42 protein-coding genes and 1 pseudogene are annotated in these 45,731 nt (G+C 71.3%); 22 read left to right on the forward strand and 21 right to left on the reverse strand.

All coding sequences use genetic code 11. From position 1 onward, the window contains the following. The coding region (locus tag KDM41_04475; protein ID MCB1182666.1) for an agmatine deiminase family protein at positions 1 to 579 on the forward strand (579 nt) is incomplete at its 5' end. A 75-nt stretch (positions 580 to 654) separates the two neighbouring features. Here the strand turns inward: KDM41_04475 and KDM41_04480 are convergent. The 3 genes from KDM41_04480 to KDM41_04490 all read right to left on the reverse strand — a co-directional run bounded on the left by KDM41_04480 (position 655) and on the right by KDM41_04490 (position 4,892). Next, the gene (locus tag KDM41_04480; GenBank protein ID MCB1182667.1) at positions 655 to 2,328 is read right to left on the reverse strand and encodes an Ig-like domain-containing protein; all 1,674 of its coding nucleotides are present in this window, start codon (positions 2,326 to 2,328) and stop codon (positions 655 to 657) included. 118 nt (positions 2,329 to 2,446) lie between these two features. Continuing rightward, complete coding sequence (locus tag KDM41_04485) at positions 2,447 to 3,442, reverse strand: isoaspartyl peptidase/L-asparaginase (GenBank protein ID MCB1182668.1); 996 nt, start codon at positions 3,440 to 3,442, stop codon at positions 2,447 to 2,449. A 4-nt stretch (positions 3,443 to 3,446) separates the two neighbouring features. After that, positions 3,447 to 4,892, reverse strand: a complete 1,446-nt coding sequence (locus KDM41_04490; GenBank protein ID MCB1182669.1) for a trypsin-like peptidase domain-containing protein — start codon at positions 4,890 to 4,892, stop codon at positions 3,447 to 3,449. 311 nt (positions 4,893 to 5,203) lie between these two features. On the opposite strand from KDM41_04490, the gene KDM41_04495 reads away from it, so the two are divergent. Together KDM41_04495 and KDM41_04500 are read left to right on the forward strand one after the other, a co-directional pair. Then, a complete protein-coding gene (locus tag KDM41_04495) occupies positions 5,204 to 6,505 on the forward strand; it encodes a hypothetical protein (protein ID MCB1182670.1) in 1,302 nt (433 codons plus the stop codon). Between the two features lie 32 nt (positions 6,506 to 6,537). Beyond that, positions 6,538 to 8,628, forward strand: a complete 2,091-nt coding sequence (locus KDM41_04500; GenBank protein MCB1182671.1) for a hypothetical protein — start codon at positions 6,538 to 6,540, stop codon at positions 8,626 to 8,628. A gap of 71 nt (positions 8,629 to 8,699) precedes the next feature. Here the strand turns inward: KDM41_04500 and KDM41_04505 are convergent, their stop codons facing one another. From KDM41_04505 to KDM41_04525, 5 genes are all read right to left on the reverse strand, one after another. After that, on the reverse strand, positions 8,700 to 10,961 hold the full coding sequence (locus KDM41_04505) for a VCBS repeat-containing protein (protein MCB1182672.1): 2,262 nt from the start codon (positions 10,959 to 10,961) through the stop codon (positions 8,700 to 8,702). A gap of 207 nt (positions 10,962 to 11,168) precedes the next feature. Continuing rightward, a complete protein-coding gene (locus KDM41_04510; GenBank protein MCB1182673.1) occupies positions 11,169 to 11,309 on the reverse strand; it encodes a hypothetical protein in 141 nt (46 codons plus the stop codon). 147 nt (positions 11,310 to 11,456) lie between these two features. Continuing rightward, positions 11,457 to 11,738 carry a PqqD family protein gene (locus KDM41_04515; protein ID MCB1182674.1) on the reverse strand — a complete coding sequence of 94 codons (282 nt, stop codon included), beginning with the start codon at positions 11,736 to 11,738 and terminating at the stop codon, positions 11,457 to 11,459. Between the two features lie 36 nt (positions 11,739 to 11,774). Then, positions 11,775 to 12,650 (reverse strand): hypothetical protein, encoded by an 876-nt coding sequence (locus KDM41_04520; GenBank protein MCB1182675.1) that lies wholly within the window; start codon positions 12,648 to 12,650, stop codon positions 11,775 to 11,777. Next, complete coding sequence (locus KDM41_04525; protein MCB1182676.1) at positions 12,647 to 13,120, reverse strand: hypothetical protein; 474 nt, start codon at positions 13,118 to 13,120, stop codon at positions 12,647 to 12,649. Before KDM41_04525 ends, KDM41_04520 begins: the two co-directional genes overlap by 4 nt. Before the next feature lie 156 nt (positions 13,121 to 13,276). Here KDM41_04525 and KDM41_04530 point away from each other — a divergent pair, with 156 nt between their 5' ends. The 13 genes from KDM41_04530 to KDM41_04590 all read left to right on the forward strand — a co-directional run bounded on the left by KDM41_04530 (position 13,277) and on the right by KDM41_04590 (position 26,089). After that, complete coding sequence (locus KDM41_04530; protein ID MCB1182677.1) at positions 13,277 to 14,425, forward strand: nucleotidyltransferase family protein; 1,149 nt, start codon at positions 13,277 to 13,279, stop codon at positions 14,423 to 14,425. Positions 14,426 to 14,680: 255 nt separating this feature from the next. Beyond that, complete coding sequence (locus KDM41_04535; protein ID MCB1182678.1) at positions 14,681 to 15,058, forward strand: transcriptional regulator; 378 nt, start codon at positions 14,681 to 14,683, stop codon at positions 15,056 to 15,058. A gap of 23 nt (positions 15,059 to 15,081) precedes the next feature. Continuing rightward, positions 15,082 to 16,449, forward strand: coding sequence for a deoxyribose-phosphate aldolase (gene deoC / locus KDM41_04540; protein MCB1182679.1), 1,368 nt, complete (start codon positions 15,082 to 15,084; stop codon positions 16,447 to 16,449). A gap of 15 nt (positions 16,450 to 16,464) precedes the next feature. Continuing rightward, positions 16,465 to 17,088, forward strand: a complete 624-nt coding sequence (locus KDM41_04545) for a hypothetical protein (protein ID MCB1182680.1) — start codon at positions 16,465 to 16,467, stop codon at positions 17,086 to 17,088. A gap of 57 nt (positions 17,089 to 17,145) precedes the next feature. Continuing rightward, a complete protein-coding gene (locus KDM41_04550) occupies positions 17,146 to 17,433 on the forward strand; it encodes a BMC domain-containing protein (GenBank protein ID MCB1182681.1) in 288 nt (95 codons plus the stop codon). 3 nt (positions 17,434 to 17,436) lie between these two features. Further along, positions 17,437 to 17,733 carry a EutN/CcmL family microcompartment protein gene (locus tag KDM41_04555; GenBank protein ID MCB1182682.1) on the forward strand — a complete coding sequence of 99 codons (297 nt, stop codon included), beginning with the start codon at positions 17,437 to 17,439 and terminating at the stop codon, positions 17,731 to 17,733. Next, positions 17,733 to 19,235 (forward strand): aldehyde dehydrogenase EutE, encoded by a 1,503-nt coding sequence (locus tag KDM41_04560; protein MCB1182683.1) that lies wholly within the window; start codon positions 17,733 to 17,735, stop codon positions 19,233 to 19,235. The genes KDM41_04555 and KDM41_04560 overlap by 1 nt, the downstream gene beginning before the upstream one ends. Next, on the forward strand, positions 19,235 to 19,885 hold the full coding sequence (locus KDM41_04565) for a BMC domain-containing protein (GenBank protein MCB1182684.1): 651 nt from the start codon (positions 19,235 to 19,237) through the stop codon (positions 19,883 to 19,885). The genes KDM41_04560 and KDM41_04565 overlap by 1 nt, the downstream gene beginning before the upstream one ends. 2 nt (positions 19,886 to 19,887) lie before the next feature. After that, entirely contained in the window at positions 19,888 to 20,184 is a 297-nt protein-coding gene (locus tag KDM41_04570) for a EutN/CcmL family microcompartment protein (GenBank protein MCB1182685.1), read from the forward strand. Further along, the gene (locus KDM41_04575) at positions 20,181 to 20,471 is read left to right on the forward strand and encodes a EutN/CcmL family microcompartment protein (GenBank protein ID MCB1182686.1); all 291 of its coding nucleotides are present in this window, start codon (positions 20,181 to 20,183) and stop codon (positions 20,469 to 20,471) included. The genes KDM41_04570 and KDM41_04575 overlap by 4 nt, the downstream gene beginning before the upstream one ends. A gap of 95 nt (positions 20,472 to 20,566) precedes the next feature. Continuing rightward, on the forward strand, positions 20,567 to 22,822 hold the full coding sequence (locus KDM41_04580; protein MCB1182687.1) for a PocR ligand-binding domain-containing protein: 2,256 nt from the start codon (positions 20,567 to 20,569) through the stop codon (positions 22,820 to 22,822). A 221-nt stretch (positions 22,823 to 23,043) separates the two neighbouring features. Further along, on the forward strand, positions 23,044 to 23,520 hold the full coding sequence (locus KDM41_04585; protein ID MCB1182688.1) for an OsmC family protein: 477 nt from the start codon (positions 23,044 to 23,046) through the stop codon (positions 23,518 to 23,520). Positions 23,521 to 23,635: 115 nt separating this feature from the next. Then, on the forward strand, positions 23,636 to 26,089 hold the full coding sequence (locus KDM41_04590) for a hypothetical protein (protein ID MCB1182689.1): 2,454 nt from the start codon (positions 23,636 to 23,638) through the stop codon (positions 26,087 to 26,089). 26 nt (positions 26,090 to 26,115) lie between these two features. Here KDM41_04590 and KDM41_04595 read toward each other — a convergent pair whose 3' ends face one another. The 5 genes from KDM41_04595 to KDM41_04615 are packed head-to-tail and all read right to left on the reverse strand — an operon-like array spanning position 26,116 to position 31,415. Next, positions 26,116 to 26,625, reverse strand: coding sequence for a GNAT family N-acetyltransferase (locus KDM41_04595; protein MCB1182690.1), 510 nt, complete (start codon positions 26,623 to 26,625; stop codon positions 26,116 to 26,118). Then, a complete protein-coding gene (locus KDM41_04600) occupies positions 26,622 to 28,361 on the reverse strand; it encodes a histone deacetylase family protein (GenBank protein ID MCB1182691.1) in 1,740 nt (579 codons plus the stop codon). The genes KDM41_04595 and KDM41_04600 overlap by 4 nt, the downstream gene beginning before the upstream one ends. 3 nt (positions 28,362 to 28,364) lie before the next feature. Continuing rightward, on the reverse strand, positions 28,365 to 29,348 hold the full coding sequence (locus tag KDM41_04605; protein MCB1182692.1) for a D-alanine--D-alanine ligase: 984 nt from the start codon (positions 29,346 to 29,348) through the stop codon (positions 28,365 to 28,367). Then, positions 29,299 to 30,357, reverse strand: a complete 1,059-nt coding sequence (locus KDM41_04610) for a D-alanine--D-alanine ligase (GenBank protein ID MCB1182693.1) — start codon at positions 30,355 to 30,357, stop codon at positions 29,299 to 29,301. Before KDM41_04610 ends, KDM41_04605 begins: the two co-directional genes overlap by 50 nt. Beyond that, positions 30,354 to 31,415 (reverse strand): KamA family radical SAM protein, encoded by a 1,062-nt coding sequence (locus tag KDM41_04615; GenBank protein ID MCB1182694.1) that lies wholly within the window; start codon positions 31,413 to 31,415, stop codon positions 30,354 to 30,356. Before KDM41_04615 ends, KDM41_04610 begins: the two co-directional genes overlap by 4 nt. Positions 31,416 to 31,964: 549 nt before the next feature. Here KDM41_04615 and KDM41_04620 point away from each other — a divergent pair. Next, positions 31,965 to 33,494 (forward strand): AbgT family transporter, encoded by a 1,530-nt coding sequence (locus KDM41_04620; protein ID MCB1182695.1) that lies wholly within the window; start codon positions 31,965 to 31,967, stop codon positions 33,492 to 33,494. A 15-nt stretch (positions 33,495 to 33,509) separates the two neighbouring features. Here KDM41_04620 and KDM41_04625 read toward each other — a convergent pair whose 3' ends face one another. Beyond that, positions 33,510 to 33,902: a hypothetical protein gene (locus tag KDM41_04625; protein ID MCB1182696.1), complete on the reverse strand. Its 393-nt coding sequence runs from the start codon at positions 33,900 to 33,902 to the stop codon at positions 33,510 to 33,512. 187 nt (positions 33,903 to 34,089) lie between these two features. Here KDM41_04625 and KDM41_04630 point away from each other — a divergent pair. The 4 genes and pseudogenes from KDM41_04630 (at position 34,090) to aqpZ (ending at position 37,638) form a co-directional block, all read left to right on the forward strand. Next, positions 34,090 to 34,317, forward strand: a pseudogene (locus KDM41_04630) (GntR family transcriptional regulator). A gap of 167 nt (positions 34,318 to 34,484) precedes the next feature. Then, entirely contained in the window at positions 34,485 to 35,375 is an 891-nt protein-coding gene (locus tag KDM41_04635) for an ABC transporter ATP-binding protein (GenBank protein MCB1182697.1), read from the forward strand. Positions 35,376 to 35,383: 8 nt separating this feature from the next. Next, positions 35,384 to 36,835, forward strand: a complete 1,452-nt coding sequence (locus KDM41_04640) for a hypothetical protein (GenBank protein ID MCB1182698.1) — start codon at positions 35,384 to 35,386, stop codon at positions 36,833 to 36,835. Positions 36,836 to 36,942: 107 nt separating this feature from the next. Beyond that, a complete protein-coding gene (gene aqpZ, locus KDM41_04645) occupies positions 36,943 to 37,638 on the forward strand; it encodes an aquaporin Z (protein MCB1182699.1) in 696 nt (231 codons plus the stop codon). Here the strand turns inward: aqpZ and KDM41_04650 are convergent. From KDM41_04650 to KDM41_04670, 5 genes are all read right to left on the reverse strand, one after another. After that, positions 37,635 to 38,687, reverse strand: coding sequence for a N(4)-(beta-N-acetylglucosaminyl)-L-asparaginase (locus KDM41_04650; GenBank protein MCB1182700.1), 1,053 nt, complete (start codon positions 38,685 to 38,687; stop codon positions 37,635 to 37,637). The genes aqpZ and KDM41_04650 overlap by 4 nt on opposite strands. Continuing rightward, positions 38,684 to 39,379, reverse strand: a complete 696-nt coding sequence (locus KDM41_04655; protein ID MCB1182701.1) for a hypothetical protein — start codon at positions 39,377 to 39,379, stop codon at positions 38,684 to 38,686. The genes KDM41_04650 and KDM41_04655 overlap by 4 nt, the downstream gene beginning before the upstream one ends. 36 nt (positions 39,380 to 39,415) lie before the next feature. Continuing rightward, positions 39,416 to 41,500, reverse strand: a complete 2,085-nt coding sequence (locus tag KDM41_04660; GenBank protein MCB1182702.1) for a hypothetical protein — start codon at positions 41,498 to 41,500, stop codon at positions 39,416 to 39,418. Positions 41,501 to 41,508: 8 nt separating this feature from the next. After that, complete coding sequence (locus KDM41_04665; GenBank protein MCB1182703.1) at positions 41,509 to 42,513, reverse strand: hypothetical protein; 1,005 nt, start codon at positions 42,511 to 42,513, stop codon at positions 41,509 to 41,511. Positions 42,514 to 42,607: 94 nt separating this feature from the next. Next, on the reverse strand, positions 42,608 to 43,870 hold the full coding sequence (locus tag KDM41_04670; protein ID MCB1182704.1) for a carbohydrate-binding family 9-like protein: 1,263 nt from the start codon (positions 43,868 to 43,870) through the stop codon (positions 42,608 to 42,610). A 168-nt stretch (positions 43,871 to 44,038) separates the two neighbouring features. On the opposite strand from KDM41_04670, the gene KDM41_04675 reads away from it, so the two are divergent. Next, positions 44,039 to 44,650, forward strand: a complete 612-nt coding sequence (locus tag KDM41_04675; GenBank protein ID MCB1182705.1) for a hypothetical protein — start codon at positions 44,039 to 44,041, stop codon at positions 44,648 to 44,650. 107 nt (positions 44,651 to 44,757) lie between these two features. On the opposite strand, the gene KDM41_04680 is transcribed toward KDM41_04675, so the two are convergent. Beyond that, on the reverse strand, positions 44,758 to 45,000 hold the full coding sequence (locus KDM41_04680) for a hypothetical protein (GenBank protein ID MCB1182706.1): 243 nt from the start codon (positions 44,998 to 45,000) through the stop codon (positions 44,758 to 44,760). Between the two features lie 80 nt (positions 45,001 to 45,080). Then, positions 45,081 to 45,731, reverse strand: a 651-nt coding sequence (locus KDM41_04685; protein MCB1182707.1) for a discoidin domain-containing protein, incomplete at its 5' end; no start/stop codon positions are given.

The following is a 45,731-nucleotide window of genomic DNA, read 5'->3' on the forward strand; positions in this document are numbered from 1 at the left end:
CTGCTCAACAACGGGCGGGGGCTGGGCCTGCTCTCGGCGCGGGTCCTCGAGCGCAACGCCGCCGAGCCCGGCTTCGCACCCCGCGAGACCCTGCAGAACGTCGCCTCGCTGCTGGGCCTGGAGAACGTCGTCGCCCTGCACCCGCCCGCGGACGAGCCCACCGGCCACCTCTCCGTCGTCGCCTGCTTCCTGGCTCCCGACCTGATCGTCGTCGGCCGCGACGGGGCCCGCGCCGACGCCGCCACCGCCGACCATCTCGACGGTCTGGCCCGCGAACTGGCCGGCGCGCCGACCCTCGTCGGGCCCCTGCGCGTCGCGCGGATTCCCCAGCCCGACCACCGCGACGGCGTGTGGCGCTCGTACACGGAGATCGTCTTCGCCAACGGCGTCGTGCTCGTGCCCGTCTACCCCGACCACTGCCCCGACCTCGACGCCGAGGCGCTGGCCGTCTACCGCCGCCTGCTGCCCGACCGCCGCATCGAGCCGATCGACGCCTCGGCCCTGGCCCGCCGCGGCGGCGGCCTGCACCGCGTCACGGTGAACGTGCCGGCGAGCCGCGGCCTGGGCGACGGGCCCTGACGTCGAGGGGTCGCGCCACCAAGGACGAAGGCCCCGGCGGATGCCGGGGCCTTCCCGTCCAGCAGCGGATACCGACTAGAATTCGAAGTACCGCCAGAACATCTCGGTGGTCCACTCGTTCGCGTTGGTGTCCTCCTCGCGGTTCGACATGTGCACGGGACCCAGGGTGGGCGAGACCCACATGGTGTCCCGCTGCACGAACGCGGGCGAACCGCCGACCGCCACGTCCAGCACGTGGATCACGCGGAAGACGTTCTTGTAGTACAGGTTCTCCGAACCGAAGGAATCGATGGGCATGTCTTCCGGCCCGGATACCGAACCGTTCAGGGTGGCGGAGAAGGTGCCTTCGCCCGGAACGGTCACGGTCGTGCTGCCGGACCAGGTTCCGGCCGAGACGGGCAGGGGCAGCACGTTCAGCGGTGAATCGAAGAGGTTCTCCGTCCCGCCGTCGGCGAACCCGATCCACTCCAGCCGGTTCGACTGGCGCCGGTAGAGTTCGTAGCTGCCGGTCGGAGTCGTGAAGCCCTCGTCGGCGTACTCCGCGAGGCGGATCGAGCCGTTGCCCTGCACGTCGACCTGCCGGAACTCGCCGCCGAAGTCCGACCATTCGGGCACGTCGTTGCCCAGGGTGCCGCCGGCGTAGGCCGCCTCGTAGATGTAGCGGTAGCCGTCGCTGGTCGGGTAGTAGTCCGGCGTGCCGGACACCGTCGCCGACCAGGTCCACGGCGTGGTCTGCACGTTGCCGTTGGCGTCGGTGAAGGAGGCGAAGGTCACCTCGCAGGGCAGGCCGGCCGGCAGCGGCGAGGGCAGGGCCACCGTGACGGTGGTCATGTCCGCCGACCAGGTCGGACTGACGTTCGACGCGACCATGACCAGGGCGAACTCCACGTTCCAGGCGCTCGGCTCGAAGTCGTTCGGATCCATGGGTTCGCTGAACACGATGGTGAACGAGCCGGCGTCGGCGGCGAACGTCGACCCGCTCGCGGGCGTGGTCGAGACGACCGTCGGCGGCGTGGTGTCCACCTCGTTGCTCGTGGTGAAGCTGAAGCTCGCCGGTGTCCCGAGGGTCGTCTCATTGGTCGACATCACGTTCGCCCCGAAGGTGACGGTGATCTCGGTGTCGGCCGGCAGGTCCGACTCGGGCATGAGCGTGACCGTCGAGCCGTCGACCGTCACGCCGAACGGGTAGTTCGCCTTGGTGACGTCGCTGATGGTGGTGTTGGCCGCCACCGATCCGGCCGAGATGTTCTGGGAGAAGAGGGCCTGGATGTTGGCGGAGCGGTTCACGCCCGTGGCGCCGTTTGCCGGATTGGTGTCCAGGACCGACAGGACGCTCGAGAACACCCAGAAGTCGAAGGTGTAGGCGGCCAGGGCGTTGCCGGCCGCGTCCTGCAGGCCGGTGCCGAGGGTCACCGTCACGTGGGCGCCGTCGGCCCAGGGATCGTGGTTCACGGCCAGGGTGCGGTCGTTGGTCCAGGTCATGTCGGTGATCGCGCCGCTCGACAGGGTGACCTGCCCGCTCTCCGAGCCGGCCGACATGGCCTCGTTGAAGTTGATGGTGATCGTGGCGGTGGGGGAGACGCCCGTGTCGGCGTCCTGGGGCTGGGTGCCCGAAACCTGGGGAGCGGTGGTGTCGCTGCCGCCGCCGCCGCCGGGATTGGCGGGGTCGTCGCTGCTGCTGCAGGCGGAAAGCCCGCAGCTCAGGGCGAGCAGGATCATCATGGACAGGATCGTGGTTTTGCGAAGCATGCCGGCCTCCTGTGGGTGGGGTCACGGGCCAATTCCGCACACCGTAACCCCGAAGCCCGCGGCCCCGCAACAGATGATCGGGCGCGCCGGGTACCAGAATGAGTTTTTCAACAGCCTGCTAGTCCCCGTAGATGGCCACGCCGCCGCTGCCGTCGGCCTTGCGCCAGCCCCGGTACATGCCGGGCGTGTTGAAGACCATGGCGATGTTGCCCGCGGCGTCGAGGGCGACGACGCCGCCGGTGGCCCGCTGCGCCACCAGATCCCGCATGATCACCTGCTCCGCCGCCTCCTGCAGGCCGAGTCCGCCGTAGGCCATGCGCGCGGCGATGTCGTGGGCCACCGCGTTGCGGATGAAGTATTCGCCGTGCCCCGTGGCGGAGACCCCGCAGGTGGCGTTGTCGGCCCAGGTGCCCGCGCCGATCACCGGCGAGTCGCCGATGCGGCCCCACAGCTTGTAGGTCATGCCCCCGGTCGAGGTGCCGGCGGCGATGTTGCCGTCGCGGTCGAGGGCCACGCAGCCCACGGTGCCGTGCTTGCGGTCGGGGTCGGCGGTGGCCTCCGCAGCGGCCTTCTCGCGCGCCTTCAGGAACGACTCCCAGCGCCGCTCGGTGCGGAAATACGCCGGATCGACGATCTCGAGCCCGACCTCCGCCGCGAAGGCCTCGGCACCCTCGCGGGCCATCATCACGTGGGGCGACTTCTCCATCACCGCCCGCGCCGCGCTGATGGGGTTGCGCACCGTCGTCACCCCCGCCACGGCGCCGGCGTCGCGGTCGCGGCCGTCCATGACCGAGGCGTCCATCTCGTTGGCCCCGTTGGCCGCGAAGACCGCACCCTTGCCCGCGTTGAACAGGGGCGAGTCCTCCATGAAGCGGATCGCCGCCTCCACCGCGTCGAGGCTCGAACCGCCGGCCTCGAGCACGGCCGCGCCCGCGTCGAGGGCCTTGCCGAGCTTGTCCCGGTAGGCCAGCTCCGCGCCCGTGTCCATGGTCTCGCGCGTGATGACGCCGGCGCCGCCGTGGATCACGAGGGCCCAGGGGGTCTCGGCCGCCGCCGGAACGCAGGCGGCGGCCACGAGGGCCGCCGCCAGGAGCATGCGCTGCAGGTGCCGCATCGCCCTACTCCACTTCCAGCACGAGGTACCGCAGCATGCCGCCGCGCTCGAGATGGAACACCGCCGGCTCGCCGTAGGGGGCGTCTTTGACCAGCTGCTTCAGCGAGCGCAGGCCCTTCACCGGCTGGCCGTTCATGGTGTAGATCACGTCGCCGGGCTCGAAGTGGTCGCCCAGCAGGGACACGTCGGCGGCCAGGGCGGCCACGATCACGCCCTCGGCCTGCCGCGGCTTGAAGGGCAGCATGCGGGTCGTCTCCTTGTCCAGGTCGAGGGAGAGCACCCCGATGCGCTGCACCAGGTTCCGCTCGGCCGAGATCATGTCGAAGAAGCGGTAGTCCGGATCGATGCGCTCGATCACCTCGACGTCCTTGGCGAAGGTGCGCCCGCCGCGCGCGATCTCCAGGGTGACCTTGCCGCCGATCTTCTTGTTGTAGAGGTTCACCTCGAACTGCCGCGCATTCTCCATCTTCTTGCCGTCGAGGGTGAGCACGATGTCGCCCACCTGCAGCCCGGCTTCGTGGGCCGGACCGTTGGGGAACACGTCGCCCAGGATGACGCCCCACTGCACGTCCAGGCCGAGGGAGCGCGCCATCCACGGGTTCACCGTCTGGGGGTTCACGCCGATGATGCCGCGCTTGACCCGCCCGGTGGCCCGGATCTGGTTGAACACGTTCCGGGCGATGTTGCTCGGCGCGCTGAAGCTGAGTCCCTCGCTGCCGCCGCTCTGGGTGAAGATCAGGGTGTTGATGCCGATGACCTGGCCCTGCGCGTTCACCAGCGGGCCGCCGCTGTTGCCCGGGTTGATGGCCACGTCGGTCTGGATGTAGATCATCGGGTTGTCCTGCTCGAGCTGCCGCGCCACCGTGCTGACGACGCCGAAGCTGACCGAGTTCGTCAGGCCCATGGGGCTGCCGAAGGCGAAGACGAGTTGCCCCTGGTGGATCTGGTCCGAGTCGCCGAGCTCGAGGAAGGGCAGACCCTGGCGCTCGATCTTCAGCACGGCCAGGTCGGTCTCCTTGTCGGTGCCGATCACCTGGGCGCCCACGAGCAGGCCGCCGGCCGCGAGGATCGAGTTGCCGGCGTCGGCGCCGAGCGCCTGGGGCGACAGCCGCACCTGCACCCGCTTGGCCCCCTGCACCACGTGGTTGTTGGTGATGATGTAGCCGGCGGGATCGAGGATGACGCCCGAGCCCGTGGCCTGCTGCTGACCGAACAGGGCCGCGCCCTGGGGCACCGAGCCGACGAGGGCCCCGAAGCTGGAGGTGTAGATCTGGACCACGGCCGGTCCCACCGCGCGGGTCAGGTCGCGGATCTCGCCGCTCAGCTGGGTCAGGCTCCATTCACGGTCGGCCTCGGCGGCCGCGGCGCCGGAAGCGGGCAGGGCCAGGCACGAGAGCAGGGACAGGGCGAGCAGGGCGCGGACCGCGGTCCGGACGGGGAAATGGCGCACGACAGCCTCCAGGGATCGGGTCGAACGAGGGGGGTGAGCGCGGCCCATACTACGGAAACCGGTGGCCCGGGGCAAGCGGCGGGGCGAGGCCATTGATCCGGTCCTGTCGATTCCGTAGTATCATGCAGGCCGCGCCGGCGGCCGCCCAGGGGGACCTCCCATTCGCCCATGACCTCGCGCCCCGGATCGGCTGTTGCGGTACGGCACCTTCGCCTGCCGGCGCATCGCGGCGATCCCGGCGCCGCGATGGCGAGGGCCACCGCACCCCACATGACCGGAACGACCTTGGATCCGAACAAGGAGCTGTCGTCATGTCCCATCCCGCCAACCTGTTCCGCACGGTGGTCGGGACTGTCCTCGTCCTGCTCGGGGCGGCGACCGGTGCCTCCGCGGGCCTGATTCCCGTTGCCGATGTGGGGCAGCTCACGGCCGCCCTGGCCGGAGCCGCCGCCGGCGACACCGTTGCGGTCGCCTGCGGCAGCTACGCCGTGCAGGGGCTCGTCCTGCCCGCCGGGGTGGTCCTGCGCGGCGCGACCGGCGATCCCGCCTGCGTCGAACTCGTCTCCGACGGCTCGGCGCCCATCCTGTCCTGCGCGGACGTGCTCGCGCCGACCGTGATCGAGGGCCTCACGTTCACCCTGGATGACGGCGTGACGGCGCCGACCGTCGTCCGGGGGGGCGGCCTCCTCCTGGCGAGCGCGACCGTCCTCGTCAGCCACTGCGACTTCCGGGGCCTGGGCGCCGACTACGGCGGAGCCGTGTACGTCGCGGGCGGCGGCTGGCCCAGCTTCATCTTCTGCCGCTTCGCCGACAACCAGGCCGACGGCGTGGGGGGAGCCATGGCGGTGGTCGGTTCGGCCCCGCAGATCGTCTCGTGCCTGATGACCGGCAACACGGCCGGCGTCTCGGGCGCCGCGCTGAACGTGGCCGGGGGCGGCCGCGCGACCCTGTCGTACTGCACCATCGACCAGGCCGCGGCCGCGGTCTCGGCCCTGCAGGGCTGGGACGACGGGGACATCACCCTCGAGCACGTCATCGTCGCCGGCGGCACCTGGCTCGGCGACGTCAGCGCCGTGCCGGCCATCAACTGCTCCGACTTCCACCTCGGCGGCGACGACCCCTGGGTGGGGCTGCTCGCGCCGTTCGGTGCCGCGGGCGGCAACATCGCGGCCGACCCGCTCTTCTGCGACCCGACCGGCCTCGACGGCTCCTTCGGGCTCGCGGAGAACTCGCCGTGCGCGGCGGCCCAGTCCGGCTGCGGGCGCATCGGAGCCTACGACGTGGCCTGCGGCGTGTCCGGCGTGCCGGGCGAGGAACCCGGCGTCGCGCGGCCCCGCTTCGCCCGCATCGAGGGCAACCATCCGAATCCCTTCAATCCCCGAACGGAAATCCGCTTCTCCCTGCCGGAGGCGGGCCATGTGCTCCTGGACGTCTACGACGTGCGGGGGCGGCACGTGCGGCGACTGGCGGACGGCGCCTTCGCGGCCGGACCGCAGAGCGTCCCCTGGGACGGCCGCACCGACGACGGTCGCGCCTGCGCGGCCGGCGTGTACTTCGCCCGCCTGCGGGCCGACGACCGCGCCGACACGCACCGCATGTCCCTGATCAAGTAGCGGGCCCCGGACCTTCGGCAAGGAGACAAGCCATGCAAGCCAAGAACCCGACTCCGATCGCGCTGGCCGCGGCCCTGCTGCTGGCCGTCGCCGGTGCCCCGGTCGTGCGGGCCGGCGATCCCGGCCTGCTGCGCCCGACCGTGCAGTACACCAACCCGTCCGGCATTTCGGCGACGGGCGTCAAGCTCGTCCCGCCGACCATCACCATCGAGGCCTCGGCCTCCGACCCCGACGCGCCGGGCAGCGTCCCGGCCCGCTACCGCTACCTCGTGAAGGAGGCGATCGACGCCCAGGGCCAGCCCATCCGCACGCCGACCGAGTACCAGCTGCATCACCAGGAGGTGCTCGCCCTCGACGACCCGGGCTGGACCGCCTGGCAGGACTACCCCCATCCCTACAACCGCGTCGAGATCCCGCTGGTGGGCCTGACCGACGGCGCCTACTATCTCGTGTCGCTGCAGATCCTCGACTTCGACGGGCTCTCCAACGACCCCTGGCTCTACCAGGACTCGGCCCTGCACCTGAAGGTCATCGACGGCTTCTTCCGCCCGCTCGTCGTGCTGAGCGAGCCGTTCCTCGGCACCTCCAGCGCCACCGAGACGGTCACCATCGAGATCGCGGGCGGCCAGCCCCTGAACTTCTCCTGGACCGCCTCGGCCGACCTGTACGGTGCCGACATCGCGTCCATGCGCCACGGCTGGGATCTCGTCGACCCCGACGATCCGGGCGATCCCGGCTGGGCCGTGCCTCCCGGCCTCGCCGCCGTCAACGGCTATGCGGCCGAGCGGATCTTCCAGGAAGGCATCCACACCTTCACGGTGCGGGTGGTGGACACCGCCGGCGCGGTCACCCTCACGCGTCGGACCCTGCGGGTCGTGCCCTACGTCGATCCCGCCTTCCAGTTCGACCTGCTGGTGCTCGACCAGGTCGTCGACGAGAACGTCCAGACCTGGCCCGACCGCAACGGTGTCCCGCGCGATGACGAGAGCTTCCGCAACTCGTTCTGGCAGTTCCTGGACGCGGTGGCGGGCGGTGCCGTCGGCTTCGACTGGAATCGCGACTGGCGCGACCATGCCGACCTGGTCGAGTTCTCCGACGTCGTGGCCTACAAGGCCGTGCTCTGCTACGCCCGCTTCCACGACACGTCCCAGCGCCTGTTCACCGACCCGTTGGCCGGGCTGCGTCCGGTCAACGACCAGGACCGTTTCCTCTGGTTGTCCTCCTACCAGGCGCGCGGCGGCAACGTCATGCTCGTGGGCGACCGCAGCCTCGACTCCTTCCACGAGGGCAAACCGAACTACATGATCCCCTTCGTGTACGACACGGCCGAGGAGACCTACGTGGTGAACGGCCAGCCCTACGTCGTCGGTTTCGGCTCCGTGCAGCTGCCCGACGGCTCGACCGTGCTGCGCGGACCCCGCCAGTACGCCTACGCGACCGCCGGCATCGCGGCTCTCGACTGGACGGCGCCGGCGACCAAGTTCATCTACGGCCGCCCGACGCCGGCCCGCTTCGACCGCACCGCCGACTGCGTGGGCCTGAAGGGCCTGGTCCTCGACGGGGTCTTCGCGGCGAACCACCTCGTGGGCGGAGCCATCCCCGACACCATCTGGACCGACCCCGAGATCGACTGGCGCGACGCCGACGCCGCGGCGGGCGACTCGTTGTCCCTGGCGAGCGGGTTCTTCCCCTTCCGGGACGACGAGTTCATCGACGCCAACATCAGCTCGCGCCCGACCCCGATCGTGGCCCAGGACTGCCTCGACGGGCCCGGCGGCCTGTGCGTCGAGCCCATGTTCCGGGGCGTGTCGCGGTTCGACTACGTGCGGGAGATCAAGCGGGCCGGGGGCGACGCCGACTGGCCCCAGTCGGAGTACGCGGCCGTGGAGCTCGAGAGCGTGTGCGGTCCGCTGGCGCTGACGGCGTACGAGGGCGAGCCCGATCGTTCCGCGCGCACCAACGGCCAGGTGTATGGCTTCCTCTCGTACAAGTCGGTCGCCGACAAGCCGAGCGGGAAGGCCGACGTGTACTGGGGCTTCGATCCGTACCGCTTCGACCACGAGAGCGCGCGCCAGGCCGTGCGGTGGGCGCTCGACTACTTCGGCCTGCAGATCGGCCAGTAGAACGGCCCGCGTCCGAGCAAAGAGGCTCCGGGGTCATCCCGGAGCCTCTTCGCGCGTGGTCGGGGGCGCGGCTACTTGACCAGCGTCATGCGCCCCGTGGCGGTGAATCCCGCGTCGGTCACGAGCCGATACAGGTAGGTGCCCGAGGCCACCGGGCGCCCGCCCGCGTCGGTGCCCTGCCACGTCACCGCATGGTGGCCGGCAGGGTAGTCCGCGGCGGCCAGCGTCCGCACCGGACGGCCGTCGACGGCGTACACCGTCACCGTGGCGTGAGCCGGCCGGTCGAGGCTGAAGCGGATCGTCGTCGACGGGTTGAACGGGTTGGGCACGGCCTGACCGAGACTCGTCAGGCGGGGCAGCCCACCCTCGTCGGGCGCGGGGGAGGGCTCGAGCCCCTCGACCACCGACAGCACGCGGTCGACCGGCACCGGCCCGAAGGTCTGGTGCAGGCCGCTGGGCCAGTGGATGTCGACCTGATCGACGACCGTGGCGCTCCCCAGACCGAAGTGGGGCTCCGGCGCGCTGCAGGCCAGGTAGGCCGATCCCGGGCTCACCAGCCGCGTGCGGCTGACGCCGCCGGCCGTGACCACGACCCGCGCCCCGATGGCGTCGGTGTTCGTGCCGGAGCCGGCCAGGTCGAAGCGCACCCAGTGGTTGCCCGTCGTGAACTCGTTCCGCAGCAGCAGGTTCGCCGCACCCTCGCGGCTGATGGCGAGGTCGAGGCGGCCGTCGTTGTCGACGTCGCCCACGGCGACGGCGTTGCCGGCGGTGGTGGCCTCGTCCGGTCCCACCGGCACGCGAACGAAGCCGCCCGCCCCATCGCCCATCAGCACCAGGTCCGGCTGGTCGCGACGCACCACGTAGAGGTCGAGGTTGCCGTCGTTGTCCAGATCGAGCCAGGCGACGCCGCGCCCCCGGCCGCGGTCGCCGAGGTTCGTGCCGCCGATGGTGTTGTACTGGAACGGACCCGTGCAGGCGTACAGCACGTCGGCCTGGCCGTCGTTGGCGAGGTAGAGGTCGAGGTCGCCGTCGTTGTCGTAGTCGCCCCAGGCGGCGCCGCGGCTGTCGCCGAGGTTGTTCATGCCCTGGCTGGCGGCGACGTCCGAGAACCCGAGCGCCGTGCTCTCGAACATGAGATTGGCCGCGAAGCTGTTGGCGACGAAGGGATCGAGGCGGCCGTCGAGGTTGCCGTCGCCCCAGGCGATGCAGGTGGTCGCCGCGGTGCTGGCGAAGTTGCCCGCCACGGTGCTGAAGAGCACGAGCCCGGGCGCGATCTCGCCCTGGCTGTCCAGCAGCACGTTGGCCGTCCCCATGTTGCCGAAGGCCACGTCGAGCAGGCCGTCGTTGTCGAAGTCGACGAAGGCGGCGCCGCCGCTCTGTCCGGTGTCGGTGTCGCCGAACGCGCTGACGGCCGTGAAGACGCCGGTGCCGTCGTTGAGGAAGAGCTGGTTCGACTGGCCCGCGCGGGTCACGTACACGTCGCTCGCCCCGTCGCCGTTGAAGTCGGCCCAGGCCGCACCGCGCACCGCACCGGCCGCGGCCAGGGCCGAGCCGGCGACTTCGGTGAAGGCCAGGGCGCCGTCGCCCCGCAGGAGGCGATCGGTGGCCCCGTCGCTGGTCATGTGCACGTCGAGATTACCGTCGCCGTCGATGTCGACGAGGCTGATGGCCGCGCCGGCGCCCGTGTCGCCGAACGGCGCCGAGGTGATGGCGACGAAGGGACCGTCGGAGTAGGTGCCGGTGAAGGTCGCCGTCCCGTCCTGGATCAGCGTCTGCTGCTGCAGGCCGGCCGGCGAGTTCCAGTAGGCCACGTCCTCCCAGCTCAACTCGTACAGGCCGGTCGCGAAGACGTTCAGCACGGCGTCGCCGCGGCCCGAGCGGGCCAGCCCCGGCCCGGTGATGTCCCAGGCGGCGTCGATGCCGTCGGGGTCGCAGTCGATCACGATCTGGCCGGCGTAGTCGGGAATGGCCTGGGCGGCCTGGAACACCTCGCCGGTCAGGCTGCTCTGCACCATGACGACGACGTTCAGGTTGGTCTCTTCCCAGCCGGCGGCCATGGGAACGCTGCGCGTGACCGTGACCGACTGCCCGGGCGTCGTCAGGGTGAAGGGCTCGGGCGTGAGGACCGCCCGCACCATGTTCAGGTGCCCGTGCTCGTCCTCCGAGGCGACGAAGAACCGCACCGTCCGGCCGGCCCCCGACGTGGCCGCGTCGACCGCGACGTCGACGCTGATGTCGAGCATCCCGTCCAGGATGGTGTAGGACGCGTCGACGGCCAGCGGGCTGGTCGTGGCCAGGCGCGAGGCCACCGAAGGGGCGTAGGTGTTGAACATGGAACCGGAGGCGGCGCCGCCCGAGTGGTGGATCTGGCCGTCGAAGACGACGTAGGGCGTGCCGCCGATGCCGTAGTCGCCGGCCCGCGCATTGCCCTCGGCCGTGTTGTAGGGCGCCGAGAAGTAGAAGGTCAGCCCGATGAAATCGGTCTGGTCGTAGACGTTGTAGAGATCGTAGAACCCCGCGACCGCGGAGGGGCAGTAGGGTCAGCCGTCCTGGGACCAGAGCTCCCCGACCACCGTCCGGTCGGCGGGATACACGAAGCCGGCCGTCCCGAGGGCGGCGAGGGTCGCGACGAGGATCATCAGTCGGGTCGGCGGCGAGGCGAATCGGCGCAAGGTCGTCATCGAGAAATCTCCCGGTCAGAGGGTCGGGGTTCCGTTCTCAATCGACAATTCTAACGCAATTGCTCAAGGGATTCAGGCAAAAACTGGCCCAGATGTCCGGATGGCCAAATATCCCGGCGCCGTGAGGGATGGCGTCGAGGCGGGAGCTCAGTCGACGGCCTGCACGAGGCCCGATGCGAGCAGATCCGCGAGGAAGGCCTTCAGATCGGACTCGGCCGTGGCGCGGTCGACGTCGTACGCGGCGGTGACGGCGTCGGCCAGGGCCTCGAGGTCGTGCTGCCCGTCCAGATGGCTCCAGACGAAGGCGCCGATGTCCTCGAGGCTGTGGGTCATGTCGCCTGCGGGCGCCATGATGACCAGCCCTTCGCCGATCTCGCGCACCGGACAGGCCGGATTGGGGATGAAGATGCTCGTGCTGGTGATCGTCATGGTCGTCCTCCTCGGTCACAGCGGGTCCGGGCGGCGTCACGCATCGGGGAATCCGTAGACTTCGCCGATCCGCCGCCAGAAACCTTCATCGGGCAGGAAGTCCAGAAACTTGAGCGACGTCTGCCCCACCAGTTCCGCGGCCATGTCGAGCATGGCGGGCAGGGTCCCGGCGTCGGGCGCCTCGGCCAGCCCCACGGGGGGCGCGATCTCGGCGGCGATCGTCGTCGCGGCGGCCAGGGGCGGCGCCTCGGCCAGGGCGTGCCGCGGGGCCTGCCGCAGGAGGAAGACCGCCGCCAGGGGCGCTTCGCCCGGCCGCTTGGCGCGGAACAGCCCGTTGAACGGCGTGCCCACGACCTGCCAGCCGTCGGGGCGCCGGCGCAGCAGGTTCATCTCGTCGCCCAGCACGTGGTGGCCGGCGCTGAGCCGCGCCACCGTCGACTTGCCCGCTCCCGACGGACCCACGAACACGAACCCCTTCCCGTGGGCGATCACCGCCGACGAGTGGAGCAGGAAGCCGTCCCAGCCCGCGAGCCGGCGGGCGTCCCGGAATGCCTGGTAGAGCAGCTGTTCGAAGATGCGCACCAGGTTCCCGTGGGCCAGGACCTGCTTGACCCGCAGCTGCCCCCGACCGGTCGCGGCGTCGAAGCGGCCCCGCACGAGGCCATCGGCGATGTCGAAGCTCCCGTCGGCGGCCACCCGCTTGGTGGTCACCAGCGACGTCGGCAGCCGTGGGTCGTCGGCGTGGGGCACCAGTTCGATGTCGAGCCGCACGTGGGGCGCCGCCGCGGCGGACGGCCGGTCGAACCAGCGCGCCAGGCCCTCGGCGAATCCCGCCGGCGTGCAGTGCAGGGCGATGACGGCGCCGCCGACGTCGAGCCGGTATTCGCCGGGGGCGAGCGGGGTGGTGCTCACAGCGTGTCCTCCGGCAGCGTGTCCGGCGGCGGCGGGCGACGCCAGAGGTGACGCAGGTGGCGCCGCAGGCCGTTGCTGGCGGCCACCGCGTCGTGGGGGTCGCCGCCGGCCGCGCCGTCCGGCGTGCGGAATCCGGTCACGCGCCCGCACACGGTCCGGCCCCGGCGCCAGCGCCCGCGCCGGTTCGCGTCGCCCTTCTCGAGCACGAGGTCCACGGGGCCGGCCCGCAGCACGAGCAGCACGCGGTGAGCGACGAGACGATCGCCTTCCCGGAACACGGCCACGTCGCCGCCGCGCACCGCCGCGCCCGACGTCGCGGCGATCAGCAGCGTCGCGCCGGCCGGAATGGCGGGCGCCATGGAACCCGTCAGCAGCGGGAGCTCCAGCGGACCCGACGGCGCCGGCACCTGACCGGTCAGGGCGAGCCAGGCGTCGAAGCGGTCGGCGGGCGGACTCTCGGGGCGGAACATGACGACTCCGGGTCTGGGGTTGCCGCGAGTATCGCCACCGCGGGCGCCCATGGCAAGGGGTGCATCGGCCCGCGACACCGGTCGAAAACCATAGTATTCTGCTCCCATCGCCGCCGCCCGCCGCGGGCGGGCGGGACCCTCGCCCCGGAAGTGACCATGGCCCGTGAAGCCGACTACCTGATCGAACTCGTCCACGCCTGGGCCGCCGGCCGCCAGGTCGGGCCGACCCTGCCGCGCGGGGTCGCCCCCGAAACCCTCTGGGAGCTGCTGCGGGCCCACAACGTCGAGACCTCCCTCGGTCCGCTCCTGCCGGGCGAATCCCGTCCGGCGGACGCGGCCCGCACCATGGCCGAGTCGCGCCACCGCACCGAGATCCTGCTGCTCGAGTGCGAACGCATCCTGCCGACGATCACCGCCGCGGCGGGCCGGGCCGTGCTGCTGAAGGGGGCCGCCCTGGCCCTGGGGGCCTATCCCCGCCCGGCCGACCGCTGGTTCCTCGACCTGGACGTGCTGGTGCCCCGCGACCGGGTGGCGCCGGTCTGCGCCGCCCTCGAGGCCGTCGGCTACCGCTCCCTGCAGGGAGCCCGCAATCCGCTCTACTACGAGAAGCATCACCTGCACCGGATCCTGCTCGGACCCCAGGGCAGCGTCGTCGAGGTGCACTGGGACCTGACCCTGCCCCATTCGGTGTACCGCTGCGACCTGGATGGTGTCTTCGCCCGGGCCGAGGAGCGCCCTCTCGGCCGCCTGCACGCGGCCTGCGCCGCCCCGGTCGACCAGATCATCCACGGCGTCTACCAGAACATCGCCGACGGCTTCGTCGATCTGCGGCGGGTCATGGACATGGCCCTCCTGGTGCGGGACCACCCGGACCTGGACTGGGGCCGGCTCGTCGGTCTGGCCGTCAACTCAGGCATGGACAAGGCGTTGTGGATTTCACTTCATAATATGAAGTTGATTTCCGGCATCGGCGCGCCCCAATCGGCCCTGAACGTCCTGGCACCGGCCGGAGCCACCCGGCGCACCCTGCTCGGCCTCGATACCGCCGCTGGCTGCCTGCGCCGCCGCGCCTCCCGTTCCGAGGGCTACACTCCCCTGCTGCACCTCCTGCTGACGCCCACCCCGAGCCGCCAGTTCCGGGAACTGCTCCGGGCGGCGTGGGTGGGGGAAGAGCTGCTGCTCGACCGCGGCTACGATCCGGCCCGCCTGCCCGGGTTCGGCCGGCGCACGCTCATTGGTCTGACGCGGTTGCGGATGCTGGCCAGGGCGGGGATGCTGGCGTCCTGGGCCTGGGTCACCGGGTGACCCCTAGCTTGTGCCTCTGAAATTGTGTTCGCCCCAGGACAACTGCCCGTTTCCGCTGAAATTACCCGATTCGACCCCCCAAATGGCATTTCCGCTCCAACCGCACCGTCCCGAGGGACTTGGCCCGATCCGGACACAATTTCAGCGGCACAACCCTTGACCCACGGATGTTTTGGGAGTAGACTTCACATTATGAAGTAGAATTCTGTATACACCCCGATTTCCCTGGACACATCCCCGAGGATGCTTCATAGTATGAAGTGCGAAGACCTGGACGATCTGCTCGGCACCCCGGCCCGTCTGGCCATCCTGGCCACCACGGCCACGCTGCCGTCGGTGCGCGACGGACGCCGCTGGACCTTCTCGGCCCTCGGGCGCGAGACCGGCCTGGCCGACGGCAACCTGCACGTCCAGACCCGCAAGCTCGACGACGCCGGGTACCTGCGGCGGCAGCGGATCCGGCAGGGCAATCGCGAGGTGACCTGCTTCGAACTGACCGAGACCGGTCGCCGGGCCCTGCGCCGCTTCACCGGGCTCCTGCAGGACGCCCTGGAAGGCGGCTCCGGGTTCGCGGATCTCAGCTTCGACACGCCGCCGCCGCGGCGGACGGACGACGACTCGCGGGTCTGGTGACCCGCCATGAAAGGCGACAGCGCATGAGGATCGCGATCGGCGCCGACCACGGGGGCTTCGCGCTCAAGCAGGAACTGGCGGGCCATCTGCAGAAGCAGGGCCACCAGGTGCTGGACATGGGCACCGGATCCACCGCCGCGGTCGACTACCCGACATTCGCCCGCAAGGTGGCCGAGGCGGTGGCCTCGGGCCAGGCCGAGCGCGGCGTCATGATCGACGGCGCCGGCATCGGCTCGTCCATGGTGGCCAACAAGGTGCCCGGCGTGCGCGCGGCCATGGCCTACGACCTGAGCAGCGCCCGCAACGGCCGCGAGCACAACGACGCCAACCTGCTCACCCTCGGGGCCGGTCTCATCGGCGGGGCCCTGGCGCGGCAGATCGTCGACGTCTTCCTCACCACCGACTGCACCGAGCCCCGCCACCAGCGTCGCGTGGCCATGATCAACGAGACCCAGGGCGCCCCGGTCGTGGCGGCGGCCGCGCCGGTGATCGCCGCCGAGGGCCTGGCCGGGCTCTCCGAGGCCGACATGGCCCGCATCGTCGAGCGCCTGCAGACCCTGCTGGGCGCCGCGCCCGGCGGCACGTACCACGCCGGCCCCTGCGTCGGCACGTGTCCCGACACTGCGCGCGCCTTCATCGCCATGGGCGCCGGGCGCCTCACCAGCGGACCGGCGGCTCCGGGGCGGATCCCGGAGGAACTGGCCCGCTACATCGACCACACCATCCTCAAGCCCGACGCCACGCGCGACATGATCGCCAAGGTGGTGGCCGAGGCGCGCGAGCACGGTTTCCGCAGCGTGTGCGTGAATCCCGGCTGGGTGAAGACCGTCGCCGACGGCCTGCGCGGCACCGACGTCCTGACCTGCTCGGTGGTGGGCTTCCCCCTCGGCGCCAACACGCCGGACATCAAGGGCATGGAGGCCCGCAAGGCCATCCGCGACGGGGCGAAGGAGATCGACATGGTCATCAACGTCGGTCGGCTCAAGGGCGGCGACGACGACTACGTCTTCCGCGACATCCTGGCCGTGACCGACGCCTGCCGCGACGGCAGCGCCGTCAGCAAGGTCATCATCGAGACGGCCCTGCTCAGCGACGACGAGAAGGTGCGGGCGTGCGAACTCTCGAAGCGGGCGCGGGCCAACTTCGTCAAGACCTCCACCGGCTTCGCCTCGGGCGGGGCCACCGCCGAGGACGTCGCCCTGATGGCCTCGGTCGTCCACGGCGCCGGCATGGAAGTGAAGGCCAGCGGCGGCATCCGCAATTTCAGCGACGCGCGGCGCATGATCGACGCGGGGGCCACCCGCATCGGGGCCAGCGCCAGCATCGCCATCGTGCAGGAGGCGGTCGGCGCGGCGCCGACGGCCGGGGCCACCGCCGGCGGCGGCTACTAGAAGGGGCAGGGGAGAATCATGGTCGACCTGAGAACCTACTGCGTGATCGACAGCCTGCAGCCCCAGTTCGCCTCGTTCCAGGCGACCATCGCGCAGGGCTTCCTGCCGAAGGTGGGGCAGGCGAGCCTCTTCGTCGAGATCGCGCCGGGCATCGAGATCAACCGGGTCATGGACATCGCGCTCAAGAGCACCGACGTCACGCCGGGCATGCAGATCGTCGAGCGCCACTTCGGCATGCTCGAGGTGCACTCCGACAGCCAGGCCGACGTGCGTCAGGCCGGCGCCGCCATTCTCGAGACCCTCGAGCTGCGCGAGGACCAGCGGCTGAAGCCGCGCATCATCTCGAACCAGGTGGTGCGCCATCTCGACGACCACCAGTGCATGCTCATCAACCGCATGCGGCACGGGAACCTGATCCTCGCGGGCCAGACCCTCTTCGTGCTCGAGTGCGAACCCGCCGGCTACGCGGCGCTCGCGGCCAACGAGGCCGAGAAGGCCGCCGGCATCAACATCCTCGAGGTGCGCGCCTTCGGCAGCTTCGGGCGCGTGTACATCGGCGGCGAGGAGAAGGACGTGGAGGTGGCCCGGCCCGCGGCGATCGCGGCGCTCGAGGCCATCGACGGACGGCAGACCAAGTAGAAGTCGGACACTGGAAGCGACGACCACCGGGCGCGAGCCCACACAGGAGGAAAGACAATGGCGGATGCCCTGGGAATGATCGAGTGCCGGAGTTTCGCCGCGACCGTCGAGGCCGCGGACGCGATGGTCAAGGCCGCGCGGGTCGACCTCGTGGGATACGAGAAGACGGGCGGCGGCTACACCACCGCCATCGTGCGCGGCGACGTAGCCGCGGTGAAGGCGGCGGTCGACGCCGGCCAGACCGCCGCCACCCGCGTGGGCGAGATCGTGGCCATCCACGTGATCGCGCGGCCGCACGCCAACGTCGACGTGGTGATGCCGCTGGGTCGCCAGGCCGAGGGCTAGGCCATGAATCTGGCGCGCGTGCTGGGAGCGGTGGTGGCCACACGGAAGGAGGCCACCCTCGAGGGGCTGAAGCTGCTGATGCTGGGCGTGGCCGGTCCCGACGGCAAGCCCACCGGCGGGACGGTCGTGGCCGTCGACGCGGTGGGGGCCGGCGAGGGCGAGTACGTCCTGTACGCCAGCGGCTCCTCGGCCCGTCAGACGGTGGCCACGGAAGGCAAGCCGGTCGACGCGGTCGTCATGGCCATCGTCGACAGCTGGGACATCGATGGCGAGGAGCGCTATCGGAAGGGCGATGAGTGATGCGCCGGCTGACGGATCAGCAGGTGGATCGCATCGCCCGCGAGCTGGCCGGCCGGCTGGGGGCAGGGACGCCCTCGGCATCCGGTCCCGCGGCCGGCGCCGGACGGATCGACGGACCGATCCGCCCGGTGCCGGGCGTCCGGCTCGACCCCGCCCTGACCACGCGGCACGGCGAGGGCGAGGGCGTCTTCAACACGGTCGACCTGTGCATCGAGGCGGCCCGGGCGGCGTTCCGGGCGCTCGACCGCATGACCCTGGCCAAGCGCACCGAGATCATCGCCGCCGTCCGCGCGGCGATGCTGGCCCAGGGCGACGAACTGGCGCGGCTGGCCCACCGGGAGACCGGGCTCGGCCGCTACGAGCACAAGTGCATCAAGAACCGGCTCGTCACCGAGAAGACGCCGGGCTGCGAGATCCTCGCGCCCGGCACCGTCACCGGCGACCACGGCCTGACCCTGACCGAGTGGGCCCCCTTCGGCGTCATCGGCGCCATCACGCCCACGACGAATCCCACCAGCACGATCATCTGCAACACCATCGGCATGCTCGCGGCGGGCAACAGCGTGGTGTTCAACGTCCATCCCGGCGCCCGGGACTGCTCGATGGCCACGGTGCGCGCCCTGAACCGCGCCATCACCGGGGTCGGCGGTCCGGCCAACCTGGTGACGGCGGTGGCGCAGCCCACGATCGAATCAGCGACCGAACTCATGCACCACAGGGGCATCAACCTGCTGGTGGTCACGGGCGGTCCCGGCGTCGTCAAGGCGGCCATGAAATCCGGCAAGCGGGCGGTGAGCGCCGGTCCGGGCAACCCGCCCGTGGTGGTCGACGCCACGGCCGACCTCGCCAAGGCGGCCCGCGACATCGTCCACGGCGCGAGCTTCGACAACAACATCATCTGCGTCGACGAGAAGCAGGTCTTCGTGGTGGAGGCCGCGGCGGACGCGCTCATCAGGGGCATGCGCGCCGCGGGCGCCTACCTGGTCGACCAGGCCGAGCTGCGCCGCCTCGAGAAGGTGATCTTCGACGAGATCCGCGGTCCGCGCACCCACGGCGTGATCAACAAGAAGTGGGTGGGGAAGAACGCGGGCGCGATCCTGGCCGAGATCGGCGTGCGCGCGGGGGACGAGACGAAGCTCGTCATCTGCGACGTGCCGGAAGATCATCCGCTCGTCTGGTCCGAGCAGCTCATGCCCGTGCTGCCGATCGTGCGGGTGCCCGACGTCGATCGGGCCATCGCCCTGGCCAAGGAGTCCGAGCACGGCTTCGGCCACTCGGCCAGCATGCACTCGCGGGACATCGACGCCCTGAGCCGCATGGCGCGCACCATCAACACCAGCATCTTCGTCAAGAACGGCCCCATCGTGGCCGGCCTCGGAGCCGGCGGCGAGGGTTATACCAGCTTCACCATCGCCAGCCCCACCGGCGAGGGCCTCACCACGGCGCTGAGCTTCTCGCGGCAGCGGCGGTGCGTGATGGTCGACCACTTCAGGATCGTGTGATGGCGCAGAAGGCGACCGCCCCGCAGACCCCGGCACCGCAGGCCCTGGCCCTGCTCGAGTACGCCTCGGTGAGCGCCGGCGTGGCGGCGGTCGACCGCATGCTGAAGGAGTCGCCCGTGGCGCTGCTGCGCTGCGGGTCGGTGCATCCCGGGCGTTATCTGGCCCTGGTGGGGGGCACCGTGGCCGCGACCGCGGTGGCCCACGGGGCCGGCGCCGCGGTCGGGTGCGAACGGAACCGCCTGGCCGACGAGGTCCTGCTGCCGGATCCGCATCCGGCGCTGGCCGCCGCAGTCATGGGGGCGCGCGCCGCTCCCACGGGGGACGCCCTGGGGGTCGTCGAGATGGGTTCGTCCCCCGGACTGCTGCGGGCGCTCGACGCCGTGCTGAAGGCGGTGCCGGTGGGCCTGGTCGAGGTGCGCCTGGCCGACGACCTCGGCGGCCACGCCCTGGCCCAGATCGACGGCCTGATCCAGGACGTGCAGGAGGCGCTGGAGATGATGACGGCCGCGGCGGGGCCGCGCCTGGTGGACACGGCCCTGCTGCCGCGGCTCGACGACACCCTGCGCGACGTGCTCGGCGCCGGCACCCGCTTCGCCGCCTGCGCGCACCGCACCCCGGCCGGCGCAGAGATCCTCGGCGGGGAGGTCTAGCGATGTTCCTCGGACGCGTCATCGGCCGCATGGTGTGCGGCGTCGTCTACCCGGGCCTGGAGGGCGTGCCCCTGCTCTGGGTGCAGCCCCTGGACAAGCGGCAGCGGCCCGAGGGCAAGGCATTCGTCTGCGCCGACGGCACGCGCATGGCCGGTCCCGGCGAGACGGTGTACTGGGAAGCCAGCCGCGAGGCGGCCCTCACCCTCGAGCGGACCTTCGTCCCGGTCGATCACGCGGTGGTCGGGCTGGTCGACGACATCCAGCTCGACGACGAACCGGACGGGGAGGCCTCCCGATGATCCTCGCCCGCGTGGCCGGCCGCCTCGTCTCCACCATCCACGACCGCCACATGGATGGGCAGCGCCTGCTCGTGCTCGACAAGCTCGACGCCCGCGGCGAGCCCACCGGCGGCTACGTCATCGCCCTGGACAGCGTGGGGGCGGGCCACGGCGAAACCGTGGTCATGCTCGACGAGGGGAACGGCGCCCGCCAGATCCTCGGCAGCCGCACCGCCCCGGTGCGGTCGATCGTCGTGGGGATCGTCGATCGGGTGGACGTGGCGCCGGACGGGGAGTCCGGGGCCTGACCGGATCGCGCGTGCGCGGAGCCCGGAAATGCGGTACACTGGGCGGTGGGGTTGGCGTTTGCGCCCCCTGGGCGCCCGCTGCATCGGGAGGAGCCATGGCTCGCGATCCACGACGTGACGACCGCTCGCCCACCGCAGACTTCGAGATCATCCCCGACCCGCGGCTTCACATCCGCTCGCTGCCGTCCGTCGGCTCCGCTGCGACCGCCACGGACGCGGAGGCGCCGGCCATCGACCTGCGCGCCATCCTCGACGAACAGCGGATCCAGTCCATCATGGACGACTTCCACGCCCTGACCGGCATGGTCACGGCCATCCTCGACCTCGATGGCAACGTGCTCGAGGCCACGGGCTGGCAGGATCTCTGCACGAAGTTCCACCGCGTGCATCCGGTCACCTCGCGCAACTGCACCGAGAGCGACCTGGCCCTGGCCGGCGGCCTCGCGCCCGGCCAGTTCGCCGACTACCACTGCAGGAACGGCCTGCGCGACGTCGTCACGCCGCTGTACATCCGTGGCCGGCACGTGGGCAACATCTTCACGGGCCAGTTCTTCTACGACGACGACGAGGTCGACGAGGCGGACTTCGCGGCCCGGGCCCGGGAGCACGGCTTCGACGTCGACGCCTACATGGAGGCGTTCCGGCGCATCCCCCGCTACAGCCGCGAGACCATCGCCCACCTCATGGGCTTCCTCGTGCGCATGACCGAGCACATCTCCCAGATCGGGCTGGCGAACCAGGAACTCGCCCGGGAGATCCGCGTGCGGCAGGAGGCCGAGGCGGGGGTGCGCGAAGGGCGGGCGCAGTTGCAGGCGGTGGTCCACGCGATCCCGGACCTGGTCTGGATGAAGGATCCCGACGGGGTCTACCTGCTGTGCAACGAACGCTTCGAGCAGTTCTTCGGGGCTCCGGCCAGTGCGATCCTGGGCCGGACGGACGCCGACTTCCTGACGCCCGCGGAAGTGGAGTTCTTCCGCGGCCACGATCGGCGCGCCATGGAGCGGGGGCGGCCGACCATGAACATCGAGGAGGTCGTGTTCAAGGCCGACGGCCACCGCGAGACCCTCGAGACGGTCAAGACCCCCATCCGGGACGAGCAGGGGCGCGTCACGGGGGTGCTCGGCATCGGCCGCGACATCACGGCCCGGGTGGCGGCCGAGAAGTCGCTCCACGAGAAGGAGTCGCGGCTGCGCGACGCCCAGCGCATGGAGTCGATCGGCCGTCTGGCCGCGGGCGTCTCCCACGACCTGAACAACCTGCTCACGCCGATCCTGGGCTACGCGCAGGTGATCGCCGAGGGGATCGACCGCGACAACCCCCATCGCGAGGCGCTCGGCCAGATCTCCTACGCCGGCGAACGGGCCCGCGATCTCGTGGCGCAGCTGCTGGCCTTCGGGCGCCGGCAGACCCTGCAGTACCGGACGGTCGACCTGAATGCCGCCGCCGAGCGGATCGAGGGTCTGCTGGGCCGCTCGCTGCGGCCGAACGTCCGCCTCGTGCTCGACCTCGACCCGTCGCTGCCGCCGATCCGGGCCGATCTCGGCCAGATCGAGCAGGTGATCATGAACCTCGCCCTGAACGCGGCCGACGCCATGCCCGAGGGCGGCGAGCTCCGCATCGCGACCACCACCATCGCGGCGCCCGGCCGGGACGACGCGGCCATGGGGCCGGGTCCCTGGGTCCGGCTCGCCGTCTCCGATTCGGGACACGGCATGGACGCCGAGACGGTGGCCCGGATCTTCGAACCCTTCTTCTCCACGAAGGGCGAGATGGGCACCGGCCTGGGCCTGGCCACGGTGCACGGCATCGTGAAGCAGCATGGTGGCGAAATCGACGTCTTGAGCGCGCCGGGCAGGGGCACCACATTCCGCCTCGACCTGCCCGCCATGGCGGCCGATCCGGATGGCGTCGTGGCCGTGCCGGCGAGTCGCGTCCCGGACGGCGCCGTCCCCGCGGCCGCGCCGGAGTCGAGAACCATCCTCCTCGTCGAGGACAACGAGCAGGTGCGGAGCCTGGCGGCGACGATCCTCGAGCGGCAGGGCTACCGGGTGCGGCAGGCTGCCAGCGGCGAGGAGGCCCTGCCCCTGTTCGCGGGCCTCGAGGCGCCCTGCGACCTGCTCGTGACCGACGTGATCATGCCCGGCATGACCGGCCGCGAACTCTACGACAAGGCCGTGCGGCGCCATCCGGACCTGCCGGTGCTCTTCATGTCGGGCTTCACCGACCGGGACTTCGCCCTGGACGCGGAGGCCCCCCGACGCGAGCGCTTCCTGGCCAAACCGTTCACCGTGCCGGACCTCGTGGCCCAGGTGCGCGAGCTGCTCGCCGAGGCCGCGCCCCGGAAGGCGTGACGTCGACGGCCGCGGCGCCCGTCCAGCAAAGGGGGAACACATGGACTCCGACCGCCACCAGGACGTCTACGACCTCGAGGAGGCCATGACCGGCGGGGCCCGGGGCGCGCAACGACCGTCCGGCCCGGCACGCGGGTGACGCCGCCGGCGATCCGGGCTATGGTGCCCCGGAGCGCAGCGCCGGTCCGCACCCTGCCCCCAGCCGAGCCGAAGGAGCCCCCATGTCCCGCCACACCGCCCTGATCCGCTGGGCCCGCGGCGACGCCGTCTTCACCGACAATGCCTACAGCCGCGGCCACACCTGGACCTTCGACGGCGGCCTGACGGTGCCCGCCTCCGCCTCGCCCGCGGTGGTGCCGGTGCCCCACGCGGTGCCGGAGAACGTCGATCCGGAGGAGGCCTTCGTCGCGGCCCTCTCCAGCTGCCACATGCTCTTCTTCCTCTCCATCGCGGCGAAGAAACGGTACACGGTCGACTCCTACGAGGATGACGCCTGCGGACACCTTGGTCCGGACGCCGCCGGCCGCGAGGCCATCACGCGGGTCGAACTGCGGCCGCGGGTCCGGTTCTCCGGCGACCGCGTGCCGACGGAACGCGACATCGCCCGCCTGCACGACCTGGCCCACCACCACTGCTTCCTGGCCAACTCGGTGCGGTTCCCGGTGGAGGTCGTGCCCCCGGACACCGGGTCCGCCTAGACGCCCGGCTGGCCGGTCCGTTTGCCCCGCCGGGCGCCGGTCCCTATCGTGAGCCCGGAGACCTCGCTCGTTTCCCGGGATCATGAATGGCTTCATTGGCAAGGGGCATGACCACATGAAACGTGCGAATCGGACCGTCCTCGTGGCGGCGCGCCGGGCCGGCGTCCGCCTGCTTCCGCTCTTCTTCCTGCTCGTCTGCGCGGCCCCGGCCGCGGCGACTCCAGCGGCCGCTCCGGTGGCCGCCGCGGCGTCGGCATCCCTGTCGGCGGCACGCTCCGGATCCGCCGCGGCGGATCCGGGCCCCGACTTCGCAACCCTCCTGGCCGCCCACATGGCCCGGCCCGAAGCCGAACGTGCCGAGTACCGGGCCCACGCGAGCGAGGGCCTCGAGGTCGTCGATCGCTTCCGGTACGAGGCCCATGCCTTCGCCGACGCCGGGCGCCGGCAGTGGTTCTACAGGGACGTCGAGATCGACTTCTCGACCGGCGGCGTCGGACTGGGGGTGAGCATCAAGGCCCTTGGCCGGGCGACGGAAGTCGACCCCTCCTTCGCCGAGGCCTGGGCCGAATTGGGGCACCTGGCGGCCGATGCCGGCGACCTGCTCACGGCCCGCCGCGCCCTCGACAACGCCCGCGCCGCGGCAGGCGCCCGCGCCGCCACCGCCGACACGGTGGCGGCGGCCGACCGGCGCGAACTGCTGCGCGACCGGGCTTGGGTCCTGCGTGATCTGGCCCAATGGGACGAGGGGTTGGCGGCCGTCACCGAGGGCCTGGCGGCGTTCCCCGGCGACCGCGACCTGATCCTGATCAAGGGCCTGCTCCTGGCCGGCGCCGGGCGCTACAGCGAAGCCACCAGCCTCGCCGTGCGCATGCCGCCCTTCACCTACCCGCAGCTCGACGTGTACCACTACGGCACCCGGGAGCAGACGTCCGACTTCGCCAATCGCTGGATCCGGAGCCAGGCGCTGCTCGCCGTGGGCGACCTCAAGACGGCCCGGCACGTGCTCGGCGACATGGGGAGCTATCCGTACCGCTGGTTCCTGCCGCACCAGAAGCGGTTCTGGGCCGACGTGGGGCTCGTGGCCGAGCTGAGCGGCGACACGGACGCGCCCGTGTACTACGCCCTGGGCATCGTCGGCGACGAATTCCGCGGCTTCTACCGCTTCACGGCCAGCAACCGCCGGCCGCTCGTGCTCGACGCGCCCGACCCCCTGATGCCGTGCTTCACCAGCTTCGGCGACCGCTTCCATGCCGGAGGTTCCGTGCTGACCTACGCGGCCGGCCAGATGACCCGCTCGACCATGGCCATGTTCCCGGCCGAGCAGGAGGCGGCGGCCGAGCGGGCCCGGCTCGCCCTGGACATCGCCGAACGGCGGAACATCCGACCCGACGTGGTGCGGGCCCTGCGCGGACGCATCAACTTCGGCGCCGAGCGCTACGGCGCGGCGCGGGCCGACCTGGTCGCCGCCCGCGACGCCTTCGCCGGCCGCGACCTGGTCGATCCGGGCACGAGTCTGCTGCTCGGCCTGCTCGACATGAACGAGGGGGCGTACGCCGCGGCGGCGTCCTTCTTCCGCGAGGCCGTGGACGCGGATCCCCACCTGGCGGTGGGATGGCGGTCGCTCGGGGTGTGCCTGGCCCGGCTGGAGCGGACCGCGGAGGCCACCGAGGCCATGGACCGGGCTCTCGCCCTCGAACCCTTCTCGGTGGCCGGTCTCTACAACCGCGGCCTGCTGCGGCTGCAGCAACGCGACTTCCTGAACGCCGGGGCCGACCTCGAGCTCGCCCTGAAGTTCGACCCGGAGAACCGGGAGGTGCAGCGCCTGTTGCAGATGGCCGCCTCGGGCCTGCGGGCCGAAGGGGGCGATCCGGGACGCATCCACGCCTTGGCCGAGAGCGCGGCGGCCGGCGACGACTCCACCCTGACGGTGCCCGCCATGATGGCCATGGTCGAGGCCGACCTTGCGGCCTTCTTCGCCGTGCCCGACTCGGCGCGCGGCGCCCTGGGCCCGGACGACGCCCAGATCACCGACCTGCGGCAGGGCTACGCGGCCAGCGGCGACCCCGGCGCGCGGGCCGCTCTCGCGCTGGCCTGCCTCGACCGGGGTCTCTGGGCGGAGGCGCAGGCCCTGCTGGCGCCGGGCTGGGGGGTCGATCTTTCGCCCCAGGAGGAGGTGATGCTGCTGCGGGCCGACCGCACCCTCGGCGAACACGAACGGGCCGACGCCCTGTCCGAACGCCTGAACAGCGGGGAGGACGTGCCGACCAACGCCTACGTGCTGTTCGAACTCATCGAGTACTCGCGGGAGAACTGGCAGGAGCGTCTGGCCACCGCCCACTACATGGAGGGCTACAGCGCGGCCCTGATGATGACCATCCCCGACCACGCCCGGTTCTCGAACTACATGCGCTACGGATTCGGCAACCTGCGCCAGGAGGTCCGCGACGGCGAGGGCGTCCCCGTCAATACGATGGTCTGGCCCATGTATCGCTACCTGAACCGCAACGACGGCGCGGGCAACGGAACCGCGGCCGTCAGCTCGAAGCAGGTCGGGAACGTGCGCAAGTAGGCGGGACGGCGCCGGGGCGGTCGCCGTCAGCGCAGCGACTTGACGAAGACGTACTTGGCGTCGCCCGGCGCGTAGAAATCGTCGAAGACCGCTCCGGTCGCATAGCCGCGGCGCACGTAGAAGGCCCGCGTCGGTTCGTACTGCGCGCGACCGCTCGTCTCGGCGTAGACCGCCACGCCGCCGGCCGCGGCGATGCGCTGCTCGGTCAGCTCGAGCAGGCGGCGACCGAGTCCGTCGCCCTGGCGGTCCGGAGCCACCGCGATCCAGTAGAGGTCCCAGCTGCAGGTGCTGCAGGGGATGCGGCCGTAGCAGCTGTAGCCGGCCAGGCCGGTCTCGCCGTCGACGAAGACGAACTCGTAGCCGCTGTCGGCCCCCTTGGCGAGCCGCTCGTCGACCAGCTCGGCGGCGATGGCGATCTCCTCGGCGTTGAAGAAACCGGTCGCCGCGACGAGGTCCCGCACCGCGGCGACATCGGCCGGCGTCACCGCCTCGCGGAAGCGCGCTCCGCCGGAGACCTGATCAGGATTCGTCGTCATTCCCGTGTTCCTTTCAGCAGACCGGTGAAGAAGGCGTCGGCGTTGGTGCCCAGCGTCCGCGTGCGGTAGCCGCCCTCCTGCACGACCAGGGTCGGCAGGTGCAGGCCCCCGACGAGCCGTCCGTTCTCCAGGAAGTCCCGCGCGGCCAGCGACCAGGTGCCCGTCGGGTCGCCCTTGGCCGTATCGAGCCCCAGGGCCACGACGAGGGTCGCCGGCGCGAAGCTGCGGATGCGCCGCAGCGCCCGGCCGAGAGCTTCCCGGTACCGCTCGCCGTCCACGGCCTCGGGCAGGGGCAGGTTGAGATTGAAGCCCCGGCCGGCGCCCTCGCCCTGCTCTTCGGCGAAGCCCGAGAAGTAGGGGTAGGCGAAGCTCGGGTGGCCGTGGATCGACACCGTCAGGACGTCCTCGCGCGCGTAGAAGATGTCCTGCTGGCCGTTGCCGTGGTGGTAGTCCAGGTCCAGGATCGCCACGCGGCCGAGGCCGGCCAGCGACTGGGCCGCCACCGCCGCGTTGTTGAAGTAGCAGAACCCGCCGAAGACGCGGTGCTCGGCGTGGTGGCCGGGCGGCCGGACCAGGGCGTAGGCGAGCCGTCGGCCTTCGCGCAGGGCGTCCGCCCCGGCCAGGGCGCAGTCGACCGCGCCGCGGGCGGCCAGGAACGCGTTCCGGTTGAGCGGCGTGAAGGTGTCGATGCAGTAGTAGCCGGCCCGCATGCCGAGGTCGGTCGGGGGGCGGTGGGCGTTGCGGATGGGGAACACGTACGGATAGACCGACTCGTTCTCGGCCAGGCTCCCGCACACCTTGCGGATGTACGCGACCAGCCCCCGGTCGTGCACCTGCCGGACGGCCTCCAGCGAGCGCTCGCGCACCGGCAGCTTCTCGAAGGCGTCGCCCCGGTCCAGTTCCGCGAGGATGCGCCTCACGCGCACCGGGGCCTCGACGTAGCCGCGGTCGCTGACGTGGTGGATGTCGTGGGACTCGTTGATGAACAGGGCGATCTTCTCGCCGCGGTGGACCGCCGGCGCGACGGGCTCCGGCTCGCCGCCCCTGGTGTAGCGGAAGGGCCGCAGGGGACACGGATCGTCCCGGAACGAATCGACCACGGCTTCGACGTAGTCCGGCGGGCAGAGGTCCCGGTACTTCCGCTCCAGGATGGCGCGGGCCACCGCGCGGACGAAGCGGCGGGACGGGGCCTTCGCGCCGCCCAGGGTGTCGACGACGAGATAGGGCATGCACGAGCTGTCCGGCGAGAGCGGACGCGTGTAGTCGTTGGCGACGAGCGGGCGGGCGCCGTAGTGCTCGTAGAAGCGCAGCCGGGCCCGGTTCGCGGCGAGGAGGGCCTTGTCGGCGCAGTCGCCGGGCTCGTCCGGCAGGCACTCGAAGAAGATGCCCTGCACGCCGCACTCCAGGGCCTCCTCGCGCACGCGCTGGTAGAGGGCGCCGCCGATGCCCCGGCTCGTCAGCCTGGCCTTCGCCGCGATGAAGTCGAGGTAGAAGAACTTCAGTGCCGGCTCGTGCAGCACCAGGGCGAAGCCGAGAACCTCCCCCTTGGCCTTCTCGGCCACGTGGAGGATCGCCCGGAAACGCTTGGCGAAGGGGTCGCGCAGGTTGTGGACCATGGCGTCGAACTCGTCGGGCGCCAGGTCTGGGATCCGGTCCCTGAGGATCTGCTGGGCCTGCCGGACCGCCTCGCGATTGACCGGCAGGACGTCGTCATGGATGCGTCGGATGCGGAACATGACTCACCCGGCCGCGGTCAGCATGCGGGCGACCGCGTCCTGGAAGGGAATGCCCGCCCGGTCCAGGGCCGCGGCGAAGCCCGCGTCCGGCGCCAGGCAGGGATTGACGTTGGCCTCGAGGATCCAGGGACGTCCGGCGGCATCGACGCGGAAATCGACCCGGGCCCAGCCGCGCAGATCGAACGCCCGCCAGCACGCCAGCGACAGGCGCGACAGCTCGGCCAGCAGCGGGGCATCCTCCGGGGGCAGATCGAAGCGGCGCACCGTGTGGGAGAACTCGAACGTCTCGTCGTGCCATTTGGCGGCGTAGCCCACGATGTGCGGCTTGCCCGGCGGGAAGTCGCGGAATTCCATTTCGGCGTGGGGCAGGACCGTCGGGCCGTCCGGGCCGTCGAGCAGGGCGATGTTGAACTCGCGCCCGGCGATGTACTCCTCGGCGAACCAGGGGGCGCCCGCCTGACCGGCCCGTGCCGCGAGCCGCGCGCGGACCGCGGCGGCCGGGGCCGTGACCACGGCGTCGTCGTCCAGGCCGAGCGAGGCGTCTTCCCACACCGATTTGATGATCCAGCGGCGATCCGGCGCGGCGGCCGCGGCCGGTCCGTCCGGGGCCTCCGCCATCAGCCAGTCGGGCGTCGGCAGCTCCGCGCCGCGCAGCAGGCGCTTGGCGAGGACCTTGTGCGACGTGACGGCGAAGGCGTCGGCCGTGCAGCCGGCGAAGGGGACGCCCAGCGCGGCCAGGACCGCCGGGACGAGATGGATCAGGCGGCCGCTGCCGGCCAGGCCCTCCACGAGGTTGAACACGGCGTCGGGCCGCCGGGCGGCCAGTTCGGTCTGCAGGCGGGCCAGATCCAGGTCGCAGTCGAGCGTCGCGACGGCGTGGCCCAGGCCGGCCAGGGCCCCCGCCACCGCGTCGGCCTGCACCAGGACGTCGGCCTCGTCAGGAGGCGCACCCTCCGGCACCCTGTTGTGCAGCACGAGCACCTTCAAGGACGACCTCCTCCCGCAGGGGCGGTTCCGCGCCGACGCGCTCGGCCGCCGAGTCCAGGATCCGCCGGATCAGCTCGACGTAGGGCATGCCCACCGCCGTGGCGATCATCGGGAGGTCGGAGTGCTCCGGGTGCAGACCGGCCAGCGGGTTGATCTCCATGATCTGGGGCGCGCCCGTGGCGTCGGCCCGCAGGTCCAGCCGTCCGCCGTCGCGGCAGCCCAGCACGCGCCAGGCCGCCAGCGAGAGCGACTCGGCCGCGACCACCGCCGGGTCGTCGCGGGTCACGTGGCGGTACTCGACGAGCTCCTCGCAGTACTCCTTGTTCACGTACGAGTAGGCGCCCCCTTCGGCGCCCTCCAGCAGGATGATCTCGAGGGTGCCGACCACCTCGGCCCGCTCGCCGGTGCCGACGATGCCGACCGTGAACTCGCGTCCCGGCAGGTAGGTCTCGACGAGCACCGGCTGCCGGAACCGCGCCAGCAGGTCGGCGCAGCACTCGCGCAGACGCACCGGATCGTCGATCACCGAGCGGCCGTCGATGCCCTTGCCGGTGCCCTCGGCCAGCGGCTTGGCGAAGAGGGGATAGGGCAGGTCCAGCCCGTCGAGGTCGGCCAGGCGCGTCACCTCCAGGAAGACCGGCGTGGGCAGGCCGGCGTCGCGCAGCACGCGCTTCGTCATGCCCTTGTGCAGGGTCAGCGCCGACACCAGCGGGTCGCTGAACACGCACGGGATGCCGTACACCTCGAGGATGGCCGGCACCTGCGCCTCGCGGGCGACCCCGCGCAGGCCCTCGGCGATGTTGAAGACCAGGTCCCAGCGATCACCTGCGGCCAGGCGCCGGATCAGCGCCCGGGCGTGCCCGATGCGGTCGACGTGGTGCCCGCAGGCGGCGATCGCCCCGGCGATGGCGTCGATGGTGGAGATGCGGTCGAACTCGGCCGTCTCCTCGTCGCTGTAGCCCATCGCCAGGTAGTCGTCCCGCAGGTCGTAGGTCAGTCCGACGTTCACGTGAGGACCTCCAGGTGCTTCCCGGGGTCGGGATAGCGGTGCACGCCACCGGTGTAGCCGCGCAGCAGCAGGTCGTCGCCCTCGTAGCCGATGACGGCCTCGGGGTGCAGGGGGATCTTGCCGCCCCCGCCGGGCGCGTCGACCACGAAGGTGGGGACGGCGTAGCCGGTGGTCCAGCCGCGCAGTCCCCTGATGATCTCCAGACCCTTCGTCACGGGCGTGCGGAAGTGCGCCGAGCCGGAGATCGGGTCGCACTGGTACAGGTAGTAGGGGCGCACCCGCATCATGAGTTCGTAGTGCACCAGGCGCCGCATGGTGTCCACGTCGTCGTTGACGCCCCGGAGCAGCACCGTCTGGGCGCCGAGGGGGATGCCCGCGTCGGCGAGCCGCCGGCAGGCACGGACCGCCTCGGGCGTGCACTCGTCCGGATGCGTGAAGTGGATGCTCATCCAGAGCGGGTGGAACCGCCGCAGGATGCGCACCAGCTTCGGCGTGACCCGCTGGGGCATGACCAGGGGCACCATCGTCCCGATGCGGATGAACTGGACGTGCGGAATGGAGCGCAGCTCGCCCAGCAGCCAGGCCAGCTTTTCGTCGCTCAACGTGAGCGGGTCGCCGCCGGACAGCAGCACGTCGCGCACCGCGGGCGTGCGGCGGATGTAGTCCAGGCCGCGTTCGAGGTGGTCGCGGTTCGGCGTGAGTTCGCCCTGGCCGACGACGCGCGAGCGCGTGCAGTAGCGGCAATAGGTCGCGCAGTGGTCGTGCACCAGGAAGAGCACCCGATCCGGATAGCGGTGGACGATGCCCGGCACCGGGGAGTCGTCCTCCTCGTGCAGCGGGTCCTCGGCCTCGCCCGGCGTGGTCAGGAACTCCGCGAACTGCGGCACGACCGTCCGCCGCAGCGGTTGCTGCGGGTTCCGGGGGTCGAGCAGGCTGAAGTAGTAGGGGGTGATGCCCAGCGGCAGGTTGTCGCCGCCCTGCATCAGGGCCCGGCGCTCGGACGGGCTGAGCTCGAGCAGCGGCTCGATCTGCTCGGCGGTGCGGATGCGGTGGCGCATCTGCCAATGCCAGTCGTTCCACTCGGCGTCGGTGACGTCGGGATAGTGGCGCCGCCGGAAGGCCCGCGCGCCGGGGCCGACGGCGGGCAACTTGCGGGCAAGAAAAAAGGCGGGAACAGAGTCCGCCCGAACGGGAATATCTTCAGGGTGCGGGACCGCGTGCGAGGGTTCCGCCGGGGACGGAGGTTCGTCGGCAACGCCCGACGCACCCTCCTTCTGTTTCTCACGGCTCAGCGTCGTGAGGCGACCGATGGCCTGGGGGTGACAGGACACGCCGTCTCCTTTCGAGACAGGGGTCCGGCCGGGCGACGGGGCCGGGGAACTCCGGGTGGTGTCGCCTGATCCGACTGGCGCGACAAGATACCGCGTCGGGCGGGACTGTCAATCGGAATGTGGGAACCGGGGTCCACCCGCCGGTTCGGGGGGCGCCGCCCCGTCGACCGGACACCCCTGACCGCGCCGAACCCGGGTGGCGGCATTCCGGACAACGAGTATCCTGTTTCTTTCGTCACCCGACCCCCGTTCCGCGAGGTCCGACCCATCATGAACATGCCAGCCTCCGGCCCCGCGCCGTCGCGCGGAGTCGCCGGCTTCCTCGGCGCCATCGAGCGCGTGGGCAACGCCCTGCCCCATCCCGCCACCCTGTTCGCCGGCCTGGCCCTGCTGGTCGTCGTCCTTTCGGGCGTCTTCGCGGCCCTGGGCATCCGGGCCACGCATCCGGGCACCGGGGAGATCATCGAGCCGGTCAGCCTGGTCAGCATCCACGGCCTGCACCGCATCCTCACCGAGCTGATCCACAACTTCACGGGCTTCGCGCCCCTGGGCACGGTGCTGGTCTCGATGCTGGGCATCGGCGTGGCCGAGCGCACCGGCCTGATCGGCGCGGCCCTGCGCCTGCTCGTGCTGTCGGCGCCGCGCGGGCTGCTCACCTTCCTGCTCGTGTTCTCGGGCATCCTGAGCAACACCGCCAGCGAAGTGGGCTACGTGCTGCTGGTGCCGCTGGGCGCCATCATCTTCCAGACCGTGGGGCGCCACCCCCTGGCGGGCATGGCGGCGGCCTTCGCCGGCGTGTCGGGCGGTTACAGTGCGAACCTGCTGCTGGGCACGGTCGATCCGCTGCTGAGCGGCCTCTCGGAGGAGGCGGCCCGGATCATCGACCCGGCCTACATCGTGAATCCGGCCTGCAACTGGTACTTCATGATCGTCTCGACCTTCTTCATCGCGGCGGCGGGCACCTGGGTCACGGAGAAGATCGTGGTGCCGCGCCTGGGCCGGTACGGCGGCGAGGTCGCGGCGGAAGACCTCGGCGAGCTCGGGCCCGACGAGAAGCGCGGCCTGCTCTACGCCCTGGTCGCCAGCCTGCTCTTCACCGGCTTCCTGCTGTGGGGCACGGTCCCGGCCGACGGCTTCCTGCGCGACCCGGCCACGGGCGACCTGCTGCGCTCGCCGTTCACCAGGGGCATCGTGGCCTTCATCTTCTTCGGCGCGACGATCATGGGCATCGCCTACGGCGTGGGGGCGAAGACCATCCGCAACGACAGCGACGCCATCGAGGGCATGGGCAAGAGCATGGAGACCCTCGGCATCTACATCGTGCTGTGCTTCTTCGCGGCCCAGTTCGTGGCGTTCTTCAAGTGGACGAACCTGGGCCTGATCTTCGCCATCAAGGGGGCGGCGGCCCTGGAGGCGGCGGGGCTGGGCGACATTCCGCTCATCGTGAGCTTCGTGATCCTCTCGGCGATCATCAACCTGGCCGTGGGCTCGGCCTCGGCCAAGTGGGCCATCATGGCGCCGGTCTTCATCCCCATGTTCATGCTGTTGGGCTACTCGCCCGAGCTGGTGCAGGCCACCTACCGCGTGGGCGACAGCGTGACCAACGTCATCTCGCCGCTCATGTCGTATTTCCCGCTCATCGTGGCCTTCATGAAGAAGTACGCCGGCGACGCGGGCATCGGCACCGTGGTGGCGACCATGCTGCCCTACTCGTTCACGTTCTTCGTGGTGTGGACGATCCTGCTGATCGCGTGGCTGTGGCTGGGGTTGCCGCTCGGGCCGGGAGCGGCGCTGAAGCTGGGGTAGGACGATCGGCCCGCTTCAGCCGCGGGGGCGGGTGAGCCAGGCCTCGGCGTCGGCCTCGGTGCGGAAGACGCCGACTTCCTGGATCAGGTCGGCGCCGTCGATCTCGACCAGGATCTGGTACATGCGCATCATGCCGAAGGCGAAGTCGCCGTCGACGAGGTGGGCCAGGCGGGCCCGGCTGCGCTCGGGGAACCGGCGCCGGGCCCGGACGATCTGCTGCCAGAACTCGGCGTCCACGTGCTCGAAGTCGAACCGGCGCAGGTCCCACAGGGCGTCCACGTCCGGGTCGTAGTCCGGCGATCCGGTCATGTCCTTCATGAAATCCTGGAACTCCGGAATCGTGACCTTGCCGATCACGCTGATCCGCAGAATCCTCTTCGCGGCGTCGAATTGGCGTTCAATGGCCATGGTTCGTCCGTCCTCCTCGTTGGCGCGGAAATCTACTACCGTCGGGATCCCCGCCCAAGCGGATCGTACGGGTCCGATTCCTTTTTTTCGCGATTTTTCTGAAACTCCCTTGTCCGGGCCCCGTATTGGCGGTACTATATTAGTCAACTAATATAGCAATATACCCGACTGAAACGAGGGCACGGGCATGATCCACATCGATCCGCGCGACGGGACTCCCATCTACCGCCAGGTCATCGACCAGGTGAAGCTGATGGTGGTTTCCGGCCAGTTCGCGCCGGGGGACCAGCTCGAATCGGTCAGCAGCCTGGCCGCCAGACTGAAGGTGAATCCCATGACGATCAGCAAAGCCTACGGGATGCTCGTGGCCGAGGGGGTGGCCGAGCGCCGCAAGGGTGTCGGCATCTTCGTCGCCGCCATCAGCGAGCAGAGGGCCGACCGCGAACGCCAGCAGCTGCTGGACGACGCCCTGCGCGAGGCCGCAGGTCTCATCGTCCAGCTCGACGTGTCCGACGCCGAGGCCTCCGCCGCCCTGCGCCGCCACATCACCGACTACCGCACCCGCGCGAAGGGGGACGAGCGATGAGCCACGACACCATCATCTCGGTGAAGGACCTGAGCCGGGAGTTCGGGGACAAGAGGGCGCTGGGCGCCGTGAATCTCGAGATCCCGCGGGGATCGGTCGTCGGCCTGCTCGGGCCCAACGGCTGCGGCAAGACGACGCTCATCAAGCACCTGATCGGGCTGCTGGTGCCGAGCCACGGCGAGGTCCGGGTCTTCGGCACGCCGGCCGCCGAACTGGGGCCCGACCAGATCGCCCGCATCGGCTACGTGAGCCAGGACGCCGACCTGCTCACCTGGCTCAACGTCGGCGAGACCGTCGACCTCGCCCGGGCCCATCAGCCCCACTGGGACGACGCCCTCGCCGCGCGGCTGCTGGGCGAGTTCGGGCTCGAACGGCACGCCAACGTGGGCAAGCTCTCGGGCGGCCAGAAGCAGCGCCTGTCCATCGTCCTCGGCGTGGCGCACCGCCCCGAACTGCTGCTGCTCGACGAGCCGGCCGCGGCCCTCGATCCGGTCGTGCGCCAGGAGTTCCTCGATCTGCTCATGGACCTGATCCAGGACGGCGAGCGCACCATCGTCATCTCGAGCCACATCCTCACCGACGTGGAGAAGGTCATCGACCGCGTGCTCATCCTGGACCGGGGGCACGTGCACTGCTTCCAGCCCCTGGACGACCTGCGCGAGGAGTACTACCGGGTCAGCCTGCGGGCGCTGTCCGGCGAGATGCCGGCCGAGCTCGGGCTGAGCGGGCTCAAGCATCTGGCGCGCGAGCGCTCCTCCGCCGTGGCGACGGTCCACAACCCGGACCGCGCCGTCCTCGAGCGCGAGCTCGCGACCCTGGCCTGCACCGCCGAGGTGCGCCATCTGGAGTTCGAGGAGATCTACCGCCTGGTCGTGACGGGAAAGTGAGGCCGACCATGTCCACCGCGAATCTGCAGTTGAGGGCGCACCTGCGCCACCGGGGTCTCCTGTTCTGGACCTACTTCGTGCCGGCCGTCTTCTTCGCCACCCTGGTCGCGATCCAGGTGGCCAAGCACTTCGGCTCGGCCTCGCTGAACCTCTGGGCGCTCCTGGCCCTGGTGGGGGCATCGGCGTTCTTCCTCGCCTCGAGCCAGCAGGAGATCCTGACCCGGCCGACCTTCTACCTCCTGCCGGGTCTGCGGGCGGGCATGGCGACGAACCAGGTGCGGGTCGGACTGGTGGTGGGCGCCGCCGCCGTGCTGACCGCCTTCGCGCTGCCCGGCCTGGGCGATCTCCTGGCCGCGTCGCCGCTGCGGGCCGTCTCGGTCCTGGCCGTGGCGATCCTCGTCTTCGCCCTGGTGATGCTGCTGGCGATGCAGCTCTCGTTCCTGACCTGGATCATCTTCCAGGTCCTGTGGCTGCAGATCTTCCTGATCAGGCAGGTCATGCGGGTGTCCGACGAGGCCGTGGCCGGGGCCCTCGACCAGGTCGCGCTCTGGTCGGCGGCCGCCGTCGTCGGCGTGTTCCTCGTGCTGCAGCAGATCCGCAGCGCGGGCCTGCACCGTCGCGTCGCGGAGAGCCCTTACCTGTCCGTCGCCGACATCAAGAACACCGACAAGGTGGCCGAGTTCAAGCGGCTGCGGGATCTCCACAAGGCCGAGACCGCTGGTGGTCCGCGACCTTTCGCCGGCGCCATGGCAGCCGGGCTGCGTTGGACGGGCGCCCAGCGGCGGGCAGGCCGGGCGGCCCGGGCCCTGGCCGGCGAGGCCGTCGTGCTGGGCTTCGCGGCGAGCCTGCCCCGGCGCTGGTGGAAGCTGCTCCTGGCGGCGGGCGTGCTGCCGCTGTTCATGGTCATGGGCGGCTTCTACGACGCCCGCGCCGTCGCTTTCGACGACAACTGGGTGCGCGAGTGGTTCGTCAACCTGCCCTTCATGTCGATCGCGTTCTTCGGGATCTTCGGCACCTACCTCCGGCATCCGGCGCCCGGCCGCCTGTGGGACCGGGGAACGCGTCGCGACGCCCTGGTGCCGACGATGATCGCCATGCTCGGCGCGAGCTACGCCATGACCGCGGTGCTCTTCGCGTTCGGCCATGCGGCGGCGGCCCTGCTGCCGCCCCTGGCCTACCGGGGCGAGGCGCTGCACATGGTCGCGCCGTCGTGGCACGTGTGGCTGTGGCCGGCGTTCTGCCACGCGGTGCAGATGCTGGTCTGGTCGCTCTGGCGCAGCCCGCGCTGCCAGGGCGTGATGCAGCAGACGGGCACCCTGGCCTTCTTCCCGCTGATGCTCTTCCTCCGCATGTGGTACGGGCCCTTCGCCTACCCGGCGGCGATCGGCGGAACGGTGATGCTGCTCATGGCGCTGCCGCTGGTCTGGTCGTGGCGGGTCATGCGGACGGATCAGGCCTGACGGACCGCGCGGGCCGCGATGGAGAAACTGCGCGCGAAATCCCGACGGACGTGCGATGCTCCCCCGGCAATGGGGGCTCATCGCATGTCCTGATCGGAGGGGATACCATGTCACGCAAACTCGGCGCCGAGTTCATCGGCACCTTCTGGCTCGTCCTGGGCGGTTGCGGCAGCGCCGTCCTGGCCGCGGCCTTTCCCCAGGTGGGCATCGGCCTGCTCGGAGTCTCTCTCGCCTTCGGCCTGACCGTCCTGACCATGGCCTTCGCCATCGGCCACATCAGCGGCTGCCACCTGAATCCCGCCGTCTCGTTCGGCCTCTGGGCGGGCGGACGTTTCGACGCGAGGGAACTCGGGCCCTACATCGTGGCGCAGGTCCTCGGCGGCATCGCCGGGGCCGGGGTGCTGTACGTGATCGCGAGCGGCCAGGCGGGCTTCGACATCGCCGGCGGCCTGGCGAGCAACGGCTACGGCGACCACTCGCCCGGGGGCTACACCCTCGTGGCGGGTCTCGTGTGCGAGATCGTGATGACCTTCATGTTCCTCATGATCATCCTCGGGGCGACCGACGCCCGGGCGCCGCAGGGTTTCGCGCCGATCGCCATCGGTCTCGGCCTGACCCTCATCCACCTGATCAGCATCCCCGTCACCAACACGTCGGTGAACCCGGCGCGCAGCACCGGTCCGGCCGTGTTCGTGGGCGACTGGGCCCTCGGCCAGCTCTGGCTGTTCTGGGTGGCGCCGATCGTCGGGGCGGTGCTGGCCGGATTCGTCTACCGCTCGCTCTTCGCCGCCCGCGACGGCTAGCGGTCCTCCACCGACCACCCCGGGACGTCCACGAGCTGCGCGCCGTGGGCGTCCTGCAGGGCGTACTGGAACCAGGGCAGGATGGCGTGGGCGCCCACGCGCCCCGAGCGGTCGATGGCGAGGTAGCCCACCTGCAGCTCGTCCTCGCGCCAGCGCGGGTTGCGCCGCACGATGCGCGCGACCCCCTCGCGGCACGCCTCGGCCGGCGAGAGCCCCTGCCGCATGAGCTCGACGATGAGGAAGCTGCCCACCGTCTTCATGACCTCCTCGCCCACACCGGTGGCGCAGGCCGCGCCGACCTCGTTGTCCACGTAGAGGCTGGCCCCGATGATGGGCGAGTCGCCCACGCGGCCGTGCATCTTGTAGGCCAGACCGCTGGTGGTGCAGGCCCCCGAGAGGTTGCCGTCGCGGTCGATGGCGAGCTGGCTGATCGTGTCGTGGCGGCTCGGGTCCGAGGCGGCCGACCAGGGCTCGTACTTCGCCTCCCGCCGCCACTTCTCCCAGTCGCGGCGCGCCCGTTCGGTGAGCAGGTCCTCGGCCGGATGCCCCTGCTCCAGGGCGAAGCGCCGGGCGCCCTCGCCCACGAGCATCACATGGGGCGTCTTCTCCATGACGGCGCGCGCCACGCTCACCGGGTGCCTGATGTCCTGCAGGAACGCCACCGAGCCGGCGTTGCCGGTCTCGTCCATGATGCAGGCGTCGAGGGTCACCTTGCCGTCGCGGTCCGGGCGCCCGCCGTAGCCCACCGAGTCCACCTCCGGATCGGCCTCCGTCACCCGCACGCCCGCTTCCACCGCGTCGAGGGCCCGCCCGCCGGCCGCCAGCACGCCCCAGGCGGCGGCGTTGGCGGCGAGGCCGTGCCGCCAGGTCGAGACGACCACGGGGCCGCCGCCCGGATGCTCGCCCGGATCGACGAACCGGTCGATGAGCGACGCGCCCGCGCCGCTCCCCACCGGATCGGGCTCCTGCTGGGCGCGGCCGGCCCGTCCGGCGGTCAGGGCGGCGAGGGCGGCGCCGGCGGTCTGCAGGAAGCGGCGGCGGGTGGTCATGACGATTCCTCGGTTTCCGGCCCGGCGAGGGCCAGGGCCAGGGTGGCGATCTCGTGGGGGGCCAGCGGCACGCGCACGCGGCGGCCCCCGTGGGTCGGAACGGGGTCGTCCCGGTAGATGTGCAGTTCGGTCTCGACGAGGCTCACCTTCTCGACGTCGATCACCGGCAACTCGAGGTGCAGGGTCTCGGTCACCGCGACATCGGCGAGGTTGACCAGCCGCACGATCAGCGCCTCGCCCCGCTCGGCCCGCTTGACGGCGGTGATGGCCACGCGCGGATCGGAGCCCGCGAGCAGGCCGGCGCCGCCGGACGTGCTGTCGTCCGCCACGCCCTGCACCACGGGCGTCGGCGTGCGCCAGGCGTCGCTGCGTCCCTTGACGTCGGCGGTGAGCGGGTCGCCCGTGAACGGCATCACGGCGCAATGGAAGGTGTGGCGCCCGATGAGCTGGGCGTCGGGCGTGGCCAGGGTGGGGCCCGCGTTGATGCGGTTGCGCGTGGGCAGGTCGTCGCGGCTGAGCCAGTCGACGCAGCGCAGCAGGGTCACGGCGCAGACGGCGGTGCCGTCGCCGGCGTCGAGCACCTCGACCTCGGGCAGGCCCCGGTTGAAGACGGCCAGGCCGCCTTCCGCGTCCACGAGGGCGCTGAAGTCCTGCTGGGGCCAGTTGTTCGTTAAGGGTACGGCCCCCCCCAAGATCTACGCTCGTCCCCTGCGCGGCGCTTTTCCCAGCTAGTGGCCCCCGGTGAGCTGGGCGTCGGCCGCGAAGCCCGCCGGGAACCACGCCCGCAGGCGGTGGTCGAAGGCGCGGTTGTTGACGGTGGTCGCGATGTCGAGCAGACGCGCGTCGGCCTCGAGGGCGATGCGCACCGTGACGTCGCACGGCGTCGTGCGCACCTGGCGGGTGCGGCGGTCGGGCTCCAGCGAGCGGGGCAGATCGAAGCGGAACGTGGTCTCGGCGGCGGCCCGCAGCGGCGAGCGGTCCTGCAACCGGACCTTGCCCTCGGCGCCCGCCGAGAACGTCGTGCCCGACGTCTCGGCCGGACAGAAGTCGTACTCGTCGCCCGCGTCCTCGGTGTCCTCGAGCAGGTTCAGGCCGGCGAAGGTGCGGCCGGTGGCCTTGTCGAGCAGGTCGATGGTGCCGTCCGGATGCAGCGTCGCGGCCAGGTGGGCGTTCTCGAGCCGGGCGCCGTCGCCGGCGTAGCCGGTCGTCACCGCACCGGGCGCCCGGACACTGGGCCCCGGTGCGGTGGTGAGCCGGAAGGCGGCGTGGCCCACCGGCGGCAGGTCGGGGGCCAGGAAGCGCAGGGTCACGCAGGCGTCGTGGGTGTCGCCCTCGGTGCCGTCGCCGATGATCCGGTCGCCGAAACGGCGCAGGTAGGTGTCCAGGCGCGCGGCCTGGTCCTCGTAGGCGAGCAGTGCGCGGTAGTCGACGCCCCAGAAGCGCTCGAGGTGCCGCACCTGCCGCACCTCGCACGGCACCGGCCGGCCGGCGGCGTCGGTCACGCGCAGGGCCGCGGGATCGCCACTGCCCGGCGGCAGCACCACGAGCCGGTCGACGACGGCACGGCGCCGCCGGGGCAGGGGGTTCGCCACGCGCAGCACCATCTGCCGGTCGCCGTCCGGCTCCGGGGCCAGGGCCGGCGTCCAGCACCGCAGCAGCCGCGTCACCATCTGCTCGCCCGTCTCGCGCACGGTGGCGAAGCGGGTCTCCATCTCGCGGTGCACCGCGTCGATGCTGCAGCCGCAGATGGAGTCGTGGGGGTGGTTGCGCAGCAGTTCGCGCCAGGCCAGATCGAGCAGTCCGGACGGCCAGGCGTGGCCGTCGCGGGCCCAGGCGGCGGCGTGCAGGGGCTCCACGACCCGGGTCAGCAGATCCTGGCAGGCGGTGTTGGCCTGCTTGAGGGGCATGCGGGTCGACCACACCCCCGAGAGGATCGGGTTGTCGCGTCCGCCGAGGAGTTCGCCCGCGAGCACCGGTCGCTCGTCGTCGGGCGTGTGCTCCCGCACGGCCGCCACGAAGTCGGCCAGCGAGGCGACGGTGAACGCGGTGTCCGGGAAGGCCTCGGCGAGGGCCGCCAGCACGGGGCCGCCGGCGCGCTGCGGCGGGAAGTGGTCGCAGCCGTTCAGCAGCAGGGCCGGATCGTGCCCGGGGCGGCGCGCCATCTTCGCGAAGAGCTCGCGCACCTGCGCCACGGCGCGCGCGGGCTCCACCGCCCGCGCCGTGTGGGCGTGCCAGAGTTCCGCGTGGCCCAGCCCGCCGGCGTTGCAGTACCCCTCGCACGGGTTGACCGCCAGCACCTCCGAACCGTCCGGCCCGCGCCAGCGGAAGAGCCAGCCCACGTCGTCGGCCCGATCGTCGAGACCGCGCGCGAAGACGAAGCTGTCGAGGCCGGCGAGCTGGAGCAGTTGGGGCAGCTGGGCGATGTGGCCGAAGCTGTCCGGCATGTAGCCGACCCGGTGCACGCGCCCGAGGGGCGAGGTGCGATGGCCGCGGAGCAGGTTGCGGGCGGTGGCCTCGCCGCTGACGAGGAACTCGTCCGGCAGCACGTACCAGGGGCCGACGACGAGGCGGCCCTCGCGCACGAGACGGTCGACGCGGTCGCGCGCATCGGGCCGGGCGGCGAGGTAGTCCTCGAGCACGGCCGTCTGGCCGTCGAGCAGGAAACGGGGCACGGCGTCGTCGTGGTCCAGCGCGTCGAGGATGCCGTCCACGGCCGCGACCAGGTCGACCCGGAAGCGCGCGAACGTCTGGTACCACTCCCGGTCCCAGTGGGTGTGGGCGACGACGAAGGCCTGGCGGGGGGCGTCGGTCATGGCGGACCTCAGGAGCAGGCGGCCAGCACCTCGCCGACCGTGGCGGTGGCGCGGCCGATGCAGGTGTCGGCGGCGCCGTAGTAGAGCTGCAGGGTGGCAGCGGGGCCGGCCGGTTCGCCGTCGGCCACGCCGTCGACGATCAGGCCCGACGGAAACACGACGTTGGGCACCTGGCCGACCATCTCCCATTCCTCGCGGGGTTCGAGCAGGTTCTCGTCCGTGCGCGCGAGCACCTTCGTGGGGTCGTCGCGGTCGAGCAGGACCGCGCCGGCCTGGTAGATGTTGGCCGCCTGGAAGTGGGTGGCGACGCCGTGGTAGATCAGCAGCCAGCCCTGCTCGGTGAGCACCGGCGGCGGGCCCGCGCCGACGAGTTCGTCCCAGTAGTGGGGCCGACCGCCGAACACCGGGCCGAGGTCCTCCCAGTTCTGCAGGTCGTCCGAGGCGAGCAGGCGCACGCCGGCGCCGGTGGGCGGTCCGCCCGCGGGGCGGGCCGTGTTGGGCCGGTCGAGCATGAGCACGCGACCGCCCACCAGGCCGGGAAAGAGCACGCCGTTGCGCGTGTCCTCGCCGCCGGTCAGGGCCACCAGGCTCAGCTGCGAGAGCCCGACGCAGCACACGTCGTCCGGACCGGCCGGCGACCAAACCGCGAGCCGGCAGCCGCGATCGGTGTCCAGGGCCGTCACCACGAGCCGCCCGAAGCCGGTCGCGGTGACGCGCGCGTCGTAGACGTGGTGGACGGCGAGGGGCCGGCCGTCGACGGGATCGACGAGCCCCTCGAGCCCGCGGAACGTGACGGGCCGGGGCTGGAACGAGAAGCCCAGACCGTCGGGATTGGTGGCGAGCCAGGTCAGGGTGCGCCGGCCGCGGGTCTGGACCCGGCACATCAGCACCGACACGGCGCCGACGCGCAGGGCGCCGGGATTGAAGACGCTGCTCACGTCGACGGCGACGCCGGGCACGTCCGGCACGTCGTGCCGTGTCAGCAGCGGGCCATGCCCGAGGCGGTGGAACATGTGGCGGCGACTCCCGGGTGGAGGATGGGGCGATCGGGCCAGTCTAGCACCGGGGTGCCCGGATCACCAAGCACCGGTGGCCGCGAACAGCCGGTCAACGTGTCCCTTCACTCCTCAACAGCCGCCCCGTCTCGTCCACCGTCGCGGTCACCGTCGGCGTGACGAGACGGGCGGCGAAACGCGCGTCGCTCGCGTCCATCTCGAGTCGCCAGCCGGGGGGCAGGGGCGTCGTGTGCACGGCGCCGTCCTGCCGGGGCCAGGCGGGGAGCCGACCGGTCGCCACGCCGAGTTCGGTCAGCGACGCGGCGAAGCGCCCCCGTTCGGCGGCGAATTCCCGCTGCAGGTAGTAGACGGGCATCACGAGGCGGGCGGTGACGATGGCCGCGTGCTCGTCCGAGTTGGCGAACGTGATCGCGTCGGTCCCGTCGCCGAACAGGACCTCGCCCCACATCTCGGGCATGTGCATGGCGACCGCGCCCTGGGGCGACCACACCCAGTTGTCCTCGGGCAGCGGCCGTCCGGTCTCCGCGTCGGTGATCTTCGCGTACGCCCCGTCGACGACCTCGGTGCGCCACTGCACGCGGGAGAAGTTCAGCCGCCAGACGTCCCCGGGGCGCGGCGGCGCCGGCCGGCCGGCCGCCTCGCCCAGCACGGCCCAGGGAATGGCGATCTCGACCGTCCAGCCCGTGTCCGTGTCGGCGGGATCGTTGAGCGTGCCGTCGACGTGCACGGCCGTCCGCAGCCCGGCGATGTCCCAGGCGTTCACCGCCGGCGCGCCGTCGCGGTAGGGGCGCACCAGCATCAGATCCCACTCGGTGCCGAGGGCGTTGATCTCGAGCTCGTAGTACAGGTGGTTGTCGCCGTCCGGATCGATGAAGACCTCGAAGTCGTTGTCGTGGTAGATGACCGCGTCGCGCTGGGTGAGCTTCGCCCAAACGTGGGGCTCCTTCAGCTCGGCGGCGATGCAGAGGTCCTCGGCGGTCCAGACCATCTTCGCCCGGGTGCGGAAACGCGGCTCGCGGCGCACCGGACCTTCGATGTCGCCGAAGGGCTCCGTCCACGGGGCGGCGGCCCAGGCTTCGTCGTCGAGGCGGCCGTCGATGACGGGAGCCGACCCTGCGGGCGGGCAGACGTATTGGGCGGGGGCGGGGAAGGTCGCCGGAATCTGGAGCGACCGGGCGGATCCTGCAGGATATAACAAAAACACAAATATAACGATGATGATGCCGGATCGAAGTTGGTACAACAACTTTAGTCCCCAAATGTTAAGGTCCCGGGCCCCCTGGCGCCTCGCCTCGCACCATAGCACAATTTTCTGGTGTTCGGCAACGGATTCCGGCCCGTGATCGCCTGACATCAATAATGAAAACCGTTCTTGTTTGAATCAGATATCCCGTTTCTGTTACGATTTTAGCTCGGATTCTGCACAGAACGGATCCGCGAACCGAAACCCGAATGCGGGTCCACTCCCCGGGAACTCGGCCGCTTCACGCGGCGCGCGCCCGGAGCAACTGGGGGAGACAACATGAAGAAATGGACAATGACGCTTCTGGGCCTCGTGGCTCTCACCCTCGGTGCCTCGGCCTTCGCCCAGGTCTCGACGAACCCCTGCGACATCTCCGGCACCGTCGTCGCGGCGCCGAACCCGGGCTCCGGTCCGGCCTGGATGTACACCCTGACCCTCACCTGGGACACCGGCAGCCAGTACGCCCTGAGCCACATGAACCTGGTCATGGACGCCGCCGGCGGCACCTGCACCTGCCAGGACTTCGTCGACGCGATCGACTGGAGCGATCCGATCGGTTCCTCCGACGGCGACCCGTCGTGCACCGTCGACTACGAGGGCCGGCTCCAGTGCAACGGCGACCCGAGCATTCCGGGCGCTGAGGGCATCATGTTGAAGTTCGAGCCCATCGAGACCGGCGGCTGCGAGCCGGGCACCGTGGGTTCGGCCACCTTCGTCTTCTATTCGAACCTGGCCCCGGCGCCCATCGACGAGGACGTGCTCACCCTGGTCGACAAGTACGCCCTGAACAGCTGCTGGGGCGGTCTCAGCGGCGACTTCCCCGCCATGTCCTGCGACCCCGTTTCGGCCGAGGACGTGGACTGGGGCAAGGCGAAGAGCCTGTACCGCTAGGTTTCCCGCAGACATCCCGCAGGCCTGCGACCCCGATCCCGGTCGTGCCGGAGGCGCCACAACACGTGGCGCCTCTGTTTTCATGTCCCGCCGGGACGGTCGGTCGTTCAGCAGCCGATGCCGGCCGCCCGCACGCGACCCGGGTCGGTGGCGCTGCACGGCGTGACGGCGTGGATCATGCCGCACTCCGGACAGGCGCTCTCGAAGGTGACCATGGCGAAGGCCGCGCCGCAATGGGCGCAGGGAATGTCCAGCGGGGCGGGCAGGGGCATGTTCGCGAAGCCCATCTGCCGCACCTTGGTCAGGACCAGGACGCCGTCGGCGGCCGGGCCGTTGCAGCCGTCATGCATGACGTTACTCCTTGGATACCAACTTGGCGATCAAAACAGGACAATGATATCCAAATAAGGAAGGGAAGGCAAGGCCGGGCTCAGCGCACCACGATCTCGTCGACGAAGATCCAGGCCGGCTGGCCGCGGCCCGGATGCCAGGCGGGGCAGGTGCGGCGATTCGCCGCCACGACCCGCACGTACCGGGCGGTGGCGCCCACCGCCACCGCGAACGGGTGGATGAGCTTGCGTTGTTCGCGGTCGGACACGGCGTGGGTCGCGGGGGGAGCTTCGTGCCAGATGGCGCCGTCGGGCGACCAGGCGACGCGCACGGCGTCCGGCAGGAAGATCCACGCGTTGGCGTCCTGCAGGAAGCGGACGTCGACCGTGGCGATCGGCACCGGCGCGCCGAGATCGATCGTGGCCTCGAGATCGCCGCCCTCGAAGCCGGCCCAGCGTCCGTCGTCGTGGCGGTGGGAACCGAGCCGCCCGTCGGCGGGCCACCCCGCGCCGCCGCCGGGATAGCGCGAACTCGCCGGGCGGACGAACGCCACCGCCGCGCCCACCGCGAGGTGGGGATCCAGTTCGACCACGGTCGGCGCGCCGAAGGCTTCGCCCCGCACGTAGAGCTGCCACGCCCGCAGCACGGCCGGCGCGCCCGGGCGCGCATCCCGCTCGCCGTCCGCCGCGGCCTCCTCGTCATCGGCGCCGACCCACGCCGGGAGCTGCTCTTCCGGGGCGAGGGCGGGCCG

It is taken from the genome of bacterium, from assembly GCA_020440705.1.
Taxonomy (GTDB): Bacteria; Krumholzibacteriota; Krumholzibacteriia; order LZORAL124-64-63; family LZORAL124-64-63; genus JAGRNP01.

Coding starts and splice junctions, on each gene's coding strand:
- KDM41_04650 (MCB1182700.1), bottom strand. CDS start 38,687: ATGACCACCCGCCGCCGCTTCCTGCAGACCGCCGGCGCCGCCCTCGCC.
- KDM41_04525 (MCB1182676.1), bottom strand. CDS start 13,120: ATGTTCCGCCCCGAGAGTCCGCCCGCCGACCGCTTCGACGCCTGGCTC.
- KDM41_04615 (MCB1182694.1), bottom strand. CDS start 31,415: ATGCGCCACCGCATCCGCACCGCCGAGCAGATCGAGCCGCTGCTCGAG.
- KDM41_04565 (MCB1182684.1), top strand. CDS start 19,235: ATGGCGCAGAAGGCGACCGCCCCGCAGACCCCGGCACCGCAGGCCCTG.
- KDM41_04495 (MCB1182670.1), top strand. CDS start 5,204: ATGTCCCATCCCGCCAACCTGTTCCGCACGGTGGTCGGGACTGTCCTC.
- KDM41_04530 (MCB1182677.1), top strand. CDS start 13,277: ATGGCCCGTGAAGCCGACTACCTGATCGAACTCGTCCACGCCTGGGCC.
- KDM41_04570 (MCB1182685.1), top strand. CDS start 19,888: ATGTTCCTCGGACGCGTCATCGGCCGCATGGTGTGCGGCGTCGTCTAC.
- KDM41_04600 (MCB1182691.1), bottom strand. CDS start 28,361: ATGTTCCGCATCCGACGCATCCATGACGACGTCCTGCCGGTCAATCGC.
- KDM41_04620 (MCB1182695.1), top strand. CDS start 31,965: ATGCCAGCCTCCGGCCCCGCGCCGTCGCGCGGAGTCGCCGGCTTCCTC.
- KDM41_04480 (MCB1182667.1), bottom strand. CDS start 2,328: ATGCTTCGCAAAACCACGATCCTGTCCATGATGATCCTGCTCGCCCTG.
- KDM41_04575 (MCB1182686.1), top strand. CDS start 20,181: ATGATCCTCGCCCGCGTGGCCGGCCGCCTCGTCTCCACCATCCACGAC.
- KDM41_04550 (MCB1182681.1), top strand. CDS start 17,146: ATGGCGGATGCCCTGGGAATGATCGAGTGCCGGAGTTTCGCCGCGACC.
- KDM41_04595 (MCB1182690.1), bottom strand. CDS start 26,625: ATGACGACGAATCCTGATCAGGTCTCCGGCGGAGCGCGCTTCCGCGAG.
- KDM41_04680 (MCB1182706.1), bottom strand. CDS start 45,000: ATGCATGACGGCTGCAACGGCCCGGCCGCCGACGGCGTCCTGGTCCTG.
- KDM41_04580 (MCB1182687.1), top strand. CDS start 20,567: ATGGCTCGCGATCCACGACGTGACGACCGCTCGCCCACCGCAGACTTC.
- KDM41_04635 (MCB1182697.1), top strand. CDS start 34,485: ATGAGCCACGACACCATCATCTCGGTGAAGGACCTGAGCCGGGAGTTC.
- KDM41_04500 (MCB1182671.1), top strand. CDS start 6,538: ATGCAAGCCAAGAACCCGACTCCGATCGCGCTGGCCGCGGCCCTGCTG.
- KDM41_04660 (MCB1182702.1), bottom strand. CDS start 41,500: ATGACCGACGCCCCCCGCCAGGCCTTCGTCGTCGCCCACACCCACTGG.
- aqpZ (MCB1182699.1), top strand. CDS start 36,943: ATGTCACGCAAACTCGGCGCCGAGTTCATCGGCACCTTCTGGCTCGTC.
- KDM41_04590 (MCB1182689.1), top strand. CDS start 23,636: ATGAAACGTGCGAATCGGACCGTCCTCGTGGCGGCGCGCCGGGCCGGC.
- KDM41_04665 (MCB1182703.1), bottom strand. CDS start 42,513: ATGTTCCACCGCCTCGGGCATGGCCCGCTGCTGACACGGCACGACGTG.
- KDM41_04640 (MCB1182698.1), top strand. CDS start 35,384: ATGTCCACCGCGAATCTGCAGTTGAGGGCGCACCTGCGCCACCGGGGT.
- KDM41_04485 (MCB1182668.1), bottom strand. CDS start 3,442: ATGCGGCACCTGCAGCGCATGCTCCTGGCGGCGGCCCTCGTGGCCGCC.
- deoC (MCB1182679.1), top strand. CDS start 15,082: ATGAGGATCGCGATCGGCGCCGACCACGGGGGCTTCGCGCTCAAGCAG.
- KDM41_04560 (MCB1182683.1), top strand. CDS start 17,733: ATGCGCCGGCTGACGGATCAGCAGGTGGATCGCATCGCCCGCGAGCTG.
- KDM41_04670 (MCB1182704.1), bottom strand. CDS start 43,870: ATGTCAGGCGATCACGGGCCGGAATCCGTTGCCGAACACCAGAAAATT.
- KDM41_04505 (MCB1182672.1), bottom strand. CDS start 10,961: ATGTTCAACACCTACGCCCCTTCGGTGGCCTCGCGCCTGGCCACGACC.
- KDM41_04555 (MCB1182682.1), top strand. CDS start 17,437: ATGAATCTGGCGCGCGTGCTGGGAGCGGTGGTGGCCACACGGAAGGAG.
- KDM41_04535 (MCB1182678.1), top strand. CDS start 14,681: ATGAAGTGCGAAGACCTGGACGATCTGCTCGGCACCCCGGCCCGTCTG.
- KDM41_04585 (MCB1182688.1), top strand. CDS start 23,044: ATGTCCCGCCACACCGCCCTGATCCGCTGGGCCCGCGGCGACGCCGTC.
- KDM41_04510 (MCB1182673.1), bottom strand. CDS start 11,309: ATGACGACCTTGCGCCGATTCGCCTCGCCGCCGACCCGACTGATGATC.
- KDM41_04515 (MCB1182674.1), bottom strand. CDS start 11,738: ATGACGATCACCAGCACGAGCATCTTCATCCCCAATCCGGCCTGTCCG.
- KDM41_04625 (MCB1182696.1), bottom strand. CDS start 33,902: ATGGCCATTGAACGCCAATTCGACGCCGCGAAGAGGATTCTGCGGATC.
- KDM41_04675 (MCB1182705.1), top strand. CDS start 44,039: ATGAAGAAATGGACAATGACGCTTCTGGGCCTCGTGGCTCTCACCCTC.